This window comes from Bacillus salitolerans (assembly GCF_042680805.1).
Taxonomy (GTDB): Bacteria; Bacillota; Bacilli; order Bacillales; family SA4; genus Bacillus_CJ; species Bacillus_CJ salitolerans.
Genome location: NZ_JBHUEM010000013.1, coordinates 1 through 57,671, shown reverse-complemented (window position 1 = coordinate 57,671; position 57,671 = coordinate 1). Strand labels below are relative to the sequence as shown.

Annotated in this window: 58 protein-coding genes; 1 reads left to right on the top strand and 57 read right to left on the bottom strand. The window is 36.9% G+C overall.

The annotated features are described in order from the left end of the window. Positions 1–347: 347 nt before the first annotated feature. The 45 genes from lysS to metG form a co-directional block, all read right to left on the bottom strand. Positions 348–1,850, bottom strand: a complete 1,503-nt coding sequence (lysS, locus tag ACFSCX_RS10175; RefSeq protein ID WP_377928118.1) for a lysine--tRNA ligase — start codon at positions 1,848–1,850, stop codon at positions 348–350. Positions 1,851–1,973: 123 nt separating this feature from the next. After that, on the bottom strand, positions 1,974–2,975 hold the full coding sequence (dusB, locus tag ACFSCX_RS10170; RefSeq protein WP_377928117.1) for a tRNA dihydrouridine synthase DusB: 1,002 nt from the start codon (positions 2,973–2,975) through the stop codon (positions 1,974–1,976). Between the two features lie 18 nt (positions 2,976–2,993). Then, entirely contained in the window at positions 2,994–3,203 is a 210-nt protein-coding gene (locus ACFSCX_RS10165) for a helix-turn-helix domain-containing protein (protein ID WP_377928116.1), read from the bottom strand. Beyond that, positions 3,155–3,673: a 2-amino-4-hydroxy-6-hydroxymethyldihydropteridine diphosphokinase gene (folK, locus tag ACFSCX_RS10160; RefSeq protein ID WP_377928115.1), complete on the bottom strand. Its 519-nt coding sequence runs from the start codon at positions 3,671–3,673 to the stop codon at positions 3,155–3,157. The genes ACFSCX_RS10165 and folK overlap by 49 nt, the downstream gene beginning before the upstream one ends. Continuing rightward, positions 3,670–4,032 carry a dihydroneopterin aldolase gene (folB, locus tag ACFSCX_RS10155; RefSeq protein ID WP_377928113.1) on the bottom strand — a complete coding sequence of 121 codons (363 nt, stop codon included), beginning with the start codon at positions 4,030–4,032 and terminating at the stop codon, positions 3,670–3,672. The genes folK and folB overlap by 4 nt, the downstream gene beginning before the upstream one ends. Continuing rightward, the gene (gene folP / locus ACFSCX_RS10150) at positions 4,025–4,873 is read right to left on the bottom strand and encodes a dihydropteroate synthase (protein ID WP_377928120.1); all 849 of its coding nucleotides are present in this window, start codon (positions 4,871–4,873) and stop codon (positions 4,025–4,027) included. Before folP ends, folB begins: the two co-directional genes overlap by 8 nt. After that, entirely contained in the window at positions 4,866–5,744 is an 879-nt protein-coding gene (gene pabC, locus ACFSCX_RS10145) for an aminodeoxychorismate lyase (protein WP_377928112.1), read from the bottom strand. Before pabC ends, folP begins: the two co-directional genes overlap by 8 nt. Continuing rightward, positions 5,729–6,331 (bottom strand): aminodeoxychorismate/anthranilate synthase component II, encoded by a 603-nt coding sequence (gene pabA, locus ACFSCX_RS10140; protein WP_377928111.1) that lies wholly within the window; start codon positions 6,329–6,331, stop codon positions 5,729–5,731. Before pabA ends, pabC begins: the two co-directional genes overlap by 16 nt. 12 nt (positions 6,332–6,343) lie before the next feature. After that, entirely contained in the window at positions 6,344–7,771 is a 1,428-nt protein-coding gene (pabB, locus tag ACFSCX_RS10135) for an aminodeoxychorismate synthase component I (protein ID WP_377928110.1), read from the bottom strand. 720 nt (positions 7,772–8,491) lie between these two features. Beyond that, the gene (gene cysK / locus ACFSCX_RS10130) at positions 8,492–9,418 is read right to left on the bottom strand and encodes a cysteine synthase A (protein WP_377928109.1); all 927 of its coding nucleotides are present in this window, start codon (positions 9,416–9,418) and stop codon (positions 8,492–8,494) included. Positions 9,419–9,493: 75 nt separating this feature from the next. Next, positions 9,494–10,405, bottom strand: coding sequence for a peptidyl-prolyl cis-trans isomerase (locus tag ACFSCX_RS10125; RefSeq protein ID WP_377928108.1), 912 nt, complete (start codon positions 10,403–10,405; stop codon positions 9,494–9,496). A gap of 24 nt (positions 10,406–10,429) precedes the next feature. After that, positions 10,430–11,308, bottom strand: coding sequence for an Hsp33 family molecular chaperone HslO (gene hslO / locus ACFSCX_RS10120; protein ID WP_377928106.1), 879 nt, complete (start codon positions 11,306–11,308; stop codon positions 10,430–10,432). Positions 11,309–11,328: 20 nt separating this feature from the next. Continuing rightward, entirely contained in the window at positions 11,329–12,105 is a 777-nt protein-coding gene (locus ACFSCX_RS10115; RefSeq protein ID WP_377928105.1) for a type III pantothenate kinase, read from the bottom strand. 406 nt (positions 12,106–12,511) lie between these two features. Then, a complete protein-coding gene (gene ftsH, locus ACFSCX_RS10110; protein ID WP_377928103.1) occupies positions 12,512–14,434 on the bottom strand; it encodes an ATP-dependent zinc metalloprotease FtsH in 1,923 nt (640 codons plus the stop codon). A gap of 81 nt (positions 14,435–14,515) precedes the next feature. Beyond that, entirely contained in the window at positions 14,516–15,058 is a 543-nt protein-coding gene (gene hpt, locus ACFSCX_RS10105; RefSeq protein ID WP_377928102.1) for a hypoxanthine phosphoribosyltransferase, read from the bottom strand. Positions 15,059–15,080: 22 nt separating this feature from the next. Further along, a complete protein-coding gene (gene tilS, locus ACFSCX_RS10100; RefSeq protein WP_377928101.1) occupies positions 15,081–16,466 on the bottom strand; it encodes a tRNA lysidine(34) synthetase TilS in 1,386 nt (461 codons plus the stop codon). A 138-nt stretch (positions 16,467–16,604) separates the two neighbouring features. Further along, positions 16,605–17,633, bottom strand: coding sequence for a protein kinase domain-containing protein (locus ACFSCX_RS10095; RefSeq protein WP_377928100.1), 1,029 nt, complete (start codon positions 17,631–17,633; stop codon positions 16,605–16,607). Continuing rightward, positions 17,599–18,336, bottom strand: coding sequence for a vWA domain-containing protein (locus ACFSCX_RS10090; protein WP_377928099.1), 738 nt, complete (start codon positions 18,334–18,336; stop codon positions 17,599–17,601). Before ACFSCX_RS10090 ends, ACFSCX_RS10095 begins: the two co-directional genes overlap by 35 nt. A gap of 137 nt (positions 18,337–18,473) precedes the next feature. Then, on the bottom strand, positions 18,474–20,948 hold the full coding sequence (spoIIE, locus tag ACFSCX_RS10085; protein WP_377928097.1) for a stage II sporulation protein E: 2,475 nt from the start codon (positions 20,946–20,948) through the stop codon (positions 18,474–18,476). A 480-nt stretch (positions 20,949–21,428) separates the two neighbouring features. Beyond that, on the bottom strand, positions 21,429–21,884 hold the full coding sequence (locus ACFSCX_RS10080) for a S1 domain-containing RNA-binding protein (protein WP_377928096.1): 456 nt from the start codon (positions 21,882–21,884) through the stop codon (positions 21,429–21,431). An 80-nt stretch (positions 21,885–21,964) separates the two neighbouring features. After that, on the bottom strand, positions 21,965–22,348 hold the full coding sequence (locus ACFSCX_RS10075; RefSeq protein WP_377928095.1) for an FtsB family cell division protein: 384 nt from the start codon (positions 22,346–22,348) through the stop codon (positions 21,965–21,967). Positions 22,349–22,365: 17 nt separating this feature from the next. Continuing rightward, positions 22,366–22,986 (bottom strand): spore cortex biosynthesis protein YabQ, encoded by a 621-nt coding sequence (gene yabQ, locus ACFSCX_RS10070; RefSeq protein ID WP_377928094.1) that lies wholly within the window; start codon positions 22,984–22,986, stop codon positions 22,366–22,368. Further along, a complete protein-coding gene (yabP, locus tag ACFSCX_RS10065; protein ID WP_377928092.1) occupies positions 22,983–23,285 on the bottom strand; it encodes a sporulation protein YabP in 303 nt (100 codons plus the stop codon). Before yabP ends, yabQ begins: the two co-directional genes overlap by 4 nt. Positions 23,286–23,357: 72 nt before the next feature. Next, positions 23,358–23,633, bottom strand: a complete 276-nt coding sequence (locus tag ACFSCX_RS10060) for an RNA-binding S4 domain-containing protein (RefSeq protein ID WP_377928091.1) — start codon at positions 23,631–23,633, stop codon at positions 23,358–23,360. 4 nt (positions 23,634–23,637) lie between these two features. Then, positions 23,638–25,107 carry a bifunctional methyltransferase/pyrophosphohydrolase YabN gene (gene yabN / locus ACFSCX_RS10055; protein ID WP_377928090.1) on the bottom strand — a complete coding sequence of 490 codons (1,470 nt, stop codon included), beginning with the start codon at positions 25,105–25,107 and terminating at the stop codon, positions 23,638–23,640. 11 nt (positions 25,108–25,118) lie between these two features. After that, on the bottom strand, positions 25,119–26,720 hold the full coding sequence (locus ACFSCX_RS10050; protein WP_377928089.1) for a putative polysaccharide biosynthesis protein: 1,602 nt from the start codon (positions 26,718–26,720) through the stop codon (positions 25,119–25,121). Positions 26,721–26,841: 121 nt separating this feature from the next. Next, a complete protein-coding gene (gene spoVT, locus ACFSCX_RS10045; protein WP_377928087.1) occupies positions 26,842–27,375 on the bottom strand; it encodes a stage V sporulation protein T in 534 nt (177 codons plus the stop codon). A 189-nt stretch (positions 27,376–27,564) separates the two neighbouring features. Next, positions 27,565–31,098: a transcription-repair coupling factor gene (gene mfd, locus ACFSCX_RS10040; RefSeq protein WP_377928086.1), complete on the bottom strand. Its 3,534-nt coding sequence runs from the start codon at positions 31,096–31,098 to the stop codon at positions 27,565–27,567. A gap of 65 nt (positions 31,099–31,163) precedes the next feature. Beyond that, the gene (locus ACFSCX_RS10035; RefSeq protein ID WP_377928085.1) at positions 31,164–31,400 is read right to left on the bottom strand and encodes an anti-sigma-F factor Fin family protein; all 237 of its coding nucleotides are present in this window, start codon (positions 31,398–31,400) and stop codon (positions 31,164–31,166) included. Positions 31,401–31,495: 95 nt separating this feature from the next. Next, positions 31,496–32,062: an aminoacyl-tRNA hydrolase gene (gene pth / locus ACFSCX_RS10030; RefSeq protein WP_377928084.1), complete on the bottom strand. Its 567-nt coding sequence runs from the start codon at positions 32,060–32,062 to the stop codon at positions 31,496–31,498. A 159-nt stretch (positions 32,063–32,221) separates the two neighbouring features. Beyond that, positions 32,222–32,851, bottom strand: coding sequence for a 50S ribosomal protein L25/general stress protein Ctc (locus tag ACFSCX_RS10025; protein WP_377928083.1), 630 nt, complete (start codon positions 32,849–32,851; stop codon positions 32,222–32,224). Positions 32,852–32,940: 89 nt separating this feature from the next. Beyond that, entirely contained in the window at positions 32,941–33,891 is a 951-nt protein-coding gene (locus tag ACFSCX_RS10020; protein WP_377928082.1) for a ribose-phosphate diphosphokinase, read from the bottom strand. Between the two features lie 27 nt (positions 33,892–33,918). After that, positions 33,919–35,292 (bottom strand): bifunctional UDP-N-acetylglucosamine diphosphorylase/glucosamine-1-phosphate N-acetyltransferase GlmU, encoded by a 1,374-nt coding sequence (glmU, locus tag ACFSCX_RS10015; RefSeq protein WP_377928081.1) that lies wholly within the window; start codon positions 35,290–35,292, stop codon positions 33,919–33,921. A gap of 259 nt (positions 35,293–35,551) precedes the next feature. Then, positions 35,552–35,842 carry a septation regulator SpoVG gene (gene spoVG / locus ACFSCX_RS10010; RefSeq protein ID WP_377928080.1) on the bottom strand — a complete coding sequence of 97 codons (291 nt, stop codon included), beginning with the start codon at positions 35,840–35,842 and terminating at the stop codon, positions 35,552–35,554. 413 nt (positions 35,843–36,255) lie between these two features. Continuing rightward, positions 36,256–36,630 carry a RidA family protein gene (locus tag ACFSCX_RS10005; RefSeq protein WP_377928079.1) on the bottom strand — a complete coding sequence of 125 codons (375 nt, stop codon included), beginning with the start codon at positions 36,628–36,630 and terminating at the stop codon, positions 36,256–36,258. Continuing rightward, entirely contained in the window at positions 36,608–37,483 is an 876-nt protein-coding gene (purR, locus tag ACFSCX_RS10000) for a pur operon repressor (protein ID WP_377928078.1), read from the bottom strand. Before purR ends, ACFSCX_RS10005 begins: the two co-directional genes overlap by 23 nt. 56 nt (positions 37,484–37,539) lie before the next feature. After that, positions 37,540–38,409 (bottom strand): 4-(cytidine 5'-diphospho)-2-C-methyl-D-erythritol kinase, encoded by an 870-nt coding sequence (gene ispE, locus ACFSCX_RS09995; protein WP_377928077.1) that lies wholly within the window; start codon positions 38,407–38,409, stop codon positions 37,540–37,542. 169 nt (positions 38,410–38,578) lie between these two features. Continuing rightward, positions 38,579–38,752, bottom strand: a complete 174-nt coding sequence (locus ACFSCX_RS09990) for a small, acid-soluble spore protein, alpha/beta type (RefSeq protein ID WP_377928076.1) — start codon at positions 38,750–38,752, stop codon at positions 38,579–38,581. Between the two features lie 90 nt (positions 38,753–38,842). Continuing rightward, positions 38,843–39,115 (bottom strand): biofilm formation stimulator Veg, encoded by a 273-nt coding sequence (gene veg, locus ACFSCX_RS09985; RefSeq protein ID WP_377928075.1) that lies wholly within the window; start codon positions 39,113–39,115, stop codon positions 38,843–38,845. 234 nt (positions 39,116–39,349) lie between these two features. Further along, the gene (gene yabG / locus ACFSCX_RS09980; RefSeq protein ID WP_377928074.1) at positions 39,350–40,228 is read right to left on the bottom strand and encodes a sporulation peptidase YabG; all 879 of its coding nucleotides are present in this window, start codon (positions 40,226–40,228) and stop codon (positions 39,350–39,352) included. A 686-nt stretch (positions 40,229–40,914) separates the two neighbouring features. Further along, positions 40,915–41,811: a 16S rRNA (adenine(1518)-N(6)/adenine(1519)-N(6))-dimethyltransferase RsmA gene (rsmA, locus tag ACFSCX_RS09975; protein WP_377928073.1), complete on the bottom strand. Its 897-nt coding sequence runs from the start codon at positions 41,809–41,811 to the stop codon at positions 40,915–40,917. Then, positions 41,811–42,365 carry a ribonuclease M5 gene (gene rnmV / locus ACFSCX_RS09970; protein ID WP_377928072.1) on the bottom strand — a complete coding sequence of 185 codons (555 nt, stop codon included), beginning with the start codon at positions 42,363–42,365 and terminating at the stop codon, positions 41,811–41,813. The genes rsmA and rnmV overlap by 1 nt, the downstream gene beginning before the upstream one ends. A 329-nt stretch (positions 42,366–42,694) precedes the next feature. Next, positions 42,695–43,894: a ubiquitin-like domain-containing protein gene (locus ACFSCX_RS09965; RefSeq protein WP_377928119.1), complete on the bottom strand. Its 1,200-nt coding sequence runs from the start codon at positions 43,892–43,894 to the stop codon at positions 42,695–42,697. A gap of 221 nt (positions 43,895–44,115) precedes the next feature. After that, a complete protein-coding gene (locus ACFSCX_RS09960) occupies positions 44,116–44,886 on the bottom strand; it encodes a TatD family hydrolase (protein ID WP_377928071.1) in 771 nt (256 codons plus the stop codon). A gap of 241 nt (positions 44,887–45,127) precedes the next feature. Further along, positions 45,128–47,077 carry a methionine--tRNA ligase gene (metG, locus tag ACFSCX_RS09955; protein ID WP_377928070.1) on the bottom strand — a complete coding sequence of 650 codons (1,950 nt, stop codon included), beginning with the start codon at positions 47,075–47,077 and terminating at the stop codon, positions 45,128–45,130. A gap of 501 nt (positions 47,078–47,578) precedes the next feature. Between metG and ACFSCX_RS09950 the strand changes: the two genes are divergently transcribed. Continuing rightward, positions 47,579–47,860 (top strand): AbrB/MazE/SpoVT family DNA-binding domain-containing protein, encoded by a 282-nt coding sequence (locus ACFSCX_RS09950; RefSeq protein ID WP_377928068.1) that lies wholly within the window; start codon positions 47,579–47,581, stop codon positions 47,858–47,860. Between the two features lie 134 nt (positions 47,861–47,994). On the opposite strand, the gene rsmI is transcribed toward ACFSCX_RS09950, so the two are convergent. From rsmI to ACFSCX_RS09890, 12 genes are all read right to left on the bottom strand, one after another. After that, on the bottom strand, positions 47,995–48,867 hold the full coding sequence (rsmI, locus tag ACFSCX_RS09945) for a 16S rRNA (cytidine(1402)-2'-O)-methyltransferase (protein WP_377928067.1): 873 nt from the start codon (positions 48,865–48,867) through the stop codon (positions 47,995–47,997). Continuing rightward, positions 48,839–49,129 carry a GIY-YIG nuclease family protein gene (locus ACFSCX_RS09940; protein WP_377928066.1) on the bottom strand — a complete coding sequence of 97 codons (291 nt, stop codon included), beginning with the start codon at positions 49,127–49,129 and terminating at the stop codon, positions 48,839–48,841. The genes rsmI and ACFSCX_RS09940 overlap by 29 nt, the downstream gene beginning before the upstream one ends. Continuing rightward, positions 49,116–49,859, bottom strand: a complete 744-nt coding sequence (locus ACFSCX_RS09935; RefSeq protein WP_377928065.1) for a tRNA1(Val) (adenine(37)-N6)-methyltransferase — start codon at positions 49,857–49,859, stop codon at positions 49,116–49,118. The genes ACFSCX_RS09940 and ACFSCX_RS09935 overlap by 14 nt, the downstream gene beginning before the upstream one ends. A gap of 118 nt (positions 49,860–49,977) precedes the next feature. Continuing rightward, a complete protein-coding gene (gene yabA, locus ACFSCX_RS09930) occupies positions 49,978–50,343 on the bottom strand; it encodes a DNA replication initiation control protein YabA (RefSeq protein WP_377928064.1) in 366 nt (121 codons plus the stop codon). A 13-nt stretch (positions 50,344–50,356) separates the two neighbouring features. Continuing rightward, positions 50,357–51,184, bottom strand: a complete 828-nt coding sequence (locus ACFSCX_RS09925; protein WP_377928063.1) for a PSP1 domain-containing protein — start codon at positions 51,182–51,184, stop codon at positions 50,357–50,359. A 1-nt stretch (position 51,185) separates the two neighbouring features. After that, positions 51,186–52,184 carry a DNA polymerase III subunit delta' gene (gene holB / locus ACFSCX_RS09920; protein WP_377928062.1) on the bottom strand — a complete coding sequence of 333 codons (999 nt, stop codon included), beginning with the start codon at positions 52,182–52,184 and terminating at the stop codon, positions 51,186–51,188. 13 nt (positions 52,185–52,197) lie between these two features. Then, entirely contained in the window at positions 52,198–52,638 is a 441-nt protein-coding gene (locus ACFSCX_RS09915; RefSeq protein ID WP_377928061.1) for a YaaR family protein, read from the bottom strand. A 12-nt stretch (positions 52,639–52,650) separates the two neighbouring features. Then, positions 52,651–52,980: a cyclic-di-AMP receptor gene (locus ACFSCX_RS09910; RefSeq protein WP_377928060.1), complete on the bottom strand. Its 330-nt coding sequence runs from the start codon at positions 52,978–52,980 to the stop codon at positions 52,651–52,653. 333 nt (positions 52,981–53,313) lie between these two features. After that, positions 53,314–53,955: a dTMP kinase gene (tmk, locus tag ACFSCX_RS09905; protein WP_377928059.1), complete on the bottom strand. Its 642-nt coding sequence runs from the start codon at positions 53,953–53,955 to the stop codon at positions 53,314–53,316. Between the two features lie 2 nt (positions 53,956–53,957). Further along, positions 53,958–55,400 carry an aminotransferase class I/II-fold pyridoxal phosphate-dependent enzyme gene (locus ACFSCX_RS09900; protein WP_377928058.1) on the bottom strand — a complete coding sequence of 481 codons (1,443 nt, stop codon included), beginning with the start codon at positions 55,398–55,400 and terminating at the stop codon, positions 53,958–53,960. 86 nt (positions 55,401–55,486) lie between these two features. After that, positions 55,487–55,699 (bottom strand): sigma factor G inhibitor Gin, encoded by a 213-nt coding sequence (locus ACFSCX_RS09895; RefSeq protein ID WP_377928057.1) that lies wholly within the window; start codon positions 55,697–55,699, stop codon positions 55,487–55,489. A gap of 164 nt (positions 55,700–55,863) precedes the next feature. Next, complete coding sequence (locus tag ACFSCX_RS09890) at positions 55,864–56,634, bottom strand: sporulation protein (RefSeq protein ID WP_377928056.1); 771 nt, start codon at positions 56,632–56,634, stop codon at positions 55,864–55,866. Positions 56,635–57,671 lie beyond the last annotated feature (1,037 nt).

Here is a 57,671-nt window from a genome sequence, read left to right as displayed (position 1 = left end):
GACAATCTACTATAGTAGATTTTAAAAACTATTGGTTATATTCACTTGCGTGTAATAACCTTGTTGGTCTATAAAACCAACACGCTTGACGTTTTGTTTAGTTTTCAAAGAACTCGTCTGGTCAACGACCATTTCGTTTCATCGCTCAAAAGCGACTTTATCAATATATCATGTTCAAAATTCCGCGTCAACGTTTTTTTGAAAGTTTTTTCTGAAGTGTTTTTACCTTCAACTTTCTGTTTTTCGTGACAACGAATATTAATATACCATTCAAAATAGATAGATTCAACAGGAAGTTTTTGTAAGGAAAGAAAAAGTAGCCTGCAACATTTACAGGCTACTTTTTCTTATTCAGCTTTATTCGTTTCTCTATGTCTCATTTGCGGGAATAATAGTACATCTCTAATAGATGGAGCGTTTGTTAATAACATAACTAGGCGGTCAATCCCGATCCCAAGCCCTCCAGTTGGAGGCATTCCATACATTAATGCTTCGATAAAGTCTTCATCCATTTCGTGTGCTTCGTCATTTCCTTGTTCCTTCTCTTTTAATTGAGCTTCAAAACGCTCTCTTTGATCAATCGGATCATTTAATTCAGTGAAGGCATTTGCATGTTCCCTTGCAACAATGAATAACTCAAAACGATCAGTAAAGCGAGGATCATCAGGGTTCTTCTTTGCAAGTGGTGAAATTTCAACAGGATGTCCATAAATGAATGTCGGCTGTATTAAATGTTCTTCTACCTTTTGCTCGAAGAACTCGTTCACAATATGTCCGTATAGCATATGCTCGGTAATTTCAACATTATGTTCTTTCGCTAATTGTCTTGCATCCTCAACGCTCATTTCATTCCAGAAATCAACACCCGTATATTCCTTAACGGCATCAACCATGTGTAGTCTCTTCCAATTTGGTTCAAGATTTACAGTGTGATCTCCATATTGTACAGTTGTTGTTCCTAATACTTCCTTAGCGATATGCGCTATTACATTTTCTGTGAGTGTCATAATATCTTGAAAATCTGCATATGCAGCGTAAAGTTCAAGCATTGTAAATTCAGGATTGTGTCTTGTAGATATACCTTCGTTACGGAAAACACGACCAATTTCATAGACCTTTTCCAGACCACCAACAATTAAACGTTTTAAGTGTAATTCGATGGCAATACGCATATAAAGAGTCATATCTAAAGCATTATGATGAGTAATGAACGGTCTAGCCGATGCCCCCCCTGCAATTGTATGCATCGTTGGGGTTTCTACTTCAAGGTAGCCTTGTCCATCTAAATATCTTCTCATAGATTGAATGATTTTACTTCTAGTAATAAATGTCTCACGGCTTTCCATATTCATGATTAGATCTAAGTATCGCTGTCTATATCTTTGTTCAACATCTTTTAAACCATGGTATTTCTCAGGAAGTGGCTTCAAAGATTTCGTCAGTAATTCAAATGTAGTAACCTTAATCGATAATTCCCCTACTTTTGTTTTAAATACAGTTCCTGTGACTCCAACAATATCTCCTAAATCTGCTGTATCAAAAATTTCATACGCTTCCTCACCAACGGCATCTTGTCGGATATATAACTGAATCTGACCAGTTAAGTCTTGGATATGGGTAAATCCAGCCTTTCCTTTTCCTCTTTTCGTCATGATACGTCCCGCAATAGATACTTCTATCGTTTGTTCATCTAGCTCTTCTTTAGAAATTTCACCGTAAAGTGATAAAAGTTCTTTAGATGTATGTGTACGATCAAACCTTTTTCCGAATGGGTCCAATCCTTTTTCACGTAGCTTATGTAACTTTTCTCTTCTTACTTGCAGCTGGTCATTTAATTCCTCAAAACTCATTTTTCTCACTCCAAACCATTTTGGTTATTATTTATAAATGAATAAAACTGCCAGTATAATACTGGCAGTGAGTAATCTTCTTTATGGGTATTATAGGTTAGTATGAAATGGAAGTCAAACGTATTAGCCGACTTGAACTTTAGTTTCTTCCTTGGCTTCTACCTCTTCAACTAATTGTGTTAATAATGTAGTTAGATCCTCACGTGTATTACAATCATTAACACCGTTTCTTACTTTTGCATTTCCACGAATACCTTTTAAATACCAAGCAGCATGCTTTCTCATTTCTCTTACAGCTACCTTCTCTCCTTTTAAGTCGATTAAACGATCTAAATGGAGCATACATACATCGATTTTTTCTCTTACAGATGGTTCGTCTATTAAAACACCTGTTTCAAGGTATTTTACTGTTTGATAGATCATCCATGGGTTTCCGAGTGCAGCACGACCTATCATCACTCCATCAACACCTGTTTCTTCAAGCATACGCTTTGCATCTTGTGGAGTTTGTACATCCCCATTTCCAATAACCGGAATAGACACAGATTGCTTTACTTCTTTAATGATGTCCCAATTTGCAGTACCTTCGTACATTTGTGCTCTTGTACGACCATGAAGAGCTACAGCCTTACCACCAGCACGCTCTACCGCACGGGCATTATCTACCGCATAAATATGATCTGAGTCCCAACCCATGCGCATTTTTACTGTTACAGGCTTGTCAACAGCATCCACTACAGCTGATACCATTTCATAAATTTTATTAGGGTCTAGTAGCCATTTGGCTCCTGCATCACATTTAGTGATTTTAGGCACAGGACAGCCCATATTTATATCAATAATATCTGCAGTTGTGTTTTTATCAACAAATTTAGCAGCTTCCACTAACGTTTCTTTTTCTCCTCCAAAAATTTGAAGGCTTAGTGGTTTTTCACGTTCATCTATATATAACATTCCCATAGTTTTCGCATTTTTGTAAAGGATCGCTTTATCACTTACCATTTCAGCGCAAACTAATCCAGCTCCAAACTCCTTTACCGTTAATCGGAAGGCTGCATTACACACTCCGGCCATCGGCGCTAGAACTACAGGGTTTTTCATTTGAATATCTCCGATTTTAAGCATGGTCCTACCTCCTTATAATTATTCTTCTTTCGGCGCGAGCTCTTCAACCGTTATATTAAGAATACTTGCCATTCCAGCAAGAATATCCTCATTTGGCATACGATTTCCACGTTCAATCTCACCTAGAATAGAAACAGAAATGCCCAAGTCTTTTGCGAAACTTTCTTGTGTATAGCCTTTTAGTTTTCGAAAAGCTCGAATACGTCTTCCCCATTTTTCTGCTTCCATATTTGAACACCTTCTCTATCTTTTCGATCAAGTAATCTATCCTTTATAGAATATCCATCCCATTCAAGGTTAGGATCTATTTCATATAGTGGAATCAAAACGAATGACCGTTCATGCATCCTAGGATGAGGTACGATTAAGTCTTCCGTCATAATATTTTGTTGGTTAAAAAGCAAAATGTCAAGGTCTAAAGTCCTTGGACCCCATTTAATCTCCCTTTTCCTACCAAGTAAAAGTTCAATCTCTTGTATAATATGAAGGATTTCCTCCGCTGTCAAGTTGGTAGAAATTGAGATGACCATATTTAGGAATGAATCTTGATCCACATATCCCACTGGTTCCGTTTCATAAATAGAAGAATAATCGACAAGCTTAATTTTACGATGCAACAACATTTGCTCAATGGCCAATTTCAAATGATGGGAACGAGCTCCCATATTAGTTCCTAATCCAATATAGACAAGATTCATGTTTTTCTCCTTGTAAGCTCGACACTAACTGATTGGTAATATCCTGGAATCGGTGGGTCAGGTTTAATAAATTTGATGTGACATTCTTGAATGGGCATAAACCTATTAAGAACCTCCTCACAAATTTGCTCTGCGACAGCTTCAATAAGTTGTTTCGGTTCACCTTCAACAATTTCTCTGCAAAGATTATATACTTCAAAATAATTTACCGTATCATTTAGATCATCACTTTTGCCAGCCTTTGATAAATCAAGAGAAAGTGCTAAATCTACAATGAAGCGTTGACCCAGCTTTGTTTCCTCTTGTAAAACCCCATGGTAACCGTAAAACAACATTTGTTGTAGTCTAATTTTATCCACGTATGTTCACTCCCTTACCGACAAGCACATCCATGACTTTAGACATGCGAGCCATAGACAGTACATCATGTACCCGAACGATATGACATCCTTTTTGGATACCTAGACACACCGTAGCACCAGTGCCTTCCATCCGTTCCTGTTCAGGTAAATCCAAGATCTGTCCGATAAACGATTTTCTAGACGTTCCAAGTAAAACAGGGTACCCTATAGCTACAATTTGGTCTAAATTTCGCATGACCTCAATATTCATTTCAAACGTTTTTGCAAAGCCAATACCAGGATCTAAGATAATATTCTCATCTTTTACTCCAGCCGATTTAGCAATCGAAACACTCTCCATTAAATCATCAATCATATTATTTATTAAATGTGTATAATTCCGATTATGACGATTATGCATGAGGATTATTGGGACTTCATAATGGGCTGCAACCTTCGCCATGTAAGGATCTGCTTTCGCTCCCCAAACATCATTTATGATATGAGCACCCGCTTCAATTGCTTGTTTTGCTACTTCTGCCTTATATGTATCAATGGAGATTGGTGCATTAACTTCTTTTGATAAAGCCTTAATGATTGGAATTGTCCTTCTAACCTCTTCTTCAAGCTCTACTTTTGTAGCACCAGGTCTCGTTGATTCTCCACCTATATCAATAATGTCAGCACCGTTTTCGATCATTTTTTTAGCATGGTTAACAGCATTTGAGGGTTGTGAATAATTCCCTCCATCTGAAAAAGAGTCTGGAGTAACATTTAAGATGCCCATTATAAGCGTCTTGTCTTGAATGTTAAGGTTCCATCTTCCAAATGCAAGCTTTTCTTTTGCTTTATCAGTCATCACCTATATCAAACCTTCCCACATAATCGTCCATCGTAAATAGCAATCGCTTCATATTATTATATTCTCTTTGCAATTTCTGTGTTATTTCCCCATTTTTACCTTTAAAGAGAAGATTACCTATACCGCTAATAGGTACGATCTCTTGAATGGAGTTAGTCACAAAAACCTCGGTACTATTGTATAGATTATTTAGGTCATACTTCCCTTCTACAATCGACACACCATTTGCCTTTAGTAGCTTGATAATAAATTGTCTTGTGATCCCATTTAAAATACCAGTATCAACACTTGGAGTATACAAAATGTTGTCACATACCCAAAAAATATTAGAAACTATCCCTTCAGCTACTTTTCCATCAGCCGTTAAAAAGACTCCTTCTAAAGAAGGATCTGGACCTAACTCCCGTTTGGCAAGAATGTTATTTAAATAGTGATGTGATTTAAGCCGGTACGATCCCTCGGGTGTATTTCGTGGGATATTTAATATAACGCCTTTTTTGGAGTCTAACATGGAGGGAATTGGTTTTATGTATATGATGGTAGTCGGTTCTTCATATACGTCAGTCATTAAACCTATTCCACCAACACCAGCTGAGACATTTAACCTGACATAAGCGTCTTCTAGTCCATTTACTTCGAGTAATTTTTGTACAAAGGAGAGGATTTGCTGATTAGAAAACTCCCACCTAATATTTAGTTCATTTAATCCTGAACGAAGACGATCTAAATGATCATGAAGTAAAAAAGGATGGCCCTGATATACTCGAAAGGTTTCAAATAGTCCAAGGCCATACATAAATCCATGATCAAACACTGATAATGATGCTTCTTTTTCCTCAACAATTTGCCCGTTTAAATGGATGTACATGATTCTTTTTTATAATTTCCTCCATATACTTCAATAAAATTCTTTAAAAGCTCTTTACCGACCGATGTCATGATGGATTCTGGATGGAATTGGACCCCTTCAATTGGCAATGTCTTGTGACGAATGGCCATAATTTCATCCTCTTCTGTCCATGCAGAAATTTCAAAGCATTCTGGTAAGGTTTCACGTTTAACAATGAGAGAATGATACCTTGTTGCTATGAACGGTTGATCTAGACCATTGAAAATCGTCTTGTTATCATGATACATAGCTGAGGTTTTACCGTGCATTAATCTCTCAGCTCTAATTACGTCCCCTCCAAATACTTGCGCAATGGATTGGTGACCTAAACATACACCAAATATTGGGATTTTACCTGCAAATGCTTTTATTGCTTCCATACTTATTCCAGCCTCGTTCGGACTACATGGTCCAGGTGAAATCATTAAATATGATGGGTTTAATTCTTCAATTTCTAAAATCGATATTTGGTCATTCCTCTTTACGACTAGTTCTTGTCCTAATTCTCCTAAATACTGAACCAGATTAAACGTAAACGAATCATAATTATCAATCATTAAAATCATCTACACTCACCTCTACTCAACTTTCTCTTTTAGTTTAGTCTCTTCTGCTACTTCTTTTGCCTTCCACAAAGCCTTCGCTTTCTTCAATGATTCCTTGTACTCCGCTTCTGGATTTGAATCAATCACAACTCCTGCTCCTGCCTGGATATAGGCATGACCATTGTGAACGGTCATGGTTCGAATGGCGATATTAAGCTCCATATCACCATTAAACCCAATCCAACCAATCGACCCCGTATATAACCCTCTTCGTACTGGCTCTAGCTCCTCAATAATTTCCATTGTTCGAATTTTCGGAGCACCTGTGATCGTTCCACCTGGAAAAACGGCATCAATCACAGAATATGCATCATACTGCTTGGACATTGTTCCCCTTACGTTTGATACGATGTGCATGACATGGGAGTATCTTTCAATAACCATAAATTCATTAACTTCAACAGAACCGTATTCACATACTCTACCAAGGTCGTTTCTTTCAAGATCTACAAGCATAACATGCTCTGCCCGCTCTTTTTCATTTTCAATAAGCTCTTTTGCTAATCGTTCGTCTTCCTGTTCATTTATACCTCGTGATCTTGTCCCAGCAATTGGCCGTGTACTTACTTCAGCATCGCTCTTTTTAATTAAAAGCTCTGGTGAACCACTTACGATTTGAAACTCAGGATCTTGAAGAAACGCCATATAAGGTGATGGGTTAATCTCTCTTAAACATGAATAAACCTCTAACGGATTAACCTTTAAGCGTTGTGATTGTCTAACAGATAAGTTCACTTGGAATATGTCGCCTTGTCCAATATACTCCTTTATTCTTTCAACCGCAGATTGAAACTCTAGTTCGGTTAACGATACCTGTAAATCGCTATCTGATTCCTGAATCGTTTCACCTTTGTTGCTATCTTTAACATCCTTAGTTTCTTTCCATAGCATCTCTAATGCATGCAAATGTTCTTTAGCTGATTCCAATTTTCCTTTTGTATAGTGAGTAATAATATATAGTTCCTCTTGTTTATGATCGTATATGAATACATCATTAAATACCATAAAATAGACATCTGGTACATATAAGTCATCTTTTGCAATCTCTGGTAAAGATTCGATATACCTAGCATAGTCATAGCTTATATACCCAATTGCTCCTCCTTGAAAATCAGGCAATGTAGGATCTTTTTCTGTCTTATAGTCATTCATCCACTCTCTCATCAGATGCAGCGGATTACCATCCATTATTTGGGATTCGTTATTGCAAAAAATCTCCAGCTTGTTATTTTTACCTTTTAGTATGGCCACTGGATCTAGTCCCATTATGGTATACTGTCCACCTCTTCCACTTTCTAAAAGAGCATGATGATTCTTAGCTTGGCTTATATATTTATAATGAGGAAACCACTTTTCTCGTTGCATTTTAATTGTTGTATATAACGGATACCTTTTCCCCATAAAAACACACCCCTTCATTCACTCTTTTACTATTGTACATGATTCATGGAAAGTGAACATCATTTTCATACTCAAATTCATATGAATCACACATGATGTCTTCGTATTAGTATTTACTAATAACAGGTGTTTTTGATCAAAAGGCTTAGGGCGCCCCGTTTAGCCTAAGGTAGAGCGAATGTACTGTCATGAAAAAAAGGGTGGTTTGCCCCTTTTTGAACAAGGAAAAAGTGATTTTTCTTTTTCCCTCGAGTAGGATGAAATGGCATGATCTGGCTGGGCGCTGGAGCTGGATTTATCAGTAACATTGTATAAACTAAACATCAGAAACTGCTTTCTTAAGTTATAAAAAAACAACCAAAATGGTTGCCGACTTAATGAAAAATCTCATTCAAAATAGTAAACCCTGATATTGGACATTTCACACATAAATTCACAATAATAAGTCGACGAAAACCACTTATTGGATATGTCACACGTCAAGCCACACCAAAATGTCCAATAGACCGCGCTCACGCACATATTTCACTTGGCAAACCGCATCATATCCAATAGAAAGCAGTTCATGGAAATGTTGTAGAGTGTTCTTCCTTTTTTCTAGATTCAATATGTATCATTCCTGATTACTATATATACAACGCCGTCTAAGTTGTCAGAAAGTTAAAAATGGCTGTCGAGAATGTCTCGACAGCCTGACAACCCAAATGGTTGCTTTTTCTGTTACTCTTCAAATTGATACAGAGGAGTACTTAAATACCTCTCCCCATTACTTGGTATGATGGCTAACACTTTTTTGCCTTGCCCAAGTTCCTTTGCTACTTTTAAAGCAGCGAAAATTGCTGCACCTGAAGAAATTCCACCAAGAATACCTTCTTCACGCGCTGCACGTCTAGCATAATCAAATGCCTCTTCATTTTTCACATGAATAATCTCGTTATAAATTGATGTGTTTAATATTTCAGGCACAAAATTCGCACCGATTCCTTGGATTTTATGTGGACCTGGTTTTCCACCTGCAAGTATCGGGGAGTCAGCAGGTTCAACAGCATATAGCTTAATACCAGGGAAGTGTTCTTTCAAAACCTCACCTGCACCTGTAATTGTTCCACCCGTACCGATTCCAGAAATAAATGCATCTAGCCCTATATCACCCATTTGCTTAGCAATTTCTGGTCCCGTAGTCAGCCTGTGAACCTCCGGATTAGCTAAATTTTTGAATTGCTGTGGCATAAAATAACCATGTTCTTTAGCTAGCTCTTCTGCTTTCGTTACCGCCCCATTCATACCTTCTGGTCCTGGTGTTAAAACTAACTCAGCACCAAACGCTCGTAGTAAGTTCCTTCTTTCTAAACTCATCGTCTCTGGCATGGAAACAATTAATTTATATCCTTTTGCAGCTGCCACCATAGCTAAACCAATTCCGGTGTTCCCACTAGTTGGTTCGATAATGGTATCTCCTGACTTTAATGTACCATCCTTTTCAGCTGCTTCAATCATTGCTAAGGCTATACGATCCTTGACACTACTTCCAGGATTCATGAACTCAAGCTTCAAATATACGTCTGCCATGTTTTCATCGACAATTTTGTTTAATTTTATAATAGGAGTCTCACCAATAAGTTCTGTTATCGAATTTGCCACTTTCACTCTCTTCCACTCCCTTAAACCCTAGTATTTTGATAGGTTTTTATAAAACTTAACAAAAGCTGTTTGAATTGTCAATCATTTCGACTCGTAAAACCAATTCACCTCAATCTCATCCCAAAACTGCTCTGCCGTCACTTTTCCTTCCATTTGTCCGAGAGCTAATTGTCTGCGAATGTGATCTTTAACTTCTTCAAAGGAATAATTTTTCCCAACGACTGTTTCATGTAAATAAAGGATAGCATAGCCTTCATTCACTTTAATTGGTTGATACCATTGGTTTTCTTTAAGTGAGGATAAAGCATCTACGTATTCGTTTGGAAGATAACCGCTTTCTTTCGTAATAAATCCTAAGTCTCCGCCTTGATTTGATGAGAATTCATCTATTGAACGCTCCATAGCTAGAACGGAGAAATCTGACCCATTTTCTAATTCCTTGATTACCTCATTCGCCTCTTCCTTTGTTTCAACGATTATGTGTGACAAATGGTATGAATCCGGTATTTCATATAACGTTTGGTTTTCTTCATAAAAATCTTGAATGAGGTCTTCTGTAATGGTAACGTCTTTCGTAAGAATTTCTTCGAGTAGGAGAGTATACTCCAGTTGGGTCCTCCATTCCGTTTCATCCATTAATTGCTCATGGTCCATTGAGTTATACATTGCCCTTATCATGGTCATTTCTTGATCAATTACTTCATCAGATATTGATACATTATATTTATCAGCTAGCTGATAAATCACTTTCCGATTAATGATTTCTTTTAACGTCTCTTTTCCATATAACTGCTCAAGCTCATGCAACCATTCTTGCTGGGTAATATTTTCATCACCAACAGTAGCAACAACTTCTGCAGCAATCGTAGAAGCTGTTTCAACTGAAGCTGGCATTTCAACTTGATTCCCCTTTTCCTTATATAAAAATCCTAGTGACAAACAATTTGTTACAACTAGGGCAAAAATAATCATCCACAACCCTTTGTTAGCCATGCGTTTCCACTCCCCATTTAGCACTTATTTTTCTTCAGGCAGTAAGGAAGTCAATTCCTCTTTTGATAAGTGATAGGTTTCATTACAAAAATGGCATTGTGCTTCCGCCATTCCTTCTTTTTCTATCATATCCTCTATTTCTTCTCTCCCTAAACTTTGAATTGCATTTTCAATTCGCTCTTTTGAACAATGGCAATGAAAATTAATCGACATTTTATCGAGTATTTTTACTCCGTTATCACCTAGTACCTCGACTAAGATCTCTTCTGGTGATAATCCTTTTTGAATAAGCTTTGAAATAGGCTCTATCGTTGATAGACGTTTTTCAATAGCTTCAATGGTTTTATTATTTGTACCAGGTAATAGCTGAATAATAAATCCACCAGCTGCTAAGATTGAGTTATCAGGGTTTACGAGCACTCCTACCCCTACTGATGAAGGAATTTGTTCAGATGATGCAAAATAATAAGTGAAATCCTCTCCTAATTCACCTGAAACAATTGGTACTTGACCGGTAAAATGGTCACGTAATCCAAGATCCTTCACAACCGTTAGCATTCCATCTGTCCCGACAGCTCTAGCTACATCTAATTTACCAAACTTATTTAGATCAAAATGCACATGAGGATTCGTTACATATCCACGAACATGCCCTTTTCCGTCACTATCTACGATAATCGTTCCGATAGGGCCTCCTCCAGCAATTTTGATCGTTAATTTGTCATTTCCTTTTAACATTGCTCCCATCATAACCCCTGCTGACATCGCACGCCCTAGTGCTGCCGAAGCCGTTGGCCAAGTATCATGTTTTTTTTGCGCCTCAGATACCGTTTCTGTTGATCTAACTGCAAAAGCACGTACTTGTCCATCATATGCTAATGCTCTAACTAAATAATCTGACAATGTAAAGACTCCCTTCAGTATCAATCATTATTTTTTTGATTTCGTAAGTAAATCATATGTAGACCCTTTAATGTTAGGAAAGGATCAATAATATCAATGATAGATGATTCCTTAGATATTAAATTTGCGAGCCCTCCGGTTGCGATAACTTTAGGATTTGTTTTCGACTCTTGTTTCATCCTCGAAACAATCCCTTCTACTTGTCCTACATACCCGTATACAATACCTGCCTGCATGGCGCTCACTGTATTCTTTCCTACAATTGTTTCTGGCCGGGCAATTTCAATCCGTGGTAATTTGGCAGCTTTTGAATATAAGGCCTCGGTTGAAATGGCGATACCAGGCGCAATGGCACCACCCATATATTGCTTATGTTCATTAATATAGCAATAGGTGGTAGCAGTCCCAAAGTCTACTATAATAAGTGGACTGCCATACAACGTAATACCAGCAACAGCATTCACGATCCGGTCTGCCCCAACCTCTCTTGGATTCTCATATTTAATATTTAACCCTGTTTTGATACCAGGTCCTACAATTATTGGAGACAGCCTGAAATATTTTTCACACATTCGTTCTAATGCAAACATAATAGGAGGTACGACAGAAGAAATAATTACTCCCTTAATGTTAGAAAAGGAAATGCCTTCATGTGCAAGAAATGATTTTATTAACATTCCATATTCATCTTCTGTTTTATTCCGATTCGTTTCAAATCTCCAATGGAATTTTAACTCTTCCTTATCAAACACCCCTAGAACAGTGTTGGTGTTTCCTACATCAAGTACAAAGATCACTGAATTCACCTTCATTTTATGTATAATCTTATCTTTTCAATCAAGTTCATCTTATCATAATTTCACTCTGACTTTCGAGAAGATCGATAAGGAACTAAAGGGGCGATGCACCCCATTAATTATGTTGCCAGGCTTTGATTACAACGCCCTGTTATAATGCCTCGCTGATCCTAACCTTCATCCTGCATGTGGCAGGTCATGGTAATTGTTCCTGAAGAGAAAGAGGGAGCTTTTTCATTTATTCTTCAAGGGTAATTTGAATCCAATAAGATGAAATTGCCATAATCGTTGCAATTTCACCTCAATTGTTCTAATGCCGCATTACTAATAACAACGTTATAAGATAATATAAAGCTTTTACTTCCTTATTATCTAAAAAAAGAAGCTAGGAATAACCTAACTTCTTCTACTTTTCTTCTTTATTCTCTTCTTTTTTCGTATTAATATTTACTTTTACTTCTTCATTTTTCACACTAGCATCAGCGGTCGAGGCTTCAGGTCTTTCTGGTAAAACACCTTTATCAAATAAATGTCTTATTTGCTCTGCATCTAACGTTTCAACATCTAATAACGTATTTGCAACCAGATCAAGCTTATCGCGATTTTCAGTTAAAATCGTTCTAGCTCTTTCGTAAGATTCCTTAATAATACGCTGAATTTCTGTATCAATATCATAAGCAATCTTATCACTATAGTTCTGTTCACTATGGATGTCACGACCTAAGAAGACTTGACCACCTTGTGCTTGACCAAACTGAAGCGGACCAAGCTTTTCACTCATTCCATATTCAGTTACCATTTTTCTCGCGATTCCTGTTGCACGTTGGAAGTCATTATGAGCACCTGTACTTACGTCTCCAAAAACGATTTCTTCTGCAACACGACCACCTAATAGTCCTGTAATTTTATCTAAGAGCTCTGGCTTTGTCATAAGGAAGCGGTCTTCCTTAGGAAGCATAACCGCATAACCGCCTGCTTGACCTCTTGGAACGATGGTTACTTTATGAACGGTGTCTGCTTCATCAAGAACAACACCTATAATGGTATGACCTGCTTCATGGAACGCAACAATTTTTCTCTCCTTTTGAGAGATAACTCGACTTTTCTTCGATGGCCCTGCAATAACTCGATCAGTAGCTTCATCGATGTCTTCTGGTTCAATCTTCTTCTTATTTTGACGTGCAGCAACTAATGCTGCTTCATTTAATAAGTTTTCAAGGTCAGCTCCAGAAAAGCCTGGTGTACGCATTGCAATTGATTTTAAATCCACATTGTCTGCGAGTGGTTTATTACGAGCGTGAACCTTTAATACAGCTTCACGACCTTTAATATCTGGTCGATCTACCGTAATTTGACGATCAAAACGTCCTGGACGTAATAGGGCTGGATCAAGAATGTCAGGACGGTTCGTTGCTGCAACAATGATAATTCCTTCATTTGCACCAAATCCATCCATTTCAACTAGTAATTGGTTTAAGGTTTGCTCTCTTTCATCATGACCCCCACCTAAACCAGCTCCACGTTGACGACCCACTGCATCAATTTCATCTATAAAGATAATACATGGTGCATTCTTTTTCGCATTTTCAAATAGGTCACGGACACGAGAAGCCCCTACCCCTACGAACATCTCTACAAAGTCAGAACCACTAATTGAGAAGAATGGAACACCTGCTTCACCTGCTACAGCACGAGCAAGTAATGTTTTACCTGTACCTGGTGGTCCTACTAATAGTACCCCTTTAGGTATACGTGCTCCAAGCTCAGCAAATTTTCTTGGATCTTTTAAAAATTCTACAACTTCCACTAGCTCTTGCTTCTCTTCATCTGCACCAGCTACATCTTTAAATCTAACCTTTTTCTTTTCTTCACTGTATAGCTTTGCCTTACTCTTACCAAAATTCATGACACGGCTTCCACCGCCTTGAGCTTGGTTTAGTAAGAAGAAGAATAAGATAAAGATGATAACAAATGGGATAATAGATGTGAAAAACGTCACCCAACCACTTGTCTCCTCGGCCGGTTGTACATCAACCTCTGCCTGAGAAGCTAGGGTTTCAATTCTCTCTAAAGCTTGAGGACTATTTGTTACATATGTAATAAAGGATTGATCTTCATTATATGTCTTTAATTTCCCGCGAACCTCAAACACTCCTCGTTCAGGCCGCATGGCAATTTCAGAGACTTCACCAGCCTCAAGGTGATGAATAAAAGTATCGTATGTTAATGTTTCTGTTTTTTGGTTTGAACCATTAAAGAAGCTTACTACTCCAATTACAACTAAAAAGATTAATAAATAGAAAATAGTATTACGGAAGATCCGATTCATCACTTACCTCCTCCCTCGAGCGAACAAACTATATTAAATAGTACCATAGAAAAACATTCCAATTCAACTAAAGAGCCCTTATTATGCATTTTGATACATTTCAGGCTTAAGAACTCCAATATAAGGTAAATTGCGATATTTTTCAGCATAATCTAAACCATAGCCTACAACAAAAGCATCTGGAACCTCAAAGCCAACAAAATCAGCTTTTATTTTAGCCTTTCGCCCAGTAGGTTTATCTAGAAGAGTAACGATTTTTATTGATTTTGCTTTTCTATACTTAAAAAGCTCAACGAGATAGCTTAACGTTAACCCACTATCAATGATATCCTCAATAATTAAAATATCTCGTCCTTCCACTGAAGTGTCTAAATCCTTAATAATTTTTACCTCTCCAGAAGAAACCGTTGTATTCCCGTAACTGGAAACATCCATGAAATCCATCTCTAAGTGTGTATCAATTCTTTTTAAAAGGTCACCCATAAATGGCATAGCCCCTTTTAAGACACCTACTAATAATGGAAATCTCCCTTCATATTCCTTTGTTAGCTCTACTCCAAGTTCTCTAATCTTTTGTTGAATTTGTTCTTCTGAAATCAATACCTTTTCAATTTCTTCATGCATACGTATGGTCCTCCTAGAAGTTTCAATGCCTTTGATAAAATAATATTGCATACAGTGATGATTCTTCTCTAGCAGATTCATGTCTAGATTTCTTAAGGCCAGGTAGCCATAAAATCGTCCCCTCATTGTCTACCACAATGGGCCATGTTTCCCTGTCTACTAAAGGAACTTTTTCATCAATAAAGATATCTTTTATCTTTTTTGTTCCTTTCATCCCTTTTAGCTCCAATTTATCTCCCTGTTTTCTAGTACGAACAGTGAGAGGAAATTCAATTTTTTCGGAAGGAAGAACGAATAGATCATTACTCAGCTTCGAGGGGTAATCAGAGTGAAGCTCACTCCATAAAACATCACCATTCGGTAGTTGAATCTTGTCCTCTTTTTGAAGAGGGTATTCATATGTAAGTATTTTTTCCTTTTTAAATGTAAACATACAGGTTTGATATGACCGGTTTACAAACAAGCTATTTGGAAAATGAAGAGATCCGGATGGTTGATTACTCTTTAGTAGTTTAAAAACTTGTTCTATATGTATGTTACTTAAAGAACTAGGCCGTGTTTCATAAAGATAGTTTAATATTAGATGAAGTGACCTTCTTTGTAAAGAAATAGGCAAGGCTAGAAACATATCGATAGAGATTTCGATATAGTCTATTTCCCGCTTTTTAATTACTGTATTCATCTTTTCTTTTGTTAATTCCTCTAAAACATATTCATCTTCTAGTAATTGTTCACTAAATTGTTGAAATGCTACATGTACATTAGGATTTTCCATTTTCAAAAAAGGAACGATTTCATTTCGAAACCGGTTTCTTGTATAAATCCCCTTTTGATTGGATGGATCAATTCGAGGTTGTAACGAATGATTTTCGCAATATTGAAGAATCTCTTTTTTTGTTAATGATAAAAATGGACGAACAATAAACCCAGCTCCAAATGGGCGTTTCGAATGTATTCCTGCAATTGACTTATTTGTACCACCTCTTACTAGTCGCATCAGTACTGTTTCAATTTGATCATCGCCATGCTGGGCAACTGCTACATAATCCGCTTTGTACTTTCTCATTACCTCTTGAAAAAAAGAGAATCGGCACTCCCTTGCTGCGACTTGACTAGAGAGGCCATTTTCTTCTTGATATTCCCTAACATTTATCTGAGTCGCTTCGAAGGTTATCTCTCTCTCTAAGCAAAATTGAATGACAAACCTCATATCGTCTGCAGATTCTTGTCCTCTAAACATGTGATCAACGTGCGCAGCAATGACCACCCAGCTTTGAGATTCTCTATTTACCCACAAATAATGGAGTAATGCGAGAGAATCAGGACCACCTGATACACCGACAATGATTGTTGAATTTGGTTTCAACAAATTGTTTTTCATTATAAAGCGTTTTACTTTTTCTTCCATTTATTCATCAGGCCCTATTTAGAATGTTATATCGTTTAACTCTACAAATATCCTACCATTTTTGTTTTCCATTCTGCAAAAACATTCTTTCCTAATTATAAAATAACAACTATTCTCTTTAACCATCTGAAGTAACCTTTAAATAAGTTGTCCATATATATAGAGAACATAAGCTAGAAATAAAAAGAGTAGAATTAACAGAGTCTCCGTTAGACCAAATGATTCCTTTTTCTTCTTACTTTTACGATCAGTTCTTTTTACCGATTGGTTTGCTGGTTTCTTTGTTGGTTTCGTCTTAGGAACTACATTTGCTTTTACATTTCCACCTTTAGCTGGCTGTGAAGTTGAGACATTCGATTTACTCATTGCAATGACCAAATCTCTTCTCATATCAAGTGCCTTTGAATATTTCCCCTCAATTGCCTTCATGATAACATCATGGTACTGACGAAGGGATGAGTGCGTCAAAATGACATTCCTTAATTGGTGCTTAGTGTCCTCTGTTTTAGCAAATCTTTTAGGAAACGATGCATTAATCATAATCATCGCCACGGCAAAGAGGTCATAAGTTGGTTCTGCCACTCTTGAACCCATTCCCCAATAACCTCGGTCAAAAAACTCTGTGAATTCTTTTATGGAACGACCTTGAATCGTAACACCTCCAACATCTAGCCACCTAATCTTAGGAGGAGGACCCGTTACTAATAAATTGTCCGGTTTTAAATCCCCAAATACCCATCCAGCCTCGTGGAGCTTATCCAAATCTAACAACAGTTGTGAGCAAAGGATGCCTGTCCACTCTGTACCACGTTTTTCAATAAATTCAATGAAATTATCTCCATTTACAAATTCCATTACATAGAACGGAACTGTTATTCCATTATCTGTTCGGAACCAATCGTCGACGTCTAGCAAAGAAGGCCCAAGGGAAGATCCTTGGACCTTTGAAAATTTTTTTAATACATTGACTTCTGACGTGATGGACATGCTATTGTCACTTATTTTTAAGGCAACTTGACCTGCTTTTCCATTTGCTAAGTAGACAACACCGTTAGCTCCATAGCCTAAAGGCTTCATGACTCTATACGACTGAGCATGCCATTTCCCAACAATGACTGTTCCAGGTGTGACCTTACATGCCGGATTCTTCAAAATATTGTTCTTCACGAGAAATCAGACTCCTTAATGAACGTTTCTTTCCAAAGTGAGATAATGCTTCACGTATAGCAGGACCGGTTGGTGTAATCCCCCCTGTTGTCAGCTTTGGAAATATGGACGATAACGATTCTAGCTTAGGAGTCCAATCTAGTACTTTTTCAACGTCTTTCTTTTTCCCAGGAAATACAAACACTGAGAAATGATTATCACCGATACGTGCATTTAAACTTAGTGATAAATCTAGTAGTGCCTCCTTTACAGTTGGTAGCTTGTGTTTCATACTTGCACTAGTATCCACTAATACAAGTACCTCAAGATCAGATGTTTCACCGATTTCATCCACGACCTCCATCACTTCACCACGTTTATCTGGGGGTAAATCTTCCATAGTGGTGGTTGAACCTAAAATTTGCTGGAGTTCCTTATTTACAACACCTTGTATAGTTTGTGTCATAGCTTTTCTCGTCACCATTTGAACCGTTTGTGAGAGCTGTTGTGAATATACGACCTGACTTACTCCACCACCTGACATTGCGATTCCATCTATCTCTTGCATTCCCTTACCATCTATTACATCCTCTTCCATTACACCAATAACATTAACTGTGATCCCTTGCTCTTTTGCTAGGGCAGCCATCGCAATTGGATCTTCCCCTTGATTTGAACAACCATCTGTGATTAATAGGATTTGCTTAATTGTACCTTTTTTCAACTGCCATCCCCTCCTTCTTAATGTATTACCATCATGGACGGGATTTCTTTGTTTTATACGTTTCTATTAGTTTTTTTAAACTAGTAAATCCTTGTTCTAAATTTGCTTATTTTGGTCAGTCTCTTAATCTTCCATCGTTACATTACTTTCTTATGGTATAAAGGGATGGCAGACCATTTAGGTAGGTTATGTTTTACTTTTGCAACTACAATGGTCATATCATCTTCTATTTGTCCACCTCTAGTTCGAATGACTTCTTCCATGATCAAGTCCGCTACTTCTTGTGGGTCTTCCGTTTCCACTTCCTTTATCTTTCTCTTCATCCATACATCATAATTTTCAACGTGCTTTGGTCCTTCAAAAATCCCATCACTCATCATAATGAGTAAATCGCCAGCCTTTAATTGTTCACTTACGACATCCACTTCGAATTCTTGAATAATGCCCATTGGTAGGTTACTAGCTTCTATCTTCATTACCTTTTCTGCGCGTTTCACAAAGCTAGGTGTTGAACCAATCTTTAAAAATTTGGCACTTGCATCCTGCAAGTCAATCATCGCTAAATCAAGCGTTGTAAAAATTTCATCTGTCGTTCTTAATGACAGAACTGAATTTACCGATTTAATAGCGACCTTTTCCTCTATACCACTTTGCAATATTTTTTGTAAGAGTAATAGTGTTTCATTACTTTCTAGGTGCGCTCTTTCACCGTTACCCATACCATCACTAATGGCAATAGCATACTTGCCAGCGCCAAGCTCAATCGTTGAATAGCTATCACCTGAAACAAAGGCTCCTCCTTTAGCAGCGTTAGCAATACCTGTTTCTATAACAAAAGTTTTGGCAGAGCCGAACGTAACATGACAATTTCCATTTGGATAAGCGGAGCACTCTTCTTTTTTCACAATAATCGTCTCTTGTAATATTTCTGAAAGAATAGGTGCAATTAATTTTTCGCATTCTCCACTTCCGTTACAATATGGAACACTCATTTCAATATCTACATTTCCTTGCTCTAAGCTGTATATATCGGCATGTCCAATTTCAATACCAAAATCACGAAGTGCATCTAGAATTTGATCCTCTTGAATCGTATGATTTTCCCTTTCTCTTTGTATTTCTCTTGCAAAATCCCCCATAACTTGTGACACACCTAGTAACTGGTCGGCTACAAGACGGCGACTTTCTCTAACCTGCTTTTTTAATTTTTGATTTGCCTGATAATAGGTTAATTCATGTTGGATTGCATCGATTACCTTAGCTGGCTTTACACAATGCTTTTCCCATTCTCTATGAAAATTGACGTTTCGACCAAACGATAAATCTTCAGATTCCCGCATAATCTTATGCATGTACTCATAGGTTGTATTAAAGTTTTTTGCCCAGCACTGTTCTTTTTTAAAGCAAGTTTGACATGTTTTTTCCGTCACATTACTTAAAAAGTAGTCTATCTCTCTATCATCATCTTTATCTTCCTGGAGCAATCCGTATTGAGAGAAGCTTTTTGATAATGCTTGAAAAACGCTTGAAAACTGCTCAACCCGGTTTGCCGTAACATCTCTAATTTTCCGTAAGTATTGTTGTTGTTCGGCTGTGTGCTCAGCTGTTCCTGGAATATATCTTGCTAATTTTGAAAGCAAATTTTGTGGTGTGAGAAAGAAAAGAGCGATGGCGAGTAATGATTCAAACACAGTATTTAGCAATTCACTTTGGTTTTCACCATACAAACCAATCAAAAGTGTTCCAATTAATAACCCAACTGCAACACCAAATTTTCTACCTTCTTTTAATAGTCCCCCTAGTAATCCAGAAAAAGCTAATAAACTCATTTGATATAAGCTTGTCACATTCGCTAAACTCAGAATCAATCCAGTTACTACACCAACCGTGGATCCAATCGTAGCCCCTGCGCAAAATGCAAATATAAGGACTAAATAGCGAGAGAAAATATGTTCTATAGACATATCGTATAGTGACCATCCAATAGTTCCTGTCAGAACCGATGCAATTAAAATAATTAAGCAAATAATCTCTTCTGTTTTTAAAGCCTGCTTCCGTTTCCTCAAACTAATGAGTGGAACACTTTGTAAGAAGATCATCGTAAGAATGAAGCTGAGCGCTGCCTCAACCGCTACCATCGATAAATGATATAAGCTAAGGGGTTTAGAAATCACTACTGTAAACGCAATATTCGATAGTACACTAGCAAAAAACACTAGATAAGGAAGAGATTTTACCGTTGAATAGTTAATTTTATTTGCAATGAGCCGAATAACTAAAAAAAATATAATCGATGTGAAAACGATACCTGCGTTTCCAAAGCCAACAGTTGTCGCACCAGCTAATAAGGCAAACATTGCTAAGATTGATTTTTCTCTTCTCATCATAAAAACAGCTGCATAGAAAGGAATCGCGAAAGGCATAATTTGTTCAAGAATTAGTGCTCTCCCTAGTAAGAAACCAATCATTACAATTAATAAGCCTTTTTGAAATAAGATGATTTCTATTTTTTGCTGTAGTTTTGAAGTCGTTTGAAGAATTGTGTTATATATTCGATCGACCGTCGCTAATTCTGTCCAGGGACCTGTTATGTTCCTTTCGGTTTTTTGCATAATATTACCTCCACCCGAATATTATTGATGGTTGTAATTATAAACAAGCATCTTTCAATTTTTTGTCAAAAGAACAGGACAAGCTTTATAAAACGTTCGACGAGTTTCACTAAAAGAGAACAGAAAAACCATATTTTTTTAGAAAATTGCAAATAAAAAAGACTGCCTCTTTTATGCGACAGTCTTTTTTTAATAGCGGTTGTGGAAATAGAACCACAGGCCTCACGGGTAGGAACCGTACGCTTTGGCAAGCTGTGATACACCACCCTAAATGTATTTTTATCTAAAAACCTATTTGAAATCTTACAGTCATTACATATTACTGCCAATAAAATTTGTCGAGATTTTAAAGAAAAACTTGGTAAAAAGTTATCATATTTCATTTATGTCGACTAAGGACGAATAGATGAGCCTTTTACCAATGTAAAAAGAGCCTACCGGTAGGTAAGCTCTTTGATTTATATAGATTCGGACAGCAAGCTAACCGCGTCTAGCCCCACGACCTCCACGTTTCGATTCTGTGTTGCGTTTTAATGAAGATAAGCGATCTTCACTATCTTTTAGAAAACGATTCATTTTTTGTTCGAATGTTTCTGTTTCACGCTGATCACGGTCTCGGAAATTTGACCCCTGGCGGTTAGAGCCTCCGCGCGGGCGGCCTCCGGCATTTGGACGTTGTGTAGATGATACTTGTGGTGGTCTTTCTTTTGCCTTTTTGATAGATAGACCAATTTTTCCATCCTTTTCAACATTAATAACCTTTACTTCAACTTCGTCTCCAACTTTTAGATGCTCATTAATATCTTTAACGTAGTTATCAGCAACTTCACTAATATGAACTAGACCAGTAGAACCACCTGGCAGCTCCACAAACGCTCCAAAATTTGTAATGCCTGTTACCTTTCCTTGTAGCTTGCTGCCTACCTCGATTGACATAAAAAAAATGCTCCTCCTTAAATAAATAAAAAATCAACAAATCAAATTGCTTATATTATAACCAATTAAAAAATATAGTGTCAATTGCCCGTGTCATCTTCAGGAATCGAAAAGATTATCTCGTTTTCATTGGATAAAAAATAATCTCTTCTAGCAATTTTAGCTATATATTCATCATCATTTAGTTTAACAATTTCTTCTTCTAATCTTGTTTGTTTCGTTTCCATTTTCTGTAGTTCGGCTTGCAATTTATTCCTCTGTTCTAGCTTATGACCAAGTGCTTCGTTTTGTGACAAAAAGGTTGTGATCATAAAGAAACTAACGATAGAAACTACGATTCCAAATACAGTTAAACGCCTTACTAGACCACGACGACGGTGTAAAACGAGCTTTTCTTTTTCCACTACAACTTTTTGGTAGTCTGATTGAATCTGTTTATGTTTTTCTCTTTTCATTGCATTCATGCTCGTTTTCCTCCCTCCTAACTGCGAAATTTCGTCCACCATTTTTTTAAGAAGTCCTTGAATTTTTTCCACGTAGTTTTCAGATTCTTGATTTGTTTGAAAAATCCTGCTACTTGAGAAAAAAACATTTTTATCTTTTTAGGAACGAGCTTCCAAAGTATTATACCTATCCACTTTATCGGCGTAAAGCAAATTTTTATAAGAAGTATAAGAATTTTTAATAATATGTTCCACAAACCAACCAATACAACGATAGTAGCTTGGATTAGTAACTGAATAGGCCTAATAATAAGAACCCTAACTAGTTTCGCGAGGAACTTGTACAATTTGATAACGGTTGTTATGATAAATTCTAATAATTTATTGTAATAGGATTGAAAGAGACTCTTATATGCTGCATATCCACAAAGTAATGCTAAAAAGACATAAAATCGAAGCTCCCCTTCATTTACCAAAAGCAATATATAGAATATTACGAGGCCTTGTACTATCCAAAAAAAGACATCATTAATAAAAACAAACCAGCGTGCTCTAGTTGGTCGCTTTAAGAAGCGACCATATGTATCAAGAGCAGCACCAATCCAGCTTCCCATACCAATCATAGCAAGCATTGTGTAAAATTGAATAGTTAGGCTCATTTGAATAACTTGCCAAAGAGTCCTTTAGCTTTCTCCCCATGTTGATCGTCTAAATAGACAATGTCAAAGATTCTTCCTTTTATTGAAACAATCCCTTTATCAACATCAAGGTTTTTCATTTGGAGACCTTGGCCGCGAATCGCGAGAATTCCCATTACTGTTTCAAGTAGGAATTCTTCATTATCAAAGCTCTCGACTTGCTTTACTCCCGTAATATCTAATAGTCTTCTTCCTCTCATAATCACATCATGCTCAGGAGTTGTTTTGGTTGTAGAGCCTGTGTCGTAATATTGGTTCATGTTTTTCATCCCCCACTATGAAAATAAACTTTATTACAAACATATGTAGGGGAGAGCTGATTTAGAACAAGCCTACGTTAGACTTTCTTCACTATCTAAACGTTCTTCTTTTATGACGGTATACATTTGAGCTGCTTCCTCTTTCTTTGAAGTCTCTTGAATCGAATCGATTTCAACTGTAACGAGTTTTTGACCGAATCTTACTGTTAACGTATCACCGATTTTCACGTTCGAACTAGCTTTTGCCTCGATACCATTAATTTTTATTCTCCCTTGATCGGCTACTTCCTTTGCAAGTGTTCTTCTTTTAATTAATCTTGATACCTTTAAAAATTTATCTAATCTCATGACCTCAGTCCCCTTTACCCTCTTTCATTTTTGCTTCCTCCCAATATTGATCTAACTGCTCTAGAGGTAAGTTTTCCATTTTCAATCCTTTTCTCTTTACTTCTCGCTCAATGTACTGAAACCTTTTCTTAAATTTACTATTGGTTTCTGAAATCGCAACTTCTGGTTCAACTCCATAAAATCGACCTAAATTGACAAGAGCAAATAATAAATCTCCAAATTCCTTTGAAATTCTTTCCTGTGGGGATTTTTCAGCAATCTCCTGTTTTAACTCTTCTATCTCTTCATACACCTTTCCCCAAATAGGTTCTACATCAGTCCAGTCAAATCCTACCTTTGCTGCTTTCTTTTGAAGCTTGTAGGCGAGCATTAAACCTGGTAAGGAACCAGGGATTGATTGAAGGATGGAATCGTCCTCTGATTTTGCTTCTTGCTTTTTAATAGCATCCCAATTCTTAACGACGTCCTCTGCTGTATTTGCCGTCACATTACCAAACACATGCGGATGTCGCCTAATCATCTTTGCAGTGATAGACTTTATAATATCATCAATGCTAAACCAGCCTTCATCTTCACCAATTTGTGCATGGAGCATCACTTGAAGCAAGACATCCCCTAGTTCTTCCACTAAATGGTCATCATCTTCTTCATCAATCGCTTCTATTACTTCATATGCCTCCTCCAAAAGGTAAGGCTTTAGAGATTGATGGGTTTGCTCTTTGTCCCATGGACATCCATTCGGCCCTCTTAAATCAGCTATCACCTTGCGCAACATATAAAATTGACTATATAGGAGCTGCTCATCCTTTACTGGTGGAATATATAGAGTAGTTAGATTGTTAACATTCATTCCATGATCTAATTCATATAATGGGACTTTTTTTATCTCTTGAATGGACGTTCCTGCAGCCGTAACAACAAAGACTTCATAGTCATCCGGTAACCTTTCCATCAAAGATAACTTCACATCTGAAGCAACGAATTGATCATATACCTGACAAATAATCATGTGCTGCTCAAGCTGTAGCTCTTTGACCTGGAAAGATGTTGCATCAAGTATTTGAAAGCCTTCAATTGGGTCGATTTCAAGTGCTGTTAACATAGGATCAATAAAACTACTGCCTCCTTCGATCACAACTTTTAGACCGTCAGTTCTTTTCTCTAAGAGCATTTGTACGGTTTTTTCTGCAACGAGAGGGTGACCTGGAACCGCATAATATAAATCACTCTCTTTTGCACGATCACATAATATTTCCACAATCTCATCGTAAACTGCCTGAAAACTGTCATTCTGTTCATAAATGGAATCAAAACTATGTATTCTTATTCCTTCCTTCTCTAAATCTGAGATAATAGGATGATCATACGTTCTAACATACAATAAAGGTAGTGATTTTATTTTGTTATACATATTCAAGGATAGTTGGCCAAGTTCACCTGCACCTAGCCCCAATACAAAAATGGTATTTGTCATGTGAATCCTCCTTACAGATTACGTTTTCGCCTATTTATTAATGATGAAAGTAACTCGAATTCGGTGCTTTGAAAAACCTTCATCAATAGCAGTGTCAAAAAATAAACCGAAGCACCAACGATTACGGAACTTAGTGCAAAAATAGTTCCAAACATCCTGCTTTCGTCATCTTGAACAAACATAAAAAATAATGCTTCATATCCTTTTATGACGAAGATCATGATCCCCCCAGCTAGAAGAATCTTTGTATAAGTTAAGAGTGAAAGCAATCTCGGTAGTTTAAATCTTTTGTATAGGATCCAGCTATTTATCGATGCTATGAGAAGAAGTGCCATAATTGTAGCAAATGCAGCTCCATATGTACCCCATTTAGGAATTAACATTACATTCAAAATCCATTTCAACACTACTCCCACGATTACTGATATCGCTGGATACTTGATATAGCCTAACCCTTGTAAAATAGCAGCATGTGTCAAGCTAATCGATAAAAATAATATAGAAAAAGCGAGTACCTGCAAAACACCTGTACCCTTGATATCCATAAATAGCATAAGATTTGTGTATTTCATTATTGCTACTAAACCACTGGTAGCCCCAACGCTAATAATAAGATTCACCAATATTGCAAATTTAGTATTAGCGATTAATGAAGAATGATCTTTCGCCTTATGCTCCTTGGCAACAGCTGGAACGAGTGATAACGACAATGACGTTGAAAGAACCACTCCAAGTTGAATTAATGGCTGTCCTCGATCAAAGATCCCTTTGACCGTTTTTGCATATTGTTCCTCCACGCCAGATTGAATTAACAAGGAATATAAAGTAAAGGCATCTACTAACTGAAATAATACAAGCGTTAAGCCTGTTATACATATAATTAAACTGCCGAAAATCAGTTTTTTGTAAGGAAATGACTTGATAGTAGTAGAAGAGAAATGTTTCACCACTCGTAAAACATTTCCAGATGACAGGTGCTTTCTTCGAAACATAAACAGCACAGCCATGGCTGCAAAACCACCTGTAACAGATCCAAAAACAGCTCCAGAACCAACTTGATAGGCATCGGATCCAATCACTGTCAAATAATAAGCTACAATAAGGATGGTACTGACCCTCATGGATTGTTCCATTACTTGGGATATAGCAGTAGGAAGCATATTTTCTTTCCCTTGATAAAAACCTCTTAGAACTGAAATAACCGGTAACAACAAAAATGTGAAAGATGCCATACGAATTGGCATTTTCAGTTCTATATCACCCATAAGATTTGCGATTAATTCTGCAAATCCATATAAACCGAGGAACACAATCACACTAAAAAACGATATAGTTAGAAAACTAAGGGCGAGAATGGGTGTTTCCTTTTGGTCGTTTTCTCCATTTTCAGATATCATCTTAGAAATCATCACTGGAAATCCATATAAAGATAGAGCGAGTACAATTCCAAGAAATGGATAGACCTGCTGATATATATAAAAGCCGATATCCCCAGCGATATTTTGATACGGAACACGATAGGCTGCACTTAAAATTTTGGTTATAACACCAGCGATCGTTAGCAACAAGGCTCCATGCCAAAATGTCTGTTTACCTCCACTATGTAAGATCATGACTTTGTTTCCTTTCAAGTTAATTGCGCATGTATTATACCATATGTATGGAGGGAACCGCTTATTGCCTTTGTAATATGTAAAAGAGGCAGCTTTATATGCTGCCTCTCCTTCTTCATGATTATGATTCCATTTGTCTTGCTAAAAACCCAGCTGCTGTCTCAACTGCTTTTTGTTCTACCTCTCCTAATGTTGCATCCTTGGAGAGAATCACAACCGCTCCGATTGGATCACCATTCGCAACGATAGGACCGACCGTATATGACAATGTTTCTTCTGTGCCTTCAACAATCGCGACTTTTTTCTCTGTTGGTTCTAATACAGAACCTCTTTCTTCCATGATTTTTTCGACTTGTTCACTAATATTCTTACTTAAATATTCTTTCTTCGATCCTCCAGCAACTGCGATAAAGCTATCTCTGTCACATATTAAAATAGTATGTCCTAAGCTGTCATATAATGCATCTGCATATTCCTTTGCAAAATCACTTAATTCACTAATTGGCGAGTATTTCTTTAGGATTACTTCACCATCACGGTCAACAAAGATTTCTAGTGGATCTCCTTCACGAATTCGAAGGGTTCTTCTAATTTCTTTAGGAATTACCACACGTCCTAAATCATCAATTCTACGAACTATTCCAGTTGCTTTCATTCTAAAGATGCCTCACTTTCATATGATGATTGATAATCTTGGTGATTTGGATGGGAATACCATAGTTGTATAAATCACCTTTGCCTGAGATTAGTATCCTTCACATAAAAAGTTCTATACACGAGCAACCTGAAAAATTCGGTGACTGGAATAAATTACTAAACGAACTTGTGATTAGAAGTTGCCTTCTTACGCATTCACACCTTCTTTTAACAGGTGTGGAATTTCTGCTAAGAAAGTTTCAATCGAAGAAACCCACTTTTCAACCGCAAGTCCTTTCGTATGGATCACAATTTTCACTTTCCCATTCTCCATACCTAACCCTACAAACTTTCCTACTTGATTTCCAACCATAAACAATTTAGCTCCATCAATTAACTGACTCATTTGTTCTGACAATAAAATGGTCACATCTTGTTTCACTTGCTTAATGCTATCAATTTTAGCCGCTATCGCAAGCAGTTTCAACTCTGTTAACTTAAATAAATATTCAACCTCAATTGGATATTCACCATAACGGTCAAGCATTTCTTCTTGTAATTCCATTAAATCTTCTTGAGAAGAAATAGATTTAAATCTCTTGTACATATCAATCTTTTGCCTTCCATCCTTGATATACGTATCTGGAATGTAAGCATCAATATCTACATCAATTTCAACTGAAACAGGCTTCTCTTCTTTTAAATCACCTTTTCTTTCCTCAATGGCTTCTTTTAGCATTTGAGAATAAAGGTCAAAGCCGACAGAATCGATAAATCCATGCTGTTCCGCTCCTAGTAGATTTCCTGCTCCACGAATGGACAAATCTCGCATCGCAATTTTAAAACCTGAACCTAACTCAGTAAATTCTTTAATGGACTGTAATCTTTTTTCTGCTACCTCTGTTAAAACCTTGTCTCGTTTGTAAGTAAAATATGCATAAGCAATACGATTTGAACGCCCTACTCGTCCCCTTAACTGATATAGCTGAGATAGACCCATACGGTCGGCATCATGCACGATTAACGTATTTACGTTTGGAATATCTACACCTGTTTCGATGATTGTTGTACTTACTAAAACGTCTGCTTCACCTTCTAAAAAGCTTAACATCACACTTTCGAGCTCATTTTCATTCATCTTACCGTGAGCATATGTAACTTTTGCATCTGGAACTAGCATGGAAATTTCATCAGCCTTACGCTCGATGTCCTCGACTCGATTATAAAGAAAATAGACTTGTCCTCCCCTTGCCATTTCTCTTTCAATCGCTTCTCTAACTAATGCTCCGTTATATTCCATTACATAGGTTTGAACTGGAAAACGATTTTCCGGAGGTGTCTCGATTACAGATAAGTCTCGAACCCCAAGCATTGACATATGAAGTGTTCGTGGAATAGGAGTAGCGGTTAAAGTGAGTACATCTATATTCGTCTTAAGTTGTTTGATCTTCTCTTTATGGGTCACCCCAAACCGCTGCTCTTCATCGATGATGAGTAACCCAATGTCCTTATATTCAATGTCTTTAGACAAAAGGCGATGTGTCCCCACCACAATGTCGACTGTACCTTGCTTTAGCCCCTTCATCGTCTCTGTTTGTTGCTTTTTACTTCGGAAACGACTTAACAAACCAATTTCGATTGGATAATCTTGAAAACGTTCTCTAATCGTTTCATAGTGCTGCTGTGCTAAAATGGTTGTAGGCACAAGAAAGGCGACTTGTTTCCCATCCATAATCGCTTTAAATGCAGCACGAATCGCTACCTCCGTTTTCCCATAACCTACATCACCACATAATAACCGGTCCATCGGTCGTTCCCGCTCCATATCGACTTTAATTTCTTCAATGGAACGTAATTGATCCTCTGTTTCCTGATATGGGAAGGAAGATTCAAATTCCTGCTGCTCATGCCCATCTTTAGTGAAGGCATAACCCTTACTTGCTTCTCTTTCTGCATAAAGCTTGATTAAATCATCTGCTATATCCTGGACCGAAGATTCAACCTTCTTCTTTACCTTTTTCCATTCTGTCCCGCCAAGTTTATATACTTTCGGCTCTTTTCCTTCCGATCCAACATATTTTTGCACTTGATCTATTTGATCGATAGGTACATATAGTTTATCGTTTCCTTGGTATTTAATATGTATATAATCCTTATGAATGCCATTAATTTCGAGCGTCTCAATCCCTAAGAACTTTCCAATACCGTGATTTACATGAACAACATAATCACCCACTTTTAATTCTGAGTAATTTTTGATTCGTTCTGCATTGGAAAGCTTTTGTCTTCTCTGTGTTCTTTTAGGTGGCTGTTTCTTAAACAGTTCCTCTTCCGTAATGATAGCGATCTTCTGCATTGGAATTTCAAATCCATCATTTAATCGACCTTGTACAATTTGCAGTTTTCCCTTTAGCAATGGATCGTTGCTTCCAATGGTCATGGCATCGATATCATAGTCTGTTAGCACTCGGTCTAGTTTTTTTACACGCTCTGCTGTCGCGCCTAAAAACACAACAGAATAATGAGCTTTTTGCCAACGCTCTAGCTCAGTTTTTAACACATTTAGTTGACCATGAAACGTTTGCATAGCTTTACAGGACATATTCACTATATTTTGGGGATTCGTATGTGGAACATGTCTTAAAAATAATGAAATATAAATAATAGCCTTTTCAGTTCCATGTATAAGAGGGAAAAAGGAATGAGATAATGACAGGTCATGAATGATTTCCCCTTCCCCTAATAAAGAGGTGTACCACTCTAGCTCTTCCTTTTCAAGTGTATCTGACATCTCTTGAACACGGCTAATTTCATCAATAATCACAAGGGTGTTCTTCGGTAAATAGTCTAGTAAACTAGCAGGTTCTTTATAAAATATTGATAGATACTTAAACATTTGTTGTAGAATCTGGCCATCTTTCAACAATTCTAATTCATATGAAATATGTTCCGCTAATAACTTTTTTGCATTCTCATCTTTAAGCTTTTTGAGTGATTGTGCAAGACCTTTCTCTAACCTTTCCGTCCCTAACGTAAGTTCATCTTCATCAAACAGCACTTCCGTTGCAGGTCCAAACGAAAATGATGTGAGCTTATCTTTAGAACGTTGATCTTCAATGTCAAAGGTTCGTATTGAATCTACATCTGTATCAAACAATTCAATCCGAACAGGAGATTCCTCTGTCAATGGATAGATATCAATAATTCCCCCACGGATACTATATTCTCCTGGGGTCGCGACCATAGATGTTCGTTCATAGCCTAGCTTAGTTAAAAGAGTTGAAAATTCCTCTATAGAAATCTCATCTCCTAGTTGGATTGATTGTTGTGCCCGTAACCACTTTTCCCTTTTTGGCAAGAGCCTTCTTAATCCTGCGATGGGAACTATTAATATTCCTCTCTCGTGCTGACTCCAGTAGTTCAATACTTCTATTCTTTGGCTTTTTAATTCCGGACTGGCGATACCAACTTCTGAGGCAATGAGCTCGTTCACAGGGTATATAAATACTTCCTCATTTGGAATTAATTCAACAAGATCATCGTATAACTTTTGTGCTTGATATAAATTGTGAGTCACAACTAGCTGGGGTTGATCTAATTTTGCATATAAAGAAGAAAGTAGAATCGTCCTAGCAGATCCCGAAAGCCCTGCTACTAATTGTTCCTTTAAATTTCCTTCTATGCCATCTATAACTGTCTGAAAATCATCGTTTTGTACAAAGAGATCTCTAAGTGCTAACAATCCAACCCCTCCTCTCCAATGGTTCTTAATAATGAAATAGAAAAATGCTTTGGCTTTACCAAAGCTTATTGAATAAATGTATGATATTCACGCTCATGATAATGAGGGTTCCTATCTAATGCCTCATGGCAATCCTCACAAATTGTTTTCACTTCAATATCACCGTTTTGCTGATACGTAATCATATCAAGACGCTCTTCATCATTTAATTGGTTAAACCCTAATTGCTCACTATGTAATGACATTCTATCAATTGTTCCTACATTTACACCACAATGACGGCAATTATAATGAATAGACATAGAAATATTCCTCCTAGCAGTCCTTTATTCATATTATGAACGCTTAGAAGAAATCTTATTCATTATTGTATGTAAGAGACATAAGAAAATACCGGTTAATCTTTTGAATTATACTGGTTCATAACATCAATAAAGGTATGCTTCATCCATGTTTCACACGCATCTGCAGCTGTTTTAATGGATTGAACCATGGCTGGAACATCTTCTCCTACGAATTTCCCTAGTACATAATCAGGTACTTTCATCCCATTTTGTGGCCTGCCTATACCAATTCGAATCCTTTTAAACTCTTGTGTTCCAATATGTTGAATAATAGATTTCATACCATTTTGTCCTCCTGCACTTCCTTTTGCACGAAGACGTACTTTTCCCACTGGCAAATCCAAATCATCATATATGACAACAATATCATCAATATCTACATTAAAATAATCTATGATAGGACGAACAGCCTCACCAGATAGATTCATATAGGTTAAAGGCTTTAACAAAATTACCTTTTCGCCGTTCATGATACCAGATCCATAAAGTGCTTTAAATTTTTCTTTATCTAAGGGAATTTGATGTCTCATCGCTAACTCATCAATGGTGATAAATCCCACATTATGACGTGTTTGAGCATACTCCCTTCCAGGATTTCCTAGACCAATAATAACCTTCATACTTACCTCCAAAACCTCATTTCTTCTTGTGGGGCTTATTCTACCAAATTGGAGTTCCCCTCTTTAGTATACGTAATTAGAGGGGAAATACCTTCTTTTTAAGCCAAAAAATAAACGTAACCAGACTGGTTACGTCTATCTAAGGTAGATTTTTAAGGACTATTTTTCTTCTTCGTCACCCTCAGTACCGTTTGTTTCATCGACACCATCTTGAGTTTCTCCTGAGTCTAGTTCTTCTTCCACCTTAGGAGGAAGTATAGACGCAATTACTTGAGATTCCTCGTGGTTAATGGTGTAATTTCCTGTTGGTAAATCCTTCACATACACCGTTTCGTTTACATCTAAGCTAGTTACATCCACATCAATAGACGCTGGTATGTTAGAAGGAAGAGCTGTAACGGAAATCTCATGCATTGATTGCTGCAAGACTCCTCCTGATTTAACACCGATTGCTTCACCTGTTAGATGGATGTTTACATTTACTTCTACCTCTGAACTCATATCAACGATATAAAAATCTGCGTGGATAATCTCATTTTTTAGCGGGTCCGTCTGTAGATCATGAAGCATAACCTGAACATTTTCACCTGCTCCGGTAAGGGTTAAAATTCCATTTCTCCCTACTTCTCTAATTACCTTAATAAACTCCGAGCTATCTATTGCAACCGGTTTACTTGCTTGTTTATTTCCATAAATAACAGCAGGGAAACTACCCTTTTCTCTAATGACACGATTTTGTGAATGTTTTAAATTTGTTCTTTCTTCCATTTTCAACATTGCTTGAGCCATGAAAAAACTTCCTCCATTCGGTTTTGAATAAATAGGTTGTCCTATTATACTTTTCCCAATGGAGGAAGATCTAAACAAACTATTCGGTTTTAATCAAATAATGTACTTACTGATTGCTGTTCGTGGACACGTATAATAGCTTCACCAATTAATGGGGCTACCGATAATTCAGTTACCTTTTGACTCTTCTTATCTTCTACTAGTGCAATCGAATTCGTCACCACTAGTTCTGCAATCTTAGAATTTTGAATACGTTCCATAGCTGGACCCGACAGAACTGGATGTGTACAGCACGCATACACTTCTTTTGCTCCATTCTCTACTAATGCATTCGCTGCTAATGTAATTGTTCCAGCAGTATCGATAATATCATCGATTAGGATAGCTGTTTTTCCTTCTATATTCCCTACAATATTCATCACTTCTGCGACATTTGGTTTTGGACGTCGTTTATCAATAATAGCAATTGGCGCTTTTAAACGATCAGCCATTTTTCTAGCACGTGTGACACCACCGTGATCAGGGGACACTATGACAATATCATTTAAGTTTTTACCTTCAAAATAATCCGCTAAAATAGGAACACCCATTAAGTGATCAATTGGGATGTCAAAGAATCCTTGGATTTGTGGTGCGTGTAGATCCAATGTAATCACACGGCTAGCTCCAGCTGTCTCTAAAAGATTAGCCACTAGCTTTGCAGTGATTGGTTCACGTGCTCTTGCTTTTCGATCTTGCCTTGCATAGCCGTAATATGGCATCACAATATTAATTGTCTTTGCTGAAGCACGCTTTAACGCATCAATCATGATAAGTAGCTCCATAATATGTTCGTTTACGGGGGCACTTGTTGATTGAACAACATACACATCACAACCACGAATACTTTCTTCGATATTGATTTGAATCTCACCATCACTAAAACGAGAGACAGAAGATTTACCTAATTCTACCCCTATGACTTTTGCGATTTCTTCTGCAAGAGCAGGATTAGAATTTAGCGTAAACAGCTTTAATTTTGAATCTGAATATTGAGCCATGAGATAAAAACCCTCCAACTAGGAATTTTATTCTTTATTCTTTAACTTACTAACATAATTTTCTTTATTTACTTGTCGCGCTCTTGCTATGGATAATGATTCACCAGGTACGTTATCAGTGATGGTTGAACCTGCTGCTACATAAGCATTCTTACCAACAGTTACAGGTGCAATCAAATTAGAATTACATCCAATAAAAACACCATCTTCAATGGTAGTTAAATATTTTTTCTTTCCATCATAGTTAACCGTTATGGAACCACAGCCTATATTCACATCGTCTCCAACATTAGCATCTCCGATATAGCTTAGATGAGAGGCTTTGCTACCTTTGCCAAAGGTAGCTTTTTTAATTTCTACAAAGTTTCCAATTTTAGCCTCATCCATAATATGAGATTCTGGCCTAATGTGGGCAAACGGTCCAATGGTTACTTGACTACCAATTGAACTGTTGTGGGCAACAGACTGTTTTATGACAGTATACGAGCCAATTTGACAATCTTTAATTTCAGAATGTGGTCCAACAATACAGTCAGACTCTATATTGGATTTTCCTAAAATCACAGTGCCAGGATAAATGATTGTATCACTACCTATTTCAGCATCTGGAGAAATATACGTTTGCTCAGGATCGATTAGGGTAACTCCATTAACCATGTGCTTATGGTTAATTCTTTTTCTCATTAATTTTTCTGCTTGGGAAAGAGCGACCCGATCGTTTACACCTAACGTTTCTTCAAACGTCTCCGTTTGATAGGCAGAAACGGTTTCACCTGCATTTTTAATGATCTCGATAACATCTGGCAAATAATATTCACCTTGAACATTATCGTTTGATACTTGTTTTAGTGCCTCAAAAAGAGCCTCGTTATCAAAACAATAGGTTCCTGTATTAATTTCCTTTATTGCTCTTTCCTCATTTGATGCATCTTTATGTTCTACTATTTTCTTAACATCACCATCAGACTGTCGAATGATCCGTCCGTAACCAGTTGGATCCTCAGCATGCGCTGTTAAAATTGTCGCCTTTGCCTGTGTTTCTTCATGATGTCGCAATAGCGCTTCCATTGTTTCTGCCGTTATAAGAGGAGTATCCCCACAAATAACTAAAGTTGTTCCTGCCTGACCTTCTAATACAGAACTAGCTTGCATCACAGCATGTGCTGTTCCTAGCTGCTCCTCTTGAAGAGCATATTCAGTACGATCTCCGATATATGATTGTACTAATTCAGCTCCGTGCCCGACGATAGTGACTAATTTATTTAAGCCAATTGAAGATACCTGATCAATCACATGCTCGACCATTGGCTTTCCGCAAACTGGGTGTAGCACTTTATACAATTTTGATTTCATGCGAGTACCTTGACCTGCCGCTAATACAACAGCAAAACGATTTGTCATCAGTAGCCCCCCAATATTCTTTAGTAAGGTCCGTTGACCTTATTATCCACTATCGAATATATCTTAAATAGTGTGTTATTTCAAGGAAACATATATGCAACGTTTGAGATAATGCCATAAAGTCTTTAATTTGACATATTATAGGTAATATTTGGATGTAACTACTTTCAAGCTTATCCTATGAGGCTACTGAAATCATTCACTATACACAAATAAAAAGAACCTGGTCTACTGACACAGGTTCCTTTACATATCTAATTTACGATGCTCCAGCTTCTTCAAGCTCAACTTCTAACTCACCTAAACGATGATATTCCGCTAATACAGCGTCTTGAATTTTTCCGCGAGTTGATGAATTAATCGGGTGAGCGATATCACGAAACTCCCCATCAGGAGTGCGCTTGCTAGGCATAGCCACAAATAAACCATTGTTTCCATCAATCACTCGAATGTCATGAACTACAAATTCATGATCAAGTGTGATTGAAGCAATAGCTCGCATACGTCCTTCGGTATTAACGCGGCGTAATCTTACGTCAGTCACTTCCATTCTGTTCACCACCTTTTCCCTGAATAAAGCATTTGTTAAAATATTCAACGAATTTTTCCAATTTCCTGCTAATATGAAAAAAATTTTCGAAAAATTGGTAAAAAAATAGCATTTTTTGTTTTAAAAGGGTTTTTTTAGGGGGAACGAATGGCTCAAAGCGCCCCGCTTTGCCTAAGGCAGAGCGAATGTTCTGCCATAAAAAAAAGGGTAGTTTCTCTTTTATTCATGACAGGTTATTTGACCAAGGAAAGTGACATTTCTTTTCCCTCGAGTAGGATGAAAATGGCAAAGATCGTCGCCGTTTCATCTTGACTGGGCGCTGGAGCTGGATGTAGCCGTAACATTGTAAAAACTAACACAAGGTTCTTAACTTAAAATAAAATACCTATCTCATGTAAGATAGGTATTTTTTCTTATTTAACTAGAGCGATTACTTCTATCTCTACCTTAGAATCTTTCGGAAGTCTAGCAACCTCAACACATGACCTAGCTGGCTTATGAGAGGAAAAATAAAGGCCATACACTTCATTAAATTCCGCAAAGTCATTCATATCCTTTAAAAAGACAGTTGTTTTTACAACTGTTTCTAAAGAAGCACCAGCTTCTGCAAGTACAGCTTGTAAGTTTTTAAACACTTGATGTGTTTCAGTTTGTATATCACTACTAATCATTTCTCCATCAGCCGTTAATGGAATTTGTCCTGAACTATAAAACATATTGTTAACAATAAGGCCTTGTGAATAAGGACCTATCGCCTGTGGGGCATTATTCGTTTGGATAATTTTCATCCTCTAGCTCTCCTTCTATTATTGTCATTTGGTCATAATGATTTAGATAGTTCCCTGGTATAACTTCAATAGATTTATCCCTAACATTTACATCTGATAGTCGCACTAATGAGTAATACTCATCGACTAGTCGTTCCTCGATATCTTCGGATTCAACCAATACTCCTATACCTGCAACCTTAGCATTAAATTCATCCAATAAACTGATCATACCGTTAATGGTTCCGCCAGCTTTCATAAAGTCATCGATAATTAATACATTTGAACCAACCTCTAAACTTCTCCTTGCAAGTACCATCGTTTGTATTCGTTTAGAAGAACCCGTTACGTAGTTAATACTAACTGTTGAGCCTTCAGTTACCTTACTGTCCCTTCTTACTATTACGACTGGAACTTGAAGGAAATTGGCAACCGCATAGGCTAATGGGATTCCTTTCGTCGCAACTGTCATCACTACATCTATTTTTCTATTAGCAAATATAGATGCAAACATAAGACCGATCTGTTGAACAAGCTTTGGGTTTCCTAATAAATCTGTTAAATATAAATATCCACCTGGAAGAAGACGATCAGGTTTAATAAACCTCTCACAAAGCTCGTTTACAAATGAACTTGCTTCTTCCTTTGAAAGTCTTGGAATGTATTTCACACCGCCAGCTGCCCCCGCTACCGTTATTAATGTCCCGACACCTTGCTCTTCTAACGATTGTTTAATAATACCTAAATCTTCACTAATAGAAGATTTGGCAGATTTATATCGTTCTGCAAAATAAGTTAGAGGAATTAACTCATGTGGATGCTGTATCATATAATACGTCATATCGACAAGTCTACCGCTACGCTTTGTCTTCATCTTGTCACCATCCAAAATCCGAATATTTTATGTAAATATACCACTTTTATACGGATTTAATCAAGTTGATTTCGATCTCCAAGAATTCGAACAGCATATACTTGATCACAGAAGCCTCTTAAACCGTTATAAACCCTTTGCATTCTAGAGTCATGATGGACCAAACCAAATACAGTCGGCCCACTCCCACTCATTAAAACAGCATCTGCTCCAAATTTCTTCATTTGGTCTTTAATTTGGGCAACCTCTGGATATAACTTTAGCGTCACTTCTTCTAGTACATTCCCAACGAGATGACATATTCCATTATAATCCTTTTGCTCAATAGCCGTAATCATCGCTTGTACGTTTGGGTGCTTAACTTTATCAAGATTTAATTGTCCATACACTTCTCCCGTCGAAACACCGATGGTTGGCTTTGCTAATACGACCCAGCAATGAGGCGGTGCAGTAATATGACGGATTTTCTCCCCCCGTCCAGTAGCCAAAGCCGTTCCACCATACACACAAAAGGACACATCAGAGCCAATCTCTGAGCCTAGCTTAGCTAGCTCATCTATAGATAGACCAAGGCCCCACAGCTTATTTAACCCTCTTAGTGTTGCAGCAGCATCGCTACTTCCTCCAGCTAGTCCGGCCGCAACTGGTATCGTTTTAGTAATCGTAATGGAAACACCTTTTGATACATGAAACCTATTCTTTAAAAGCATCGCTGCTTGATAGGCTAGGTTCCGATTATCATCTGGAACAAAACGGTTATGAGATGTAATTTTTATTTGGTCAGAATTTAGTAATGTTAATTCCACTCTATCGGCTAAATCAATGGTTGTCATGATCATCTCAACTTCATGAAAACCATCCTCACGCTTATGCAATACGTCTAAGGATAGATTGATCTTGGCCGGTGCTTTCACCATCAATCTCAAAAAGGTCACCTACTTTTTCGAACTTCCATATATTACGTTATTGTACCATAAAATGAGTAGCTCAAAACGTTGGACTCGACAACTTTTAACAAAACTGAAGAAATTTTCTCAATAAAAGAAGTCGAAGCAAATATTTGCTTCGACTTTGTCGTAGGCTATTGTCTTGTTACTAGTTTTGTTTTAGTTGACTTTGAGCAATCTCAACCGCTCTTTTGACCATGTTACCTGCATCCTTAGAGGTAATGCCTCCCCAGCCTTCTCGCTGAACAGTCTGATAGAACCCTAACTCTTTTGCAAGTTCCTCTTTAAACGGTTCTGACATAATTCCTCTTCTTCTGCCCAAAATAAACAGCTCCTTTCCAATACTACGACATTAATAGTATTGGAAAGGAGCCGTGAAAATTATAGAACCTTCTTTATCCATTTTATATGTTTACTGACCTGATAAAGCTACACTACCACTTGTTTTATCATCAAAAAATGTTAGTTCAACTGTTTCAGTTAATACATCTGCATAGCTGTATGATACACGTTCGAAAGAGTTTTCGTCCTGGTCAAGTTCTATGACAAAAACAGATGGATATGTCTCAGCAAGTATTCCTGATCGCTCAACTGTCTTTCTGCGCCCACCATTTGCTTTCAACGTAAGGCGTCTTCCTAAATTACCATCAAGAGCTCTTTTAATTTCTAACAGTGTTTTACCCATTCACTCCACCTCGCTATGTTAATAGTAACACACGGTTCCAATAAAGTCAAATAAATTATAAATTATAACAGTGAATACAAAGCGTTGTCAATTACTAATTACCTACAATTTCTGAACCGAACATATATATTTTGTCTATTCTTAACAGATTTATGTATTTTTCGTCGAATTTATGAGGATATCGTTCATAATCAATGTAAATAACCTCTAATGCTTTTCATTAGAGGTCCTTTTTTAATCCTCATGCCTTCTAAATGGCATACCCGTTCTCAAAACACCTTTAGTTTCTATTCCCCCTAGACCTTTTTCTCCAGTTAACGTATTGCGAACCACATCCCAAACATTGATTCGGTCCATAAACGGTGTAAAGCTTATTTTTGCAACAATATACACTGGATCAAGTGCATGAATATTTACCCTAGAAGGTGAACTAGCAAAATTAGCTCCTGCACGAATTAATGACTCAAAATGAGATTGACATGCTCCAGCAAATATCACAAGTTGATCTAAATGCGGAATCCTTTTTCTTGCCTCAATAACCGTTTGGACAAAGTGTCTTGAATGCCGGTAAGCCTTAAGGTCAGATATTTTTCCTTTTGACTTTGAATAAGCATCGTGTCCTGTTATAACAAGAATATCCGGACGTATTAGCTCTAGTAATGGACCAATTTTTTCAGGCATCTCCCGTTCATTGCAATGTACCCCATAGACAGGCACGCCAATTTTTTCATAAAGGGCCGTACACTTCTTTAAGTAAGTAGGATCACCATCCACATGTAGCACTCTACCAGGCATTTGGAAAAATTCATACTGATTCTCGTAACCATTCGTTGCATTATATTGTGTCTTTTCTCTTATAAGGGAATAATCTTGTTGAAAAAGGCTAAAGGATTGCTCCTGCTTCTCTTTTTCTTGTGTGGCATACCTTGTCATTTCACGGTCATTTAACTGTGTTAAGTCAGAAAATGGAGCGTCTGCTATGAGCCTGACATCCTCTCCATATAACATAGCCAATTGATTCCCTTTGTCATCATGCTTTATCTCAATAACTCTAAACAGTAAATCGCAGTTGTATGATAAGCGAGCAACCGTGGCCCCAACTTGGATTGTCATTTCCTCTCCCTCCCATATGTTTATGGGGATTTCTTTATAGATTACTTATTGTATTTCAACATAAATTAGGCAGTATCTTATAATTATTTTCATAATCATCCTATCCATAGCCTATGATTCATTAGGGAAAAAGTGCATGAAGATGACAGTCTTTTGTATATAAAAGGCTGTGTTAATGATCATTGTGTATTTAATTTGGAGAGAACGCGAGACTCCTGCGGAAGAAGCCAGTTCGGGGAGACCACGAAAGACATAAGATGAGGAGGCCCAAATAGTAGAGGAACCTTTCCGAAAGACTGTTACCTGTGCCAAACTAGAGAGTTCAGAACATCAGTAGAGTAGCGAGTATTGTGGAATGAATACCCTTCTTATGTATAGAGTAGACATTAAACAAGATAAAGGCGCAAGCGCCCCGTTTAGCCTAAGGCATAGCACATGTTCCTATTTAAAAAGTGTGCTTTGGCCCATTTACTCCTTTAAGGTTATCCCACTCCAACTGGTTCAACTACCCATCAGAAAAATTCACTGATGGAAGTTTCTTTGTATCTGTCATCGAATAGGATAAATGGCAAAGATCGTCGCCCTTTTATATTGGCTGGGCGCTGGAGCCAGATTACTATGCACATCGTAATACTATACAATTAAAAACTTATCATGTCTTATTCATAAAAAAAGACCTAGAAAATCTAGATCTTTTTAGATGGATTATTACTTGAGATACTAGAGTACAGTGCATTACTTAATTTTGCAAAATCTTCGATTGAGAGAGATTCACCTCTTCGTTCTGGTAAAATCTCAACCTCCTGTAAAACTGAAAGTATGGTTTCTTTATCAAACATATTGAGATTATGACTTAAATTATTCAAAATCGTTTTTCTTCTTTGAGCAAAGCTTGCTCGGACGACTTTAAAGAAAAAGGATTCATCTAAAAGTGAAACGGGAGGATTTTTCCTTCTAATAAGGCGAATAACAGCAGAATCAACGTTTGGTTGTGGAACAAATACGGTTTTAGGTACAATCATCACCGTTTTAGCTTCTGTATAATATTGTACAGCTATTGAAAGAGATCCATAATCCTTTGTACTAGGGCTTGCAGCCATTCTTTCCGCTACTTCTTTCTGCAACATGACAACAATTCCTCGGAGGGGAATATGATCTTCTAGTAGTTTCATGAGAATTGGGGTCGTTACATAATAGGGTAAATTAGCTACGACCATAATATCTTTTGTATCACCAAATTGTTCACCAATGACTTTATTTACATCAGCTTCAAGTACATCTTGATGAATAATTTGTACATTATCATAAGGTGCTAATGTGTCATTTAAAATAGGCAGAAGTCGCTGATCAATCTCAAATGCAACGACCTTTTTAGCTCGTTTAGCTAACTGCTCAGTTAACGCACCAATACCAGGTCCTATTTCAATCACACAGCTCTCTTCCGTTAATTCTGCATAGTCTACAATATTTTGAAGTATATTCGTATCAATTAGGAAATTTTGACCGAGGCTCTTCTTAAAGGAGAAACCATATTTCTCTAAAATCTGCTTCGTTCTAGTGGGTGTTGCTATATCTTTATTCACTATCTTTCCTCCTGAAGAATCTTATTTATGACATTTTCAAACTGTTCTCTAGAAATCTGGAACATCTTGAGCTTTTTGTATAATTGCTTTCCATTTGTGTAACCAATTTTTAGTGATTCGCCAATTTTCTTCCGTCTTTCTTTCGCCTTTTCACCAGCAATTAATCCAAATTGAATAAGTTCTTCCCAAGAAATCTCTTCTTGAATATCTATATACTCTTGTTGTACTTGTGATAAAGCATCACGTATTGATTTAATAGATGCATGCTCTACGCCTACCTTTTTCCTCCGCTTATCAAATGCATCTTCTTTAGTTAAAAATGCATGCTTACAGCCTGGTACACTTTCTGAAACTGTCTTTCTAATCTTTTCACCAGGATAATCAGGGTCAGTGAAAATTATGATGCCTCTAGTTTGGTGTGCTAGCCGAATTTTTTCAATCGTTTCTTCATTGACTGCAGACCCATTCGTTTCAATGGTATCTGCGTCAACAGCCCGCTTTATGGCAACAGTATCGTCCCGACCCTCTACAACAATTACTTCTTTTATTTTCATTTTTTCCTCCGAAACATGAAACTTTTATATGTATTGTTCGTCTATATATATTGATAATACATTTATATTGGATTATTATCTTAATCACACGTTCTACCCTTATATAGGCTTTATAATATTTATCACTTCTATTCGGTCTGTTTCATCGAAATATCATTTAAGACACAGAATGATTTTAACATAAAAACACAGATAAACATAAAAAAGCGCAAGTGCCCTGTTAGCCCGGCAAGTAAAGGATCCAGGGCTGGAGCTGGATTACGCAGAAACACTTTTATACTTTCTGAATAATTTAAAAAACAGGGGATATATATCCCCTGTCATGAAATCTATTCTAATATCTTTATTTTAACTTTCTTTCTTCCCCAGCGATATGCTTCAGACTTTGTTGGGAAGAATACATCAATTTTATATCCTTTAATAGCAGACCCAGTATCGCCTGCAATTGCATATCCATAGCCTTCAACATACACTTTTGTTCCCAAAGGTATAACACTTGGATCAACTGCAATTACCTTCATATTAGGATTTGCTTTTAAATTTATACCCGTACTAGTGATGCCTGAGCATCCATTGCAATAGGCCGTATAAGCTGTCGAGTTTACATAAAACTCCTTAGCAACTTTTCCACTTCCCCTTGATGCAACAGGTTGAGTAGCAACCTTTGTTCCAATTGCCACGACACGGTCCTTACTTTCAGAAAGAGTTTCAGTTTTCACTAATTCTCTAGAAATTTCTTTCCCATTTTCTAGTATGATTTCATAATGCTTGGCAACCTTACCTTTTACACCAGCACTAATCACTTTTTGTTTACCTTTTGTTAAGCCTGAATCATTCTTTGTAACGACAGCATAATCTACGGATTCTTCCACTACATCGGTGACCTTTTCCACTCTCGTTATCTTAACGATAGAGTTAACATCCACCATTGTATCTAGTTCAGGTTCTACTCGATCTAATTCATTTAGCGCGATCTCTTGCTGCTCTAAAAAGTCAGCGACAGTAGTCGAAGTGGTCCATACTTGCTTTTCTTCTCCGCCGACATTAAGGGTTAGTTGAAATGCACTTTCAACTAAAATCTCCATATGTGCCTCGATTGAAGCATTGAGTCCTGGCTCTAGCTTATCATGTTCTGTTACATTGATTTTTTGTGCAGTGAGGAATTCATGAACGGTTTGTGCAGTCGTCCAGATTTCCTTTGAATCATCATTTAATACCAGCTCTACCGGTATTGCAGCTTTCCAAACGATACTCATATCATCTTTTATGACGGTTTCTAAACTTGGTTCAATTACATCTTCATCTCTTAATTCAATTTGTTGCTCTGCCATTAAATCCCCAACAGTGTTCGCATGTGTTTTTACCACTGTCTTTTCCCCATTTAATGTCAAAGTAACAGATTGCTTTGTTCCCTCATATACTACATAGGCTAGAAGGCCTGTAAATAGTAGGAAACTAGTAAGGATGATCGTAAGTCTCTTCTTCGTCATAGATTCGGAAAACAGCATTTTCATGTTTAAGTTCACGATGAAAAACGCCTCCTTCTCTCCTTGAGAGATTATAAAAGAGTTTTAACCGGATTGTCAACTCTTCCTCTTTTTCTGGACCGTAAATCTTATTATACAAAATAGTTTTTGAAAGAAAAGAAAGACTTGTCGACAAGGTTATCCTATGATTCAGGTGAGACATGTAGAACTTTTTTGAATCATTTTATAATAGGACAAGGATAGGAAAATTTCGACAAATTCTATCATCCATTTATGTTGAAAATTTGACGAGCATTGTCGTACGTTTTTTGGACTACTTCGTCATAAGTTAATTCTTTTAATTTTGCTATTTCCTCTGCCACTAACGAAACATAGCTTGGCTCGTTCCGTTTTCCGCGGTATGGATGTGGTGCTAAATACGGACAGTCTGTTTCAATTAGTAAATAGTCTAGAGGAATTTCCTTTGCTACTTCTTTTGGCTTTTTTGCATTCTTGAAAGTGACTGGACCACCTAACGAGATATAAAAATTCATGTCTACACATTGTTTAGCCACTTCAACACTTCCACTGAAGCAGTGCATAATCCCGCCAACTTCAGCTGCACCTTCCTCACGCAAAATATCGACTATATCTTGAGTAGCTTCACGATTATGGATAATGATCGGTAATTTCACTTTTTTGGCTAGACGAATTTGCTTTCTAAATACATCTTGCTGAATTTCTTTTGGGGATTTGTCCCAATAATAGTCTAAGCCCATTTCACCTAACGCTACTACCTTTGGATGCTCTGTCCATGCTTCAATCCATTCCAAATCTTCTTCGGTCATATCAATTGCATCGACTGGATGCCAACCAACAGACGCATATAAGAAATCATAGGATTCTGCTAACTGTATTGCACGATTAATAGTGGGACGATCAAAGCCAACCACCACCATATTTGTAACACCTTTATCGATCGCACGCTGGATTACAGCCTCTAGGTCTTCCTTAAATTGATCTGCATTTAAGTGTACATGTGTATCGAATAACATAGACAAACTCCTTTTCACATTCTAACATAGATTTTAATGTCATAACTTACACTTTCATAACAATTATATTACAAAAAATAATGCGTTCTATTGATGAAAAACACGTAAAATGAGTTCTACCAAGTAAGGATATTGATAAAACCACGCTCGAAAACGGCAATGTTTCACATTTAATCACAATAATTTACCATTACAAAACAATAGGTGTTCAAGCCTGAACACCTACCGCAAAGCTTACTATTTATTTCACTTTTGCTCCATTTACGAGAGTAGAATCAACAGTTGCTAATGATAATACTCCGTCTTTTTCACCGGCTAATATCATTCCTTGTGATAATTCTCCTCGTAACGTTACTGGCTTTAGATTTGTGACACAAATCACTTTTCTTCCGACTAGCTCCTCAGGTTTGTAATACTTCGCAATGCCTGAGACAACTTGTCTCTTCTCATATCCGAGATCTAATTGAATTTTTAATAATTTATCTGCTTTTTTGACAGGTTCAGCAGCCAAAATCTCCGCGACTCTTAATTCTACTTTCATAAAATCATCAATTGTAATCTCTTCATTCAAGTCATCCGGTTTTGACTCGACTTCTTCAATAGGAGCCTTCCCTTGCATTTTTTCCTTGATATACTCTACCTCTTCTTTGACATCAAGTCTTGGGAAAATGGGTTGACCCGGTTGAACCTTCGTTCCTTCTGGAATGTTCCCATATTCAAGAAGGCTATTCCAACTTGTGATATTCAATTCATTAATCCCTAGCTGCTCCCAAACCTGACCTGGTGTTTTCGTCAAGAAAGGTTGGAGCATAATAGAGGTTTGTCTTAAAGACTCCACAAGGTGTGACATGACTGACCCTAACATTTCACGAGAAGATTCATCTTTTGCTAATACCCATGGTTGTGTCTCATCAATGTACTTGTTTGTTCTAGAAACTAACTGCCAAATGGAGGTTAGTGCAACGGAAAACTGCATATCCTCCATCGCTGTCTCTACTTTTTCTCTAGTTTCTTTCATCATGTCCTCAAGAATTCCGTCAAATTCACTTTGAACACCACTATAGGTAGGAATAATTCCATCAAAGTATTTTTGAATCATGGCAATTGTTCGGTTTAATAAATTTCCTAAGTCATTTGCTAAATCGAAATTCATTCTTTCAATAAAGCCTTCCGGAGTAAATACTCCGTCAGATCCAAATGGAACCTCACGTAATAAATAATAACGAAGGGCATCTAATCCATACCGATCAATGAGAGTAACTGGATCCACCACATTTCCCTTTGATTTGGACATTTTTCCATCCTTCATTAGTAACCATCCATGTGCGAATACCTTTTTAGGTAATGGGAGATCTAATGCCATCAACATAATCGGCCAATAGATAGTGTGGAATCTAACAATTTCTTTACCTACAAGATGGACATCCGCAGGCCAATACTTTTGATACTTACTATCATCGTCCATACCAAATCCTAGTGCTGTTATATAGTTTGATAGTGCATCAATCCAAACATAAATAACATGTTTTGGATCCCCTGGGACCTTAACTCCCCAGTCAAAAGTTGTTCTTGAAACAGCCAAATCCTCGAGGCCCGGTTTAATAAAATTATTAATCATTTCATTTTTTCTTGACTCCGGCTGAATAAAAGATGGATTATCATTGTAATATTGCAGTAGTCTGTCAACATACTTACTCATTTTAAAGAAGTATGATTCTTCTTTTACCTTTTCAACTGCTCGATTACAATCAGGACAATTTCCATCCGATAATTGCCTTTCTGTGTAGAAGGACTCACATGGAGTACAGTACCATCCTTCATATTGATCTAAATAAATGTCTCCTTGCTCGACAAGTCTTGCAAAGATCTTTTCAACAACCTCTTTATGGCGATCCTCTGTTGTACGAATAAAATCATCATATGTAATTTCTAACTTATCCCATAATTCTTTAATGCTGACAACAATCTCATCCACATAGGCTTGAGGTGTAACTCCTTTTTCTTCTGCGTTACGTTGAATTTTCTGACCATGCTCATCTGTACCGGTTAAGTAATGAACATCATAACCTCTTAGTCTTTTGTATCTAGCCAAAGCATCCCCAGCTACTGTTGTATATGCATGTCCAATATGTAACTTTCCACTTGGATAATATATAGGGGTTGTAATATAAAAGGTCTTATTATTTGTCATCCATTTGTCCTCCTAAACCGTATCAACTGATATCTTCTATATCATATCTTATCAGAACTAGTCATAACAAAAAATATCTTTCCAAAAGTTTAAAAATGATCTCCTTCTTTCCATATATCCACAACTATTTCTAATCCAAACAAAAAATATACATTTTAAAAAAAGTCTTAATAAGAGGATTAACTTCTTCCAATTAGGGTATTAGACAATTAATGGAATAGGTAAATTTATGAAAAGTGAAATTTTTGTCGAAAAAAGATTGCAGTTTGTCGAATTTGCATTATAATAATTTGTAAGAATGATTCTTATTTAATTTAAAGGTTATACTCGATTAACAAGTTAAACGTTGATATTTCAGTCTTTCAAAAAAAATTATCATTTTTTTACATATAAAAGATTGACGCTTTTGGGAATGACTGGTATTATGAGATTTATAGGAAATGTCGAATAATGACGAATTATAAGGAAAAATGCTATATTTTGCGAGAGGGGAATATTTAAATGAAATCTACAGGTATTGTAAGAAAAGTTGATGAGCTAGGTCGTGTGGTAATTCCAATAGAGTTAAGACGTACTTTAGGTATTGCTGAAAAAGATGCGCTAGAAATTTATGTTGATGATGAGCGTATTATTCTAAAAAAGTATAAGCCTAACATGACATGTCAAGTAACAGGTGAAGTGAGCGACAGCAACATCTCATTAGCTGGCGGAAAAATCATTTTAAGCCGTGAAGGTGCTGAACAAATTCTCAGCGAGATTCAAGGCAATCTTACAGCAAAATAATAAATTTGTTTCAAAAAAGCTAAACAATCACCAAGTCTAATGACACTGGCGATTGTTTAGCTTTTTTAAAGATGTATTATACACTTTGTATTTTTTTGCAAAAACACTTCTGTAATCAGTAGAAAGTGTACGATTTATTGAATATGATATACGTCATAAACTTCTCGCTTTGGTAATTTTCGATCCAAGGCAACTTGCTTAATTGCTTCCTTTGATGACATATCCTTATCGTTTATGTAATATTCGATATGCTCTGTAATAGAGAATGTCTCCCACCATTGTTCTTCCTTAACTAACTCTTCTTCAGAAGCGCCTTCTACAATAATGCAGCATTCGCCTCTTATTTCTTTTTCCATAATCCACTCACTTACATCTATCAAGGAACCTCTAATAAATTCTTCAAACTTTTTTGTCAGTTCTCGGCTAATAACAACTTGGCGGTCACCTAAACTGTCTCTTAGAAAAAAGATGGTTTCCTTCAAACGATGAGGAGATTCATAAAAAACCATTGTTGCTTGTATTTTTTTTAATTCAAGAGCAACTTCCTTTTTCTCTTTTTTTTGTCTTGGTAAAAATCCATAAAAGTAAAACGGTTGTGGTGGTAAACCAGATGCAATTAACGCTGTCACTGCAGCATTAGCCCCTGGCAATGGAATAACTGGAAATCGATGCTCCAAAGCTAAACACACCAGCTCATACCCTGGATCTGAAATAGATGGCATACCAGCATCGCTTACTAATGCAACAGTTTTACCAGATTTTAAATCATCTAAAAGCCGATTCCCGCTCTTCTCTTTGTTGTGCTCATGATAACTAGTAACAGGAGTTGTTATTTCAAAATAATTACATAGCTTCCTTGTAACACGGGTATCTTCTGCCGCAATCACATCTGCTTCTTTTAAAATTCGAATGGCTCTAATTGTCATATCCTCTAAATTTCCAATCGGAGTTGGAACGAGATACAAGGCACCAGCGGTATTAGGTTGAAAGCTTTTCTGTTCCCACATTTTCAACACCTCTTTCCTGTAAGAATATTTCTTTTTGCTTCCGTTTTAGCTGCTTAAATTGATATTCAGCCCGCATTGCGTCACTTTTTTGGTCGTACACCTCTGAATATAGTAGGATTACAGGAGTACGTACTCTTGTATATTTAGCCCCTTTTCCATCATTATGTACTTGTATTCGTCGTTCTAACTGATTCGTATATCCTCCATAAAAGCTACCATCATTGCAAAGTACTACATAAAAGTAATGACTAGGAGTTTCCATAAAGTATTTGATGTAGCTCCTTTGTATAATCACCTTGGTCGTTATAAACAATAAGCGGAGGAAGAATCTTAAGATCTGGACTCCCATCTTTAATTCCTTCAATCAGGATTGTATTTGCTTCTTTTCCTAGCTTTGGATAAACAAATTGTAAGCGTTTCGGTTCTAATCGATACTTTCTCATTAACGTCACAATATCTAATAATCGTCCAGGTCTATGAACAAATGCTACTTTTCCTCCAGCCCGAACTAATTGGCTACTTACTCGAACAACATCCTCTAATGTACAATATATCTCATGTCTTGCAATCGCTAAATGTTGATTCTTGTTAATCTCTGCATCAGAAGGCGTAGGAAAGTAAGGAGGATTGCAAGTAACAATATCAAACTTGCCATGTCCTAATTGCATCGGAATATCCTTAATATCACCATGAATCATTTGTATTCGATTTTCAAGCTGGTTGTATTGAATACTTCTTTTGGCCATATTATAGATTCGTTCTTGTATTTCTACCCCTGTAATATTTCCCTTTGTTCGTTGACTTAATAATAAAGGTATTACACCATTCCCTGTACATAAATCAATTAAGTTTCCCTTTTGAATTGGAACATAAACAAAACGAGCTAGTAATACGGTGTCTAAAGAAAAGGCAAATACAGATGGACTTTGAATAATACGAAGCTCTTCCGCCAGTAAATAATCGAGTCTCTCATCATCATATAATTCAATCATAATAAAAGTTCCTTTCTTCGCTTATAAATCTTTTGGATAAAGTGAGTATGTAATTCATATAATAAATACACTTGTAAGGAAAATAGCCTTCCCTATACGAGGAAAGGCCATACATCCATTACTTTTTATTTAGGAAGGACAAACAAAATAGACAATCGCCTTCTTTTCGAATACTTCCATAGTGTACATTGCAAATGTGAAAACCTTCTTGATAGATACGAGCTAAATTATCATAGCCTTCACCAATATCAACCGTTTTTAAATCGATTTCTTTTACTTGAGCTTCATGCTCCGTATTATTCTTTTCTTCCTCTTCCACAGTCAACTCAAGACGTTTCCGTAAATGTTCATTTTCAATTTTGATATGATTGTTCTCCTCTAGCAGTTCAGCTAAATGCTGTTTGAGCTCACCAAGCTGTTTATATAAATGGCCGATTTGTTCTTCCATACTACTTACCGAGTCGAAAATTTCTTTTTTATCCAATTGCTCCACCCCATTAGTCTGTAGCTTGGATAGAAACGGCTCCTTCTTTAATAAGCTCATCGAGCGTATAGTCTACTATACTTTCTCGGTCATTTAGTTCAACTTGAATGATGCGTTCTAAGATGTTTAACCCGATTACTTTTCCCATGCCTTCTGGAGTTTCAATTGCTTCTCCAATATCAGGCAACGCTTCAATTGCTGTTTCATATTCATCGTTTTCGTACTTTAAGCAGCACATCAAACGACCGCATAACCCCGAAATCTTGGAAGGGTTTAATGACAGGTTTTGATCCTTAGCCATTTTAATTGAAACGGGTTCAAAGTCACCTAAAAATGTTGAACAACAGAGCATTCTTCCACAAGGACCTATGCCACCAAGCATTTTCGCTTCATCTCTTACACCGATTTGGCGTAATTCTATTCTCGTACGGAATATTGCAGCTAAATCTTTGACTAGTTCACGAAAATCAACTCGTCCATCTGCTGTGAAGTAAAAAATTACTTTATTACGATCAAACGTGTATTCTACATCAACTAACTTCATGTCTAGCCCATGTTCAGTAACCTTTTCGAGACATACTTCATATGCTTCTTGAGCTGCTATTTTATTTTCATCAACAGATAGCTTGTCTTTCGGGTCAGCTATACGAATTACCTTCTTAAGAGGTAGTACAACATCATGCTCTTCGACTTTCTTATTACTTATGACTACTTTGCCATATTCAATACCTCGAGCCGTTTCGACAATTACGAATTCTTCATTCGGAATCTTAAACTCGCCCGGGTCAAAATAATATATCTTACCCGCTTTTTTAAAGCGAACTCCTACAACATCATACAAGCTAGGATCCCTCCTGCAATTTGAGTACTAATTGTTCCATTAGTAGCTGTGATTGAACATTAGCACTAAGCCGTTTTTTTGCCTCTAATATTGCGGTCATATCCTCCATGACGCGCATTTGTGACAATTGAAGGGCACGCTGCTTGAGCTGATCGATTTGATCACTAAAAACAACCGTCTGCTCATCTCCAATTAATACTGATAATAAATCTCTATAATAAACTAGCAATAGTTCTAATCCTATTTCAACTTGCTCTCTATCTCCAAATTGTGACGTCCATTTTTCTTGTATAAAGAAAAATGATTGTTGGGATTTCGAGTTTAGAACTTCACATAATTGTAACACTACTTTTCGTGCCTCTGCAAACCATTCTTCTTCTGCAAGAATCTTAGCTTGCTCGAGACTATTTGTTAATTGTGCAATTAGCTGGGCAAGGATTGGTTTAATCCCCATTTCGATTAACTGCTTCGCAAAAGCTGCCTTTGGTAATGCCTTAAAGGATAAAGTTTGGCATCGTGAAATAATCGTATCTAGCATCTGATTCTGTTGTTCTGTCATCAGGATGGCAGTCGTTTGCGAATTCGGTTCTTCGAGAAATTTTAATAGACTATTCGATGCATTCGCTGTCATTTTATCCGAATGATTAATCATGTAAAACTTTCGTTTCGATTCAACACCAGTTTTGGAAAATTCCTCTTGCAAATGTTGAATTTGTTGCTTTTTAATAGATTGCCCATCTGGTTCAATTACATGGACGTCAGGATGATTCCCCGAATCTATTCTTCTACAATTTATACAAGAATGACAAGGATTATAATCATCTGCCAAATCTTTACAATATAACGTTTTGGCTAATAGCTTTGCACACTCTAACTTTCCCGTTCCTTTTTCACCCTCAAATAAATAGGCGTGAGCTACTCGATCCTTTTTCAAACTATTCGTCAACATTTTTATGACGATTGGCTGTCTAATCGCAAATTCATCCCACGTCCTACTCATGACTATCACTCTCTTACGTATATAAATTGATGAGGAGTCCTTTTACTTCCCCAATTTTCCCAAGTATATCAATGGATTTTTTTTCTTGCTTCATCACTTCATCCGTTAATTCAACAAGCTTTTGATCCACTTGTTCTACTATTTTTAACGTGCGACTGTGCCCGCTTGATGTCCAACTGTGCGATTGCTTCAAACTCATTCCAAAATCAACAGCTTGTTTAACAAACTTTTTCACTAGACTCTTGTACCGAGCTAAGTCTTTAAAGTTTTGTGACCTTAATAAACGATCACCTTGACTCTCAATATCGCTCATTAATCTTTGGAGTTGCTCGACATGAAGTTTATTCTCTTGTTTTTGAACAAGTTCTCCAAACTGAGAATTTCCTACTGATAGAGAACTTGGATTTTGGCGGTTATTTTCAACCTTCAGACGGAAATCATGGTTAATTTTCATTCTAAGCCCCCACTAAAATTGGTGAAATTCTTCTACTGGTACCACGAAAACAGTAGCACCACCAACTTCAACTTCCACAGGATAGGGAACATAGGAATCAGCATTGCCCCCCATAGGCGAAACTGGTGCAACTAGCTGATCACGGTGCTTACAATTTTCTTTTATAATCTCAAGTGCTTTTGGGACACGGATATCCTCGGTTCCTATTAAAAAAGTAGTATTACCTGATTTCAAAAACCCACCAGTGCTTGCAAGTTTTGTCGCACGGAAATTAGACTCTACTAATGCATTAGATAAGCGATTACTATCTTTATCCTGAACAACAGCCATTATGAGTTTCACTATAATGGACCTCCTTTATTTTATCATGTTTTCTTATAGTATTCATTTTTTGAAAAATGGTAATTGTTTCGTGTCAATATCATCTTGTCCCTTTATTATAAAACATTTCTGAATATATCTAAAATGTTTTTCCAAAGTAAGAACAAAAGGTGAAAGCGCCCTAGTTTGACCTACTATTACAGACGTCCTGTCGGCAACGGACAAACCCTGCCTATCCTGTACTCTCACGACATTTGACCTCTATTGGCTGGGCACTGGAGCCAGATTACTAAAGAACATCGTAATAAGATAGAATTTTGCTCTCTTTATCAAAAAAAACGACAAGTACCTTAACTACCTGTCGCTAATCTTATTTATCGTATATTGCACCTCATTCATTGCTTCATCATACACTTCCTGAATCGTCTTCGATGCGTCTATTTTTACAATCCGATCTGGATACCGTTGCATTAATTGATGATATCCTTCTCGTACCTTTTCATGAAACTCAGCTTTTTCTAAATCTAATCGGTTAATTTCTCTCTCTTCATTTAAGCTAATCCGGTTTAGGCCTTCTTTAGGATCAATGTCGAAATATAGAGTTTTTGTAGGCATAAGCCCATTTATCGCAAAATCATTGATCGTTAATACCTCTTCCACTCCTAATCCTCTCGCAAACCCTTGATAAGCTAATGAACTGTCTAGAAAGCGATCACACAGTACGATCATCCCTTTTTCAATTGCCGGTATGACCTTTTCTACTAGGTGTTGCCTTCTAGCGGCTGCGTATAATAAGGCCTCTGTTCTACTATCCATCTCTATGTTTTCTGGATTCAGAATAATTGATCTTATTTGTTCTGCAATTCGAATCCCACCTGGTTCTCTCGTATATACTACTTCTTTCCCTTCGTTTGCCAACCTTTCGAGTACCATTTTTATAATGGTTGTTTTCCCAGCCCCTTCTGGACCTTCAACTGTCAGAAAAATCCCTCTCATTATTAACTCTCCTCTTGTTCCTCAAAGATGAACATGTTGTTATCGGGATCAAACCCTTGAATTTTTGCTCCCATCCTTTTTAGTAACATGATATATTCTATACTCTCTCTCTTTACAATCTCACCCTTTATTAATACCGGGATACCCGGTGGATAAGGAGTTACCGCTTGAGCAGCTAGTCTACCTTCACAATCTGCAATATTCATTTTTCTCGTCTTATATCTTTTTAATTCCAAATATGAGTATGGAAATTCAGATGAAAGTGTAAGATTCTTAATATCTCTAACGTACTTTTCCCTACTATCCACTGGATGAAAGTATGATAAAGCATCCTTTATATTTTGGAGCTGATACGAGTAATCAAATACTCCTAAGGGTAAAATTAGTAAAATGTTGAACGGGTCAGATAATTCAACATATAAGCCCTTTTCTTCAAAAATGGTCTGTAATTCATAACCAGATAACTGGCAAGTACTTTGAACCGTTATCTTTAAAGGATCTTGCATAAGATTTCCATCATTCGCGTATACCAACTTAAGCTGTGGTATATGGTCAATTTGATTTGTAAAATTTTTAATTGATTGATGGATATTTTCCCTTTCATTCTCCATTATATTTGCAACATAATACCTTGCTAGGTCAAGTGATGCCATAATGGGATATGACGGACTACTTGATTGTAGTGCTCGTAAATAAAATTGTAGCTTTTCCAAAGATACGTATGAACTTTGAAAATGTAAATATGAGCCCATTGTCATTGCTGGTAACGTTTTATGAGCTGACTGAATGACGATATCTGCACCCACCTGTATAGCTGAAGGAGGAAACGGAGATCCAATTCCAAAATGGGCACCGTGTGCTTCATCAACTAGGACAGGAATATGATAGTCATGAGCAATTGAAATAAGGGACTCTAAATTCCTTGTATGACCGTAATAGTTAGGGTTCGTTAAAATAAGTGCTTTTCCCTTTGGATAACGAGAGAATGCTTGTATTACAGTTTCATCGTCAAGATATGTAGCAACATTTAGTTCAGATTCAAATTCAGGCGTAAGAAAGACGGGCCTTGCCCCTACGATTTCTAATGCATTCATAATTGATTTATGGCAGTTTCTTTGGACAAAGACAATATCATTCGCTTCACAAACAGATAAAACCATTGCTAAATTACCGACTGTAGAACCATTTACTAAAAAGAAGGACCTTTCAGAGTCATACAGGTTAGACAGTAATTTCTCAGCCTCATAAATGGGTCCAGATGGATCATGTAAATCATCCAATCCTGTAAGTTCTGTTACATCTATTGAAAGTATCTTTTCATAGTAGCTCTGTCCAATTTCAGGAAAAAACCTTCCATACTTATGCCCGGGTACATGAAATGAGGTAGGCTGCTGATTATGATGACTTATTAATGCACTCAATAATGGCGTTGATTTTTGATTCATTTGTATCCCTCATCTATTATCTTCCTATGTATTATACCAAACTATATCAAAGAAATTAGACAAAAAAAAATCCCCTGATGGGATTATTACGAATAAATTGGTGGTTTAGTAATTTTTCTCATTTGCTGTAAATAAAACTTATAGTTGGGATGGCTTGTTTGAGTATGAATGATTTCCTGTTCACATTCTACACATAAAAAAGATGTGTATAAGTGGATCCCTTTTTCTTTTACTTGCTCACATATTAAACACGTTTCCCCGTAGTTTTCTCTAATAAATAGTGTACTCAATTTCTCCACCTCCTACTAAACAGCTTTCCCAATTGTAAGAAAAGTATACACAATTAAAAATTTACTTAATTTTTCAGCTTCTAATCAGTATATGCTGACATTTCTTACTAGGTGTCTGTCTGTGCAGAGTCTCGCCTGAAACAAAAAGAAGAGCCATCAATGAGCCCTTTCTTTTATGAATATCGCTTAATCACATCGAATAGTTTAGCCTTCATAGACGGGATATCTTGAGTTGTTATCGATAAACGAACATTACTTTCGTCCATTTCTAATGCTTCTGCAAATAGACTTGAAAGTCCTTTAGCTTTACGATCAATCTGCATGAGTACATCCAACGCTGATTCTGTTTTTGGTAGGAATACAATTTCTAACTCATCAAGTTTACCTCGGAATTCTCCACTAGTCGGAATAAACTCAAACTCTTGAACAAAAGGAAGCTTTCCTCTTAAATATCTTGGTGCTTCAATACATTCCGCTTCTCTTAGTTTAAATCCCAAATCCTGGGCAGCTTGAAATACAGATTGCACAAGTGGAGAAGGCTCAACCGTTATAAAATCTTTATCTGTTGGATCAATCGCATTTTTTATATCTAATCCTGTGTGTATCCAAACTCTCGTTTTTCCAATCGTAATCGGTGTATCAAAGGGAAGAGAAAACGAAAATGGCACTTCTCTTTTTTCATTCGGTGCGATTGTTAACTTTTCCAACACTCTAAATTTTCCAATGACACTTGTTTGTGTATACTTTTTGTCATCTGCTTCTTTTATATAGGTTGTTACTACAGATAAATAGATCTCATCAATCGGTTGTTCTACATTTCCACCAGAGATTTCAATTACTCCCTTTACTTCCTCACCGATCATAAACTTGTCATTATGTAATTTTGTATCAACTTTTGCAGCACCTAAACCTAAACTTGCTAGCGCTTTATTAAAAAATGACATATTATTTCCTCCTTTTTATTGGTAGAAGTCAAATAATTAATATTCACCTAATCATTATTATATTTCGATTCTGTAAGGAAGAATCCTTTTTTCTTTGTAATTTAACACGAAATCTTCTATACGTTTGAAATTGTAGTAAGTATGGATGATAACCGATAGTGAGAATGAGAACGAGGAGAGTATATTTTTTGTATGTTGGATAAGGGGATTAGAACTTCGACTTTACTTGCTACTTCTTAGCTATTTTTTGCTTATATAGGCTCTGATTTACCTTGCCAATTACTAATTTACTCCTCTCTTTTGTGCCTCGCTTTACTTTCCTTGTTTTGTCTTTTACTTACCTCGTTTGCTTTTTTACTTACCTCTCTTTCGATTTTACTTACCTCTGGCTTGCTTTACTTTCCTCGTTTTGTCTTTTACTTACCTCGTTTACCTTTTTACTTACCTCTTCTTCGATTTTACTTACCTCTGCCTCGCTTTATTTTCCTCGTTTTGTCTTTTACTTACCTCGTTTACCTTTTTACTTACCTCTTCTTCGATTTTACTTACCTCTGCCTCGCTTTACTTTCCTCATTTTGTCTTTTACTTACCTCGTTTACCTTTTTACTTACCTCTTCTTCGATTTTACTTACCTCTGCCTCGCTTTACTTTCCTCGTTTTGTCTTTTACTTACCTCGTTTGCCTTTTTACTTACCTCTTCTTCGATTTTACTTACCTCTGCCTCCCTTTACTTTCCTCGTTTTGTCTTTTACTTACCTCGTTTACCTTTTTACTTACCTCTTCTTCGATTTTACTTACCTCTGCCTCCCTTTACTTTCCTCGTTTGCTTTTTTACTTACCTCTACTTATATTCAATTATTTTGAAATGACCCAATCATTGCTACAGCAACTATTTCTATATCGTATAAAAAACTTGCACCACTTGTTTAAGAATTCAATTCAAACAAAAAAAAGAGCAGCCTCATCAGCTGCTCTTTCTCTTCTTGCATGGCGACGTCCTACTCTCACAGGGGCAATGCCCCAACTACCATCGGCGC

Excerpts from the sequence above, each read along its gene's own strand:
- lysS (WP_377928118.1), bottom strand. The coding sequence starts at position 1,850 with ATGAGTTTTGAGGAATTAAATGACCAGCTGCAAGTAAGAAGAGAAAAG.
- dusB (WP_377928117.1), bottom strand. The coding sequence starts at position 2,975 with ATGCTTAAAATCGGAGATATTCAAATGAAAAACCCTGTAGTTCTAGCG.
- ACFSCX_RS10165 (WP_377928116.1), bottom strand. The coding sequence starts at position 3,203 with ATGGAAGCAGAAAAATGGGGAAGACGTATTCGAGCTTTTCGAAAACTA.
- folK (WP_377928115.1), bottom strand. The coding sequence starts at position 3,673 with ATGAATCTTGTCTATATTGGATTAGGAACTAATATGGGAGCTCGTTCC.
- folP (WP_377928120.1), bottom strand. The coding sequence starts at position 4,873 with ATGACTGATAAAGCAAAAGAAAAGCTTGCATTTGGAAGATGGAACCTT.
- pabC (WP_377928112.1), bottom strand. The coding sequence starts at position 5,744 with ATGTACATCCATTTAAACGGGCAAATTGTTGAGGAAAAAGAAGCATCA.
- pabA (WP_377928111.1), bottom strand. The coding sequence starts at position 6,331 with ATGATTTTAATGATTGATAATTATGATTCGTTTACGTTTAATCTGGTT.
- pabB (WP_377928110.1), bottom strand. The coding sequence starts at position 7,771 with ATGGGGAAAAGGTATCCGTTATATACAACAATTAAAATGCAACGAGAA.
- ACFSCX_RS10125 (WP_377928108.1), bottom strand. The coding sequence starts at position 10,405 with ATGGCTAACAAAGGGTTGTGGATGATTATTTTTGCCCTAGTTGTAACA.
- ftsH (WP_377928103.1), bottom strand. The coding sequence starts at position 14,434 with ATGAATCGGATCTTCCGTAATACTATTTTCTATTTATTAATCTTTTTA.
- hpt (WP_377928102.1), bottom strand. The coding sequence starts at position 15,058 with ATGCATGAAGAAATTGAAAAGGTATTGATTTCAGAAGAACAAATTCAA.
- tilS (WP_377928101.1), bottom strand. The coding sequence starts at position 16,466 with ATGGAAGAAAAAGTAAAACGCTTTATAATGAAAAACAATTTGTTGAAA.
- spoIIE (WP_377928097.1), bottom strand. The coding sequence starts at position 20,948 with ATGCAAAAAACCGAAAGGAACATAACAGGTCCCTGGACAGAATTAGCG.
- ACFSCX_RS10080 (WP_377928096.1), bottom strand. The coding sequence starts at position 21,884 with ATGTCAATCGAGGTAGGCAGCAAGCTACAAGGAAAGGTAACAGGCATT.
- ACFSCX_RS10075 (WP_377928095.1), bottom strand. The coding sequence starts at position 22,348 with ATGAATGCAATGAAAAGAGAAAAACATAAACAGATTCAATCAGACTAC.
- yabQ (WP_377928094.1), bottom strand. The coding sequence starts at position 22,986 with ATGAGCCTAACTATTCAATTTTACACAATGCTTGCTATGATTGGTATG.
- yabP (WP_377928092.1), bottom strand. The coding sequence starts at position 23,285 with ATGAACCAATATTACGACACAGGCTCTACAACCAAAACAACTCCTGAG.
- ACFSCX_RS10060 (WP_377928091.1), bottom strand. The coding sequence starts at position 23,633 with ATGAGATTAGATAAATTTTTAAAGGTATCAAGATTAATTAAAAGAAGA.
- yabN (WP_377928090.1), bottom strand. The coding sequence starts at position 25,107 with ATGACAAATACCATTTTTGTATTGGGGCTAGGTGCAGGTGAACTTGGC.
- ACFSCX_RS10050 (WP_377928089.1), bottom strand. The coding sequence starts at position 26,720 with ATGATCTTACATAGTGGAGGTAAACAGACATTTTGGCATGGAGCCTTG.
- spoVT (WP_377928087.1), bottom strand. The coding sequence starts at position 27,375 with ATGAAAGCAACTGGAATAGTTCGTAGAATTGATGATTTAGGACGTGTG.
- ACFSCX_RS10035 (WP_377928085.1), bottom strand. The coding sequence starts at position 31,400 with ATGTCTATTCATTATAATTGCCGTCATTGTGGTGTAAATGTAGGAACA.
- pth (WP_377928084.1), bottom strand. The coding sequence starts at position 32,062 with ATGAAGGTTATTATTGGTCTAGGAAATCCTGGAAGGGAGTATGCTCAA.
- ACFSCX_RS10025 (WP_377928083.1), bottom strand. The coding sequence starts at position 32,851 with ATGGCTCAAGCAATGTTGAAAATGGAAGAAAGAACAAATTTAAAACAT.
- ACFSCX_RS10020 (WP_377928082.1), bottom strand. The coding sequence starts at position 33,891 with ATGGCTCAATATTCAGATTCAAAATTAAAGCTGTTTACGCTAAATTCT.
- glmU (WP_377928081.1), bottom strand. The coding sequence starts at position 35,292 with ATGACAAATCGTTTTGCTGTTGTATTAGCGGCAGGTCAAGGTACTCGC.
- spoVG (WP_377928080.1), bottom strand. The coding sequence starts at position 35,842 with ATGGAAGTGACTGACGTAAGATTACGCCGCGTTAATACCGAAGGACGT.
- ACFSCX_RS10005 (WP_377928079.1), bottom strand. The coding sequence starts at position 36,630 with ATGAAAATTATCCAAACGAATAATGCCCCACAGGCGATAGGTCCTTAT.
- purR (WP_377928078.1), bottom strand. The coding sequence starts at position 37,483 with ATGAAGACAAAGCGTAGCGGTAGACTTGTCGATATGACGTATTATATG.
- veg (WP_377928075.1), bottom strand. The coding sequence starts at position 39,115 with ATGGGTAAAACACTGTTAGAAATTAAAAGAGCTCTTGATGGTAATTTA.
- yabG (WP_377928074.1), bottom strand. The coding sequence starts at position 40,228 with ATGACAATCCAAGTTGGGGCCACGGTTGCTCGCTTATCATACAACTGC.
- rnmV (WP_377928072.1), bottom strand. The coding sequence starts at position 42,365 with ATGAAAATAAAAGAAGTAATTGTTGTAGAGGGTCGGGACGATACTGTT.
- ACFSCX_RS09960 (WP_377928071.1), bottom strand. The coding sequence starts at position 44,886 with ATGTTATTCGATACACATGTACACTTAAATGCAGATCAATTTAAGGAA.
- metG (WP_377928070.1), bottom strand. The coding sequence starts at position 47,077 with ATGACAAATAATAAGACCTTTTATATTACAACCCCTATATATTATCCA.
- ACFSCX_RS09950 (WP_377928068.1), top strand. The coding sequence starts at position 47,579 with ATGAAATCTACAGGTATTGTAAGAAAAGTTGATGAGCTAGGTCGTGTG.
- rsmI (WP_377928067.1), bottom strand. The coding sequence starts at position 48,867 with ATGTGGGAACAGAAAAGCTTTCAACCTAATACCGCTGGTGCCTTGTAT.
- ACFSCX_RS09940 (WP_377928066.1), bottom strand. The coding sequence starts at position 49,129 with ATGGAAACTCCTAGTCATTACTTTTATGTAGTACTTTGCAATGATGGT.
- ACFSCX_RS09935 (WP_377928065.1), bottom strand. The coding sequence starts at position 49,859 with ATGATTGAATTATATGATGATGAGAGACTCGATTATTTACTGGCGGAA.
- holB (WP_377928062.1), bottom strand. The coding sequence starts at position 52,184 with ATGAGTAGGACGTGGGATGAATTTGCGATTAGACAGCCAATCGTCATA.
- ACFSCX_RS09915 (WP_377928061.1), bottom strand. The coding sequence starts at position 52,638 with ATGAAAATTAACCATGATTTCCGTCTGAAGGTTGAAAATAACCGCCAA.
- tmk (WP_377928059.1), bottom strand. The coding sequence starts at position 53,955 with ATGAGAGGGATTTTTCTGACAGTTGAAGGTCCAGAAGGGGCTGGGAAA.
- ACFSCX_RS09900 (WP_377928058.1), bottom strand. The coding sequence starts at position 55,400 with ATGAATCAAAAATCAACGCCATTATTGAGTGCATTAATAAGTCATCAT.
- ACFSCX_RS09890 (WP_377928056.1), bottom strand. The coding sequence starts at position 56,634 with ATGTCATTTTTTAATAAAGCGCTAGCAAGTTTAGGTTTAGGTGCTGCA.